General features: G+C 71.5%; 53 protein-coding genes, 1 tRNA gene and 3 pseudogenes (1 of these 57 cut by a window edge). 34 read left to right on the forward strand and 23 right to left on the reverse strand.

What is annotated here, in order from left to right; all coding sequences use genetic code 11:
* Positions 1-224: ATP-binding cassette domain-containing protein (locus V2S66_RS27810; RefSeq protein WP_330799468.1), on the reverse strand; the 224-nt coding region annotated here is incomplete at its 3' end.
* Positions 225-333: 109 nt separating this feature from the next.
* On the reverse strand, positions 334-996 hold the full coding sequence (locus V2S66_RS27815; protein ID WP_330799469.1) for a DUF4097 family beta strand repeat-containing protein: 663 nt from the start codon (positions 994-996) through the stop codon (positions 334-336).
* 225 nt (positions 997-1221) lie between these two features.
* On the opposite strand from V2S66_RS27815, the gene V2S66_RS27820 reads away from it, so the two are divergent.
* The 7 genes and pseudogenes from V2S66_RS27820 to V2S66_RS27840 all read left to right on the forward strand — a co-directional run bounded on the left by V2S66_RS27820 (position 1222) and on the right by V2S66_RS27840 (position 9009).
* Positions 1222-1974 (forward strand): helix-turn-helix domain-containing protein, encoded by a 753-nt coding sequence (locus V2S66_RS27820; RefSeq protein ID WP_330799470.1) that lies wholly within the window; start codon positions 1222-1224, stop codon positions 1972-1974.
* A gap of 245 nt (positions 1975-2219) precedes the next feature.
* Positions 2220-3038, forward strand: a complete 819-nt coding sequence (locus V2S66_RS27825) for a TnsA-like heteromeric transposase endonuclease subunit (protein ID WP_330799471.1) — start codon at positions 2220-2222, stop codon at positions 3036-3038.
* Positions 3035-5353, forward strand: a complete 2319-nt coding sequence (locus V2S66_RS27830) for a transposase (protein WP_330799472.1) — start codon at positions 3035-3037, stop codon at positions 5351-5353. Before V2S66_RS27825 ends, V2S66_RS27830 begins: the two co-directional genes overlap by 4 nt.
* Position 5354: 1 nt before the next feature.
* Positions 5355-6626, forward strand: a complete 1272-nt coding sequence (locus V2S66_RS27835) for an ATP-binding protein (RefSeq protein ID WP_330799473.1) — start codon at positions 5355-5357, stop codon at positions 6624-6626.
* Entirely contained in the window at positions 6623-7840 is a 1218-nt protein-coding gene (locus V2S66_RS34645) for a TniQ family protein (RefSeq protein WP_413966501.1), read from the forward strand. The genes V2S66_RS27835 and V2S66_RS34645 overlap by 4 nt, the downstream gene beginning before the upstream one ends.
* A 2-nt stretch (positions 7841-7842) precedes the next feature.
* Positions 7843-8286: pseudogene (locus V2S66_RS34650) on the forward strand (TniQ family protein); the annotation flags it as partial.
* 195 nt (positions 8287-8481) lie between these two features.
* Positions 8482-9009 (forward strand): hypothetical protein, encoded by a 528-nt coding sequence (locus V2S66_RS27840; protein ID WP_330799474.1) that lies wholly within the window; start codon positions 8482-8484, stop codon positions 9007-9009.
* 161 nt (positions 9010-9170) lie between these two features.
* Here V2S66_RS27840 and V2S66_RS27845 read toward each other — a convergent pair whose 3' ends face one another.
* From V2S66_RS27845 to V2S66_RS27855, 3 genes are read right to left on the reverse strand one after another with little or no spacing between them, the layout of a single operon-like run.
* Positions 9171-11240: a hypothetical protein gene (locus tag V2S66_RS27845; RefSeq protein ID WP_330799475.1), complete on the reverse strand. Its 2070-nt coding sequence runs from the start codon at positions 11238-11240 to the stop codon at positions 9171-9173.
* 30 nt (positions 11241-11270) lie between these two features.
* A complete protein-coding gene (locus tag V2S66_RS27850) occupies positions 11271-13478 on the reverse strand; it encodes a hypothetical protein (RefSeq protein ID WP_330799476.1) in 2208 nt (735 codons plus the stop codon).
* Complete coding sequence (locus tag V2S66_RS27855) at positions 13475-14041, reverse strand: hypothetical protein (protein ID WP_330799477.1); 567 nt, start codon at positions 14039-14041, stop codon at positions 13475-13477. Before V2S66_RS27855 ends, V2S66_RS27850 begins: the two co-directional genes overlap by 4 nt.
* A 566-nt stretch (positions 14042-14607) precedes the next feature.
* Between V2S66_RS27855 and V2S66_RS27860 the strand changes: the two genes are divergently transcribed.
* The 3 genes from V2S66_RS27860 to V2S66_RS27870 all read left to right on the forward strand — a co-directional run bounded on the left by V2S66_RS27860 (position 14608) and on the right by V2S66_RS27870 (position 16197).
* On the forward strand, positions 14608-15129 hold the full coding sequence (locus tag V2S66_RS27860) for a helix-turn-helix domain-containing protein (protein ID WP_330799478.1): 522 nt from the start codon (positions 14608-14610) through the stop codon (positions 15127-15129).
* Positions 15113-15697, forward strand: a complete 585-nt coding sequence (locus V2S66_RS27865) for a hypothetical protein (RefSeq protein WP_330799479.1) — start codon at positions 15113-15115, stop codon at positions 15695-15697. The genes V2S66_RS27860 and V2S66_RS27865 overlap by 17 nt, the downstream gene beginning before the upstream one ends.
* Before the next feature lie 86 nt (positions 15698-15783).
* Positions 15784-16197 (forward strand): DUF2516 family protein, encoded by a 414-nt coding sequence (locus tag V2S66_RS27870; protein ID WP_413966502.1) that lies wholly within the window; start codon positions 15784-15786, stop codon positions 16195-16197.
* 118 nt (positions 16198-16315) lie between these two features.
* Here the strand turns inward: V2S66_RS27870 and V2S66_RS27875 are convergent, their stop codons facing one another.
* Positions 16316-17638, reverse strand: a complete 1323-nt coding sequence (locus V2S66_RS27875) for a PP2C family protein-serine/threonine phosphatase (protein ID WP_330799480.1) — start codon at positions 17636-17638, stop codon at positions 16316-16318.
* 258 nt (positions 17639-17896) lie between these two features.
* Positions 17897-18688, reverse strand: a complete 792-nt coding sequence (locus V2S66_RS27880; protein ID WP_330799481.1) for a class I SAM-dependent methyltransferase — start codon at positions 18686-18688, stop codon at positions 17897-17899.
* A 397-nt stretch (positions 18689-19085) separates the two neighbouring features.
* Here V2S66_RS27880 and mshA point away from each other — a divergent pair, with 397 nt between their 5' ends.
* Both mshA and V2S66_RS27890 read left to right on the forward strand, forming a co-directional pair.
* On the forward strand, positions 19086-20432 hold the full coding sequence (mshA, locus tag V2S66_RS27885; RefSeq protein WP_330799482.1) for a D-inositol-3-phosphate glycosyltransferase: 1347 nt from the start codon (positions 19086-19088) through the stop codon (positions 20430-20432).
* Positions 20416-21003, forward strand: coding sequence for a type III secretion system chaperone family protein (locus V2S66_RS27890; protein ID WP_330799483.1), 588 nt, complete (start codon positions 20416-20418; stop codon positions 21001-21003). Before mshA ends, V2S66_RS27890 begins: the two co-directional genes overlap by 17 nt.
* 89 nt (positions 21004-21092) lie before the next feature.
* Here the strand turns inward: V2S66_RS27890 and V2S66_RS27895 are convergent, their stop codons facing one another.
* Positions 21093-22421: an MDR family MFS transporter gene (locus V2S66_RS27895; protein ID WP_330799484.1), complete on the reverse strand. Its 1329-nt coding sequence runs from the start codon at positions 22419-22421 to the stop codon at positions 21093-21095.
* A gap of 86 nt (positions 22422-22507) precedes the next feature.
* On the opposite strand from V2S66_RS27895, the gene V2S66_RS27900 reads away from it, so the two are divergent.
* Entirely contained in the window at positions 22508-23269 is a 762-nt protein-coding gene (locus V2S66_RS27900) for a phosphoglyceromutase (protein WP_330799485.1), read from the forward strand.
* An 81-nt stretch (positions 23270-23350) separates the two neighbouring features.
* On the opposite strand, the gene V2S66_RS27905 is transcribed toward V2S66_RS27900, so the two are convergent.
* Positions 23351-23995, reverse strand: coding sequence for a GNAT family N-acetyltransferase (locus tag V2S66_RS27905; protein WP_330799486.1), 645 nt, complete (start codon positions 23993-23995; stop codon positions 23351-23353).
* 243 nt (positions 23996-24238) lie between these two features.
* On the opposite strand from V2S66_RS27905, the gene V2S66_RS27910 reads away from it, so the two are divergent.
* A complete protein-coding gene (locus V2S66_RS27910) occupies positions 24239-24889 on the forward strand; it encodes a DUF4231 domain-containing protein (RefSeq protein WP_330799487.1) in 651 nt (216 codons plus the stop codon).
* A 72-nt stretch (positions 24890-24961) separates the two neighbouring features.
* Here the strand turns inward: V2S66_RS27910 and V2S66_RS27915 are convergent, their stop codons facing one another.
* Positions 24962-25498 (reverse strand): hypothetical protein, encoded by a 537-nt coding sequence (locus V2S66_RS27915; protein WP_330799488.1) that lies wholly within the window; start codon positions 25496-25498, stop codon positions 24962-24964.
* Positions 25499-26078: 580 nt separating this feature from the next.
* On the reverse strand, positions 26079-26759 hold the full coding sequence (gene phoU / locus V2S66_RS27920) for a phosphate signaling complex protein PhoU (RefSeq protein ID WP_330799489.1): 681 nt from the start codon (positions 26757-26759) through the stop codon (positions 26079-26081).
* Positions 26760-26941: 182 nt separating this feature from the next.
* Here phoU and V2S66_RS27925 point away from each other — a divergent pair, with 182 nt between their 5' ends.
* On the forward strand, positions 26942-28240 hold the full coding sequence (locus V2S66_RS27925) for a sensor histidine kinase (RefSeq protein WP_330799490.1): 1299 nt from the start codon (positions 26942-26944) through the stop codon (positions 28238-28240).
* Positions 28237-28917, forward strand: coding sequence for a response regulator transcription factor (locus V2S66_RS27930; protein ID WP_330799491.1), 681 nt, complete (start codon positions 28237-28239; stop codon positions 28915-28917). The genes V2S66_RS27925 and V2S66_RS27930 overlap by 4 nt, the downstream gene beginning before the upstream one ends.
* A gap of 106 nt (positions 28918-29023) precedes the next feature.
* On the opposite strand, the gene V2S66_RS27935 is transcribed toward V2S66_RS27930, so the two are convergent.
* Positions 29024-29620, reverse strand: a complete 597-nt coding sequence (locus V2S66_RS27935) for a DUF461 domain-containing protein (RefSeq protein WP_330799492.1) — start codon at positions 29618-29620, stop codon at positions 29024-29026.
* A gap of 450 nt (positions 29621-30070) precedes the next feature.
* Here V2S66_RS27935 and V2S66_RS27940 point away from each other — a divergent pair, with 450 nt between their 5' ends.
* From V2S66_RS27940 to V2S66_RS27965, 6 genes are all read left to right on the forward strand, one after another.
* Positions 30071-30553 carry a CarD family transcriptional regulator gene (locus V2S66_RS27940; RefSeq protein WP_033174074.1) on the forward strand — a complete coding sequence of 161 codons (483 nt, stop codon included), beginning with the start codon at positions 30071-30073 and terminating at the stop codon, positions 30551-30553.
* Positions 30554-30874: 321 nt separating this feature from the next.
* Positions 30875-31606: a 2-C-methyl-D-erythritol 4-phosphate cytidylyltransferase gene (gene ispD, locus V2S66_RS27945; protein WP_330799528.1), complete on the forward strand. Its 732-nt coding sequence runs from the start codon at positions 30875-30877 to the stop codon at positions 31604-31606.
* The gene (ispF, locus tag V2S66_RS27950; RefSeq protein WP_330799493.1) at positions 31596-32108 is read left to right on the forward strand and encodes a 2-C-methyl-D-erythritol 2,4-cyclodiphosphate synthase; all 513 of its coding nucleotides are present in this window, start codon (positions 31596-31598) and stop codon (positions 32106-32108) included. Before ispD ends, ispF begins: the two co-directional genes overlap by 11 nt.
* Positions 32109-32223: 115 nt before the next feature.
* Entirely contained in the window at positions 32224-33618 is a 1395-nt protein-coding gene (gene cysS / locus V2S66_RS27955) for a cysteine--tRNA ligase (protein ID WP_330799494.1), read from the forward strand.
* Positions 33619-33761: 143 nt separating this feature from the next.
* Entirely contained in the window at positions 33762-34721 is a 960-nt protein-coding gene (rlmB, locus tag V2S66_RS27960; protein WP_330799495.1) for a 23S rRNA (guanosine(2251)-2'-O)-methyltransferase RlmB, read from the forward strand.
* 121 nt (positions 34722-34842) lie between these two features.
* Positions 34843-36507: a DoxX family protein gene (locus V2S66_RS27965; protein WP_330799496.1), complete on the forward strand. Its 1665-nt coding sequence runs from the start codon at positions 34843-34845 to the stop codon at positions 36505-36507.
* Between the two features lie 338 nt (positions 36508-36845).
* On the opposite strand, the gene V2S66_RS27970 is transcribed toward V2S66_RS27965, so the two are convergent.
* The 3 genes from V2S66_RS27970 to V2S66_RS27980 all read right to left on the reverse strand — a co-directional run bounded on the left by V2S66_RS27970 (position 36846) and on the right by V2S66_RS27980 (position 39412).
* Positions 36846-37592 (reverse strand): nucleotidyltransferase family protein, encoded by a 747-nt coding sequence (locus V2S66_RS27970; protein ID WP_330799497.1) that lies wholly within the window; start codon positions 37590-37592, stop codon positions 36846-36848.
* A gap of 103 nt (positions 37593-37695) precedes the next feature.
* Positions 37696-38124: a hypothetical protein gene (locus V2S66_RS27975; protein ID WP_330799498.1), complete on the reverse strand. Its 429-nt coding sequence runs from the start codon at positions 38122-38124 to the stop codon at positions 37696-37698.
* 163 nt (positions 38125-38287) lie between these two features.
* The gene (locus V2S66_RS27980; protein WP_330799499.1) at positions 38288-39412 is read right to left on the reverse strand and encodes an ABC transporter ATP-binding protein; all 1125 of its coding nucleotides are present in this window, start codon (positions 39410-39412) and stop codon (positions 38288-38290) included.
* Between the two features lie 182 nt (positions 39413-39594).
* Between V2S66_RS27980 and V2S66_RS27985 the strand changes: the two genes are divergently transcribed.
* Positions 39595-39668, forward strand: a tRNA-Thr gene (locus tag V2S66_RS27985).
* 15 nt (positions 39669-39683) lie between these two features.
* On the opposite strand, the pseudogene V2S66_RS27990 reads toward V2S66_RS27985, so the two are convergent.
* Positions 39684-39875, reverse strand: a pseudogene (locus tag V2S66_RS27990) (DUF6907 domain-containing protein); the annotation flags it as partial.
* Between the two features lie 328 nt (positions 39876-40203).
* Between V2S66_RS27990 and V2S66_RS27995 the strand changes: the two are divergent.
* Positions 40204-40290 (forward strand): annotated as a pseudogene (locus tag V2S66_RS27995) (SAM-dependent methyltransferase); the annotation flags it as partial.
* A 139-nt stretch (positions 40291-40429) separates the two neighbouring features.
* On the opposite strand, the gene V2S66_RS28000 reads toward V2S66_RS27995, so the two are convergent.
* Entirely contained in the window at positions 40430-40576 is a 147-nt protein-coding gene (locus V2S66_RS28000; protein ID WP_330799501.1) for a hypothetical protein, read from the reverse strand.
* Positions 40577-41175: 599 nt separating this feature from the next.
* On the opposite strand from V2S66_RS28000, the gene V2S66_RS28005 reads away from it, so the two are divergent.
* The 8 genes from V2S66_RS28005 (at position 41176) to V2S66_RS28040 (ending at position 49803) form a co-directional block, all read left to right on the forward strand.
* Positions 41176-42870: a molybdopterin-dependent oxidoreductase gene (locus V2S66_RS28005; protein WP_413966504.1), complete on the forward strand. Its 1695-nt coding sequence runs from the start codon at positions 41176-41178 to the stop codon at positions 42868-42870.
* A 156-nt stretch (positions 42871-43026) separates the two neighbouring features.
* Positions 43027-43695: a fasciclin domain-containing protein gene (locus V2S66_RS28010; RefSeq protein WP_330799503.1), complete on the forward strand. Its 669-nt coding sequence runs from the start codon at positions 43027-43029 to the stop codon at positions 43693-43695.
* 156 nt (positions 43696-43851) lie between these two features.
* Positions 43852-44439 (forward strand): ECF RNA polymerase sigma factor SigK, encoded by a 588-nt coding sequence (gene sigK / locus V2S66_RS28015; RefSeq protein ID WP_330799504.1) that lies wholly within the window; start codon positions 43852-43854, stop codon positions 44437-44439.
* Entirely contained in the window at positions 44436-45344 is a 909-nt protein-coding gene (locus V2S66_RS28020; protein WP_330799505.1) for an anti-sigma factor, read from the forward strand. The genes sigK and V2S66_RS28020 overlap by 4 nt, the downstream gene beginning before the upstream one ends.
* Positions 45345-45549: 205 nt before the next feature.
* Positions 45550-46812 (forward strand): NAD(P)/FAD-dependent oxidoreductase, encoded by a 1263-nt coding sequence (locus V2S66_RS28025; RefSeq protein ID WP_330799506.1) that lies wholly within the window; start codon positions 45550-45552, stop codon positions 46810-46812.
* Positions 46813-46838: 26 nt separating this feature from the next.
* The gene (locus V2S66_RS28030) at positions 46839-47591 is read left to right on the forward strand and encodes a DUF1365 domain-containing protein (RefSeq protein WP_330799529.1); all 753 of its coding nucleotides are present in this window, start codon (positions 46839-46841) and stop codon (positions 47589-47591) included.
* A complete protein-coding gene (locus V2S66_RS28035; RefSeq protein ID WP_413966503.1) occupies positions 47588-48934 on the forward strand; it encodes a class I SAM-dependent methyltransferase in 1347 nt (448 codons plus the stop codon). Before V2S66_RS28030 ends, V2S66_RS28035 begins: the two co-directional genes overlap by 4 nt.
* Positions 48931-49803, forward strand: a complete 873-nt coding sequence (locus tag V2S66_RS28040; protein ID WP_330799507.1) for a DUF1295 domain-containing protein — start codon at positions 48931-48933, stop codon at positions 49801-49803. Before V2S66_RS28035 ends, V2S66_RS28040 begins: the two co-directional genes overlap by 4 nt.
* A 427-nt stretch (positions 49804-50230) precedes the next feature.
* Here the strand turns inward: V2S66_RS28040 and V2S66_RS28045 are convergent, their stop codons facing one another.
* The 5 genes from V2S66_RS28045 to V2S66_RS28065 all read right to left on the reverse strand — a co-directional run bounded on the left by V2S66_RS28045 (position 50231) and on the right by V2S66_RS28065 (position 54251).
* Positions 50231-51268: a helix-turn-helix transcriptional regulator gene (locus tag V2S66_RS28045; protein WP_330799508.1), complete on the reverse strand. Its 1038-nt coding sequence runs from the start codon at positions 51266-51268 to the stop codon at positions 50231-50233.
* The gene (locus V2S66_RS28050) at positions 51265-52425 is read right to left on the reverse strand and encodes a helix-turn-helix transcriptional regulator (RefSeq protein ID WP_330799509.1); all 1161 of its coding nucleotides are present in this window, start codon (positions 52423-52425) and stop codon (positions 51265-51267) included. Before V2S66_RS28050 ends, V2S66_RS28045 begins: the two co-directional genes overlap by 4 nt.
* 41 nt (positions 52426-52466) lie before the next feature.
* A complete protein-coding gene (locus tag V2S66_RS28055) occupies positions 52467-52922 on the reverse strand; it encodes a tellurite resistance TerB family protein (protein WP_330799510.1) in 456 nt (151 codons plus the stop codon).
* Positions 52923-53100: 178 nt separating this feature from the next.
* Positions 53101-53589, reverse strand: coding sequence for a hypothetical protein (locus tag V2S66_RS28060; RefSeq protein ID WP_330799511.1), 489 nt, complete (start codon positions 53587-53589; stop codon positions 53101-53103).
* Between the two features lie 86 nt (positions 53590-53675).
* Positions 53676-54251, reverse strand: a complete 576-nt coding sequence (locus tag V2S66_RS28065) for a TerD family protein (protein WP_330799512.1) — start codon at positions 54249-54251, stop codon at positions 53676-53678.
* 137 nt (positions 54252-54388) lie between these two features.
* Here V2S66_RS28065 and arfB point away from each other — a divergent pair, with 137 nt between their 5' ends.
* Positions 54389-54814 carry an alternative ribosome rescue aminoacyl-tRNA hydrolase ArfB gene (arfB, locus tag V2S66_RS28070; protein WP_330799513.1) on the forward strand — a complete coding sequence of 142 codons (426 nt, stop codon included), beginning with the start codon at positions 54389-54391 and terminating at the stop codon, positions 54812-54814.
* 39 nt (positions 54815-54853) lie between these two features.
* Here arfB and V2S66_RS28075 read toward each other — a convergent pair whose 3' ends face one another.
* A complete protein-coding gene (locus tag V2S66_RS28075; RefSeq protein ID WP_330799531.1) occupies positions 54854-55366 on the reverse strand; it encodes a flavin reductase family protein in 513 nt (170 codons plus the stop codon).
* Between the two features lie 307 nt (positions 55367-55673).
* Here V2S66_RS28075 and cdgB point away from each other — a divergent pair, with 307 nt between their 5' ends.
* On the forward strand, positions 55674-56359 hold the beginning of the coding sequence (cdgB, locus tag V2S66_RS28080; protein WP_330799514.1) for a diguanylate cyclase CdgB. It continues 961 nt past the right edge of the window; the window shows 686 of its 1647 coding nt (coding positions 1-686); the start codon lies at positions 55674-55676; its stop codon lies off the right edge, out of view.

A 56359-nucleotide genomic window follows, 5' to 3' on the forward strand; every position in this document is an offset into this window, starting at 1 on the left:
GGGGGGGGGGGGCCCCCCGGGGGGGCCCCCCCCCCCCGGGCCTGGCCGCCGTCGGCGGAGACGAGGGTGGAAAGGATCTTCACGGCGGTGGTCTTGCCGGCGCCGTTCGGCCCGAGCAGGGCGAAGATCGTTCCTTCGGGCACGCTCAGGTCGACGCCGTCGAGGACGACCTTGTCGCCGTACGACTTGCGCAGCCCGTTCGCCGCGATCGCCAAGCTGGTCATGGATGGAGGCTCCTTCGAAGGGCTGCGGGGCACGGGGCTGAGGGGTTGCGGGGCTGCGGGTCCGCGGGTCTGGCGGCCAGGGGGCAAAGGGGCAGAGGGGCCGGAGGGGTCACAGGCTGCGGGCGGCGATGTCGCCCGAGGTGGTGGTCGCGTGGATGTCGAGTTCGGCGGCGCCGTCGTTCTTGAGGTCGTTGCTGACGCGGCCGCGGGAGGTGCCGGCGTCCAGGGAGGCCGAGACGCCCGAGGCGGCGGCGACCGAGATGTCGCCCATCTGGGTGCGCAGCACGACCTTGCCGCGTACCGCCTCGGCGATCCGGATGTCGCCCCTCGCGGTGCTGATCTCCGCGGGACCGTTGAGCCGGCCGACCTCGACGTCGCCGTCGACCGCGGTGAGGCGGAGGCTCGCGGCCTCGTCGATCTTGATCTGCTGGTACGCGCCGTCGAAGGCGATGTCGCCGAGGCGGCCGACGGCCCGGAACTCGGTGCTGGCCGCCTTCACCTCGACCCGCGAGCCGGCGGGCAGCTGGACGGTCACCTCGATGGACCCGGAGGGGCCGAGGTACTGGTTCTTCGCCGGCGCCTCGATCCGCAGGACCCCGTCGGCGTACGCCACGGTGGTCTGCTCGGCGGCCTTCACGTCGCGGCTCCTGGAGGGCTTCGCGGGGCGGATCTCGACCGCGGTGTCGGTGCGCTCGGCGGCGATGATCTGGACCCGGCCGGAGGGGATGTCGAGGGCGGCGGCGATCGGGGCGGGGGTGTCGAACTTCTGCATGGTGTGCTCCCTGCGGGTTGCTGTTTCCGATGAAGGAAAAGCTACGTTGCGTTCGCAATATTGGCAACGTACTTGTTGCATAGCAATCGCATCTGTCCAGCTCAGTGGCGCTAATTCGTTGCGATGGTCCTGAACGGAATGCAACTGACCGTCGCGCGGATGTTGCAATGGGATGAGGGTGAACGCTATGCTGGCGGCATCGGGGAACGCACGAAGGAGGGCACGATGCCGGGAGGCAGGCTCACCCAGAAGGACCGCCAGCAGATCGCGCTGGGGCTGGCCGACAACCTCCCCTACGCCGAGATCGCCCGCCGGCTGGAGCGTCCGACCTCGACCGTCACGCGCGAGGTGATGCGCAACGGCGGCCCGGTCGGCTACCGCGCGGAGGTGGCGCACCGCGCCACCGAGGGCCGCACCCACCGGCGCAAGGCGGCGCCGTCCCGGGAGGCCGGCCCGGCCGCCCTGCCGCACGGACGCGACCCCGAGGCGCTGGCGGCGTACGAGGAGCGGTTCACCACCGTCATGATGCAGTCGGGCCTGTCGAACAAGATGATGGCGCGGGTGATGGTCTGCCTGCTCACCACCGATTCCGGCAGCATGACCGCCGCCGAGCTCGTCCAGCGCCTCCAGGTCAGCCCGGCGTCCGTCTCCAAGTCGATCGCCTTCCTGGAGGGCCAGGCCCTGGTCCGCAGGGAGCGCGACGAGCGCCGCCGCGAGCGCTACGTGATCGACGAGAACCTCTGGTACCAGTCGATGATCGCCAGCGTCGAGGCCCTCACCCAGCAGGCCGAGATCTCACGGCAGGGCGTCGGCGTCCTCGTCTCCGGCACCCCGGCCGCCGTCCGCCTGGAGAACGTCGCCCGCTTCCTCGACTTCGTGGCGGAAAGCCTCGCCCGCGCCGCCCAGCAGGCCCGCGAGGTCCTCCACGCCACGGCCCGGCCGCCGTCCGCCGCCGATCCGCAGGCCCCCACCTCCTGAGGCGTACCCCGCACCACGCCCGGCCTGCCCCGGCCGCCTCCCGCCGCGGGAGCGCGCCGGCTGAGACTGAGCGCGGTAGTTGTCGTCAACCTTCCATCTCGACCTGGCCTTTCTGAAGCACTGAGCACGACATCTGTCGCCGAATTCGCATCAATGTTGACGTGCCCTGTGCTCTTTGCAGGCAAGTTGTCGCCAACTTCGAAGACCACTCCCTACGACGGGAAACGCGCCGCTTACCTGGGGTCATGAGCGATAGCCGGGGCTCGATGTGGTCCCACCGCTGTACGTGGACGGAACTGCTGGTCCCGGTCTCGCTGGACGCGGGGCGGGATGGCCTGGATCTGTCCGGTGGCTGGCCGGATCGGTGGACGGCGACGTGGAAGTACGCCGGCGATGAGGTGACAGGGGCAGTACGCCACCTGGAGCAGGTACCGGTGGCGAGCCGTGGGCCGATGCGAGGGTTCACCTGGCGACGGGAGCAGCGGCACAGGCCAGGCCTGGAGTCCCTGGTTTCGACGGGGCGGCTGCACGGGTTCGAGAGCCTCGAAGAGGACCAACTGCTGGTGGCCCTTGATTTCGCCGGTGACCTGGTGGAAGTGCTGTCGCAGCCGCTGCGCATCCGATTCAACACGGCAAAGAAGTGGCGCAACCACACCCCGGACTTCTTTGCGATCACAAGGGCGGGGACTTGGCTGATCGACGTACGGCCCCGAGACCTGATCGAGGACGAGGATCTGGAGTCCTTCGCGGCCGCTGAAGAGGTGGCGTTGGTCTGCGGATGGCACTACGCGGTCGCGGCCGAGTGGCGTCCACATGTGCGGTCCACGCTCGGTGCGATGTACGGAAAACGCCGTCCGACGCGCGACGTGCTCGGGATGCAGCCCCGTCTGCTCGCTCAGGCCGAAGGAAGCTTGACCTTCGGGGAGTTGGCAGCCGCGCAAACGTATTGGCCGGTAGCCAGGGCGCAGTTGCTGCACCTGCTGTGGCACCGCAGGCTCGGCATCGACCTTGCACAGCCGCTGTCGGATAGGTCGCGGGTGGTGCGGGCGGGAGGCGTTTCATGATGGGGGCGGCAGCTCTGGATCTCTCGCCCGGTGCGGGTGTGGTGCTCGACGAGGTGGAGTGGCTAGTCGAGCGGCAAGAGCCACATCTGGGGAGGGTGCATCTGGTGCGGTCGGACGGCGATCGGCAGCGGGTGAGCTTCCGCTTCCTGGTCAACCATCCGAAGTGCCGGTCGTCGTCGCGGACAGCGGCGGAGGGGGCGAACCGGGGGCGGCAGGCGGCTTCATGGAGCGATGTGAAGCCGGAGAAGCGGCCCTTGATGGAACAGCGCTTCGCGCATCTGATGGAGGTCAACTGCGGTTTTCGCAGCGGCGATCCGTTCCGTCCTGAGCCGGGGGAGCCGCGTCCTGAGTTCGACCCGGACAGAACGACGCTGACCGAGCGGCGGGTAGCGAAGGCCCTGGAATTGTCGGTGCTGCGGCCTGAGGAAGCCAAGTTGCTCCTGGGCATCGCGCATGTCGGGGTGCGCACCTTGGAGCGGTGGGAGCGCCGGCGCAGGAAGTACGGGATCGTGGGCTGCGCCGATCACCGGTGGCTGCGGGCGAGCGGGGGACATCCGAGCGTCAGCGAGGAGGTCCGCGAGGCGATCTTCGCGGTGAGGGCGGAGACGCAGCATCACCGGTCCCGGGTGAGCGCACGCACCCGCGAGATCATGATCCGTCGCTATGTGCGGGAGACCTTCGAGAACGAAGACGAGGATGGGGACGAGAGCGAGAAGATCGAGGTCCCCAGCTACCACACGCTGCTGCGGGTGTGGAAGGACTGGTTCGGGCCGGGCGGCGCCCGACAGAAGTACGAGCGCTCGGCCGAACTGCCCACCAAGAATGGGCATGTGCTCGTGACCCGCCCCGGCCAGGTCGTCGCGCTGGACACGACGATCCTGCCGGTGATGGTCCGCGAGAACGTTTTCGGTGACCCGATCACCGTCCACCTCACTTTGGCGCTGGACGTCTACACCCACTCCATCTGCGCGTTCCGGCTCACGCTGGTGTCGGACTCCTCGGTGGACGTTGCGATGGTGCTGCGCGACGTCATGCTGCCGTTGCCCATGCGGGAGGAGTGGGACGAGGACATGGAATGGCCCTACCCGGGGCTGCCGGCCGCCATGGTCTCCGAGTTCGCCGGCTACGAAGTGGCCGGGCTGCCGTTCTTCACCCCCGAGACCGTCACCTCCGACCACGGTTCCGTCTACCGCAATCACCATCTGGTGGATGTCCAAGAGGCGATGGGCTGCCGGATCCTTCCGGCGCGCGTGCTGCGCCCGCAGGACAAGAGCGCGGTGGAGCGCGTCTTCGGCAGTATCCGCTCACTGGTGTTCGAGAAGCTAGCTGGCTACACAGGGGTTGACGTCTCTGACCGCGGCGCGGACCCGGAGGGCGACGGGGTGCTGACCCTGGCCGAGATGGAACACTTCATCGCGACCTGGGTCGTGAAGGTCTGGCAGAACCGGAGGCTCGGCGAGTTCGCGCCCAGCTGGGATCCCGGCGGCGACCACAGCCCCAACACCCTGTTCGCCGCCTCCTTCGCCCAGGAGGGCTTTGACCTGAATATCCCGTCCCCGGAGACGTACTACCGCTTCCTGCCCGAGCATCATGTGAAGCGGATCTACCGGCGAGGCGTGAAGGTCAAGGGCCTCTACTACGATGCTGAGTTGCTGCACCAGCCCAACCTGCGCTCCGCCCGAGGCGGACGCTACAAACAGCAGTGGGTCATCCACCGCGAGCCTCGCGACCGGCGGGTGGTGTACTTCCAGGATCCCGGCACCCATGAATGGCACGAACTGCGCTGGACGGGTCTGCCGCCGGAGGGAGAGATGCCGGCCTTCGGGGACGCCAGGGTCGAGGAACTCCTCACCCGGGTACGGGAAGCAGGTCTCAAGCCGCGCTCCGACAGCGACCTTGTCCCCATCCTCCTGAAGATGCTTGGGGCCGTCGATCCGGTCGAGAAGTGGCCGTCCCAGCTGACCAAGTCCCAGCGGACGCAGCATGCGCGGGAGATCACCCAGGCCCGGGCAGCTGCTGCGGACCGGCCGCAACAGACCCAGGAAGAGGATGAGTCGCCGCTGCTGGTCACCGCTGGTGCGCTCCAAACGGAGCCGCCATCGCGCGAACGAGCTCGGCAGGCCGCACGGAGCCTTGACGCCCATCGGCGTCGACGGCGCGAGGCGGTTGGGCCCCCGCAGCCATCGGAGCCCGCTCCACTCGGATCGAGCCGTCGAGGCCGAAATCTTTTCGTCATCGTAGAAGACGATAACGAACCCGACGAACCATTCACGGAACCGCATGGATCCTCTCTGCGGAGGACGGAAGAGGAGTGAGATGGGCGACCGCTTCCCCGACGCACCGGACGAGCCCGTCCCGTTCCTTCGCTTTGGTCCCCGGCCGGACAGGACTACTTACGAGGGATGGCAGGAGTTCCGAACGACGCGCGATTTGTTCGTGCCGGTCAAGAAGATTTCCTTGGCCGAGTACCGCCTGATGAGCCCGCGCAAGAAGTCACTGCATGATCTACATCGAGCGGCCACGCATGTCAACATGCGCATGGGGGAGACGCCGATGAGCGCAGCTGTTACTGCACTGATGCATTCTCGAATCCGTAACAACTCCATGCGCGTAAATCCGAGCACCCTCGACGGCCTGATGATCAATGGTGGCGGCTACCAAGGAAAGACGGAGACCGCGTGTCGGAGTGCCGCCGACTTCGAGGACACCTGGCGCTATCTGTTCGAGAATTACCGTGCCTACTTCCTTCAGCCGATGCCCGGAACCCGGGATCTGATCGCGCCGGTCACCTATTGCCAGGCCCCAGTCAAAGCAACCCCGATGGGGCTGTGCGAGGCGATCCTCGACTTCTATGGCGCCCCTTATGGCAAGAATTTGCGAGGGATGATCCGTAACGTTCGCGAATCCATCAAGGCGCACGCTACCACTGTCCTGATCATCGACGACATCACCCGTCTGAAGATGCACAGGGAAGACGATCAAGACACCCTGGACCTGATCCGCGGCCTCATGGATCTGGACGTCACGCTCGTCCTCATCGGCGTGAACATTCCTCGTTCCGGACTACTCAGGGAGGGCTGGCACGACCCCCGCACCAAACAGTGGGTCTATGCCCCACTGAAGAAAGGCAAGAGTTACAACCCCGATGCCTCGACCCAGACGGAACGCCGCTTCGATCTGATCAACCTTGACCCGTTCGACTACAGCAGTGACGTGGGCATCGCAGCGTTCGTCGACCAGAACCAGATCCGCCTCTTCAACGCTGGGCCGGGCACATTGTCCGAAGGCGAGATGTCCGAGTACCTCTACCGCCGGACCCATGGAATCGTCGGTCTCCTGCGACGGCTGGCCGAGGACGGACTGGTCAAAGCCATGGAGAGTGGCCTGGAGGACCTGACTATCGACCTCCTTGACGAGATCACGATCAACTTGGGCAACGTTTCCGGCCGAGACGACGGACGGGACGCTGAAGCCGGAGAAATCCCCGACATCGACACCTCTCCGAAGCGGGAACCAGGCCCGAGGCCGCGTAAAGGCCGCAACACCGTCTACGACGACCGAGGCACTCCTCCGGCGACTGAAGCATGATCGACCGCCCCCTGCCACGCAGCCTTGACCCGCTGTACGACGAGACCCTCGTCGGTTTCGTCCTCCGCCTTGCATGTCACAACGGCACAGTCCCAGCCGAAATCGCAGCTCGTATGGGATTGACGGACGAGACGAGCGCCACGCCTGGCTTCGTCCCCTCCTGGCAACTCGCGGACATGGACAAGCCAAGTCTCGTTCGCGCGGCACGCGTAGCGCAGCTGACCGTGGCAGAGGCCGACCAACTGCTGCTCGCACCCTTGGGACATCGATACGGACTCGTGAGTCGACGGTATCGGCCATGGACGGATCCGCAACAGCTAAGCCGACCCGACCGCTGGATCTTCATACGGGCCTCCCAGTACTGCCCGCCATGCCTCAAGGGAGACAGTGACCTCCTGGGGCAGTTGTACGGCGGGGCGTGGAAAAGAGCCTGGCGTCTACCTGTGATGTTCGCATGTTCGCGGCACCAGCAACTGCTGGGCCGATACTGCCCCAAGTGCCGTACCCCCGGCCAGTTCTCGTCCAACGGCCTGATCACACGCGCTGGTGCGGGAGAGCTTCACCCGACACAGTGCCGCGGCACTGCTTCTGATGCATCCTCAGGCGGTCGACGCGCGGTCTGTGGGGCGAACCTCGCCCGCGCTCACTCTCCTCGTATGCCGGCAGACTCGGACACACAAGGCTTCTTACTGGCCCTCCAGCAACGTCTCGATGCGCTCCTATCCGACGACGGGCCGCAGGTGGCCAACAGTTGCGGCACATCCATCCCGGTCGCACAGTACTTCGTCGACCTGCGTGTCGTGGCTACCCTGGTCATGGCTTCTTGGCCTGAGGCTATCGGCTTCGCGGCGACGCCTGCCCTGGCTAAGGCTATCGAGCGAGAAGTAGAGCAGCGACGGCGAAGCCGACGCCGTGCACCTGGCGGAACGAAGAGATACTACGGAGCTAACTCTTCACTGTCGCCTACGGAATCTTCACTGGCCATGGGCGCGGTATTGGGGATCGCCGAACGCATCCTTGACGGTCGCGAGAAGCAATGGACCGAGATGGCTGTAGGACCGCTCTACAGAGGCCCGTTGCGTGCAGGCACCTTCCCGGAGCTCGTCCGCCAATCCGGCACGTCCTCCGCATTGCAGGAAATTCTCGGAGTAGTGCCACGCGCAGAGGATGTTCAGAGCTCCGATACGTACGATCGCAGCCCGCGAAACGGCTAGCCATGCGCCCCTTGCCACGCAGCTTGGATCCGCTGTACGACGAGACCCTTCCGAGCTTCGTCCTGCGGCTCGCTCACAGGGCCGGCACGACACCCGGAGAGATTGCAGTACGCGGCGGCCTGCCCCTCCGTATGCCCTTGGGATTCATGCACCACCTGAACGACGAGCATCTGGCGGGCTTCGCTCGTGCCACACAGCTGTCGCCCGACGAAGTCAGGGACTTGCTCCTGGCCCCGCTCGGAGCGAGATACGGGCCACTGAACTCCACGCTCACGCCACGCCGTACACCCGGGCGGATGGTCTACGACAACCCGTGGGTCCTGAGCCGCTCGACGCGATACTGCCCGCAGTGTCTCGCTGGAGACGGCACCGCCATTCAGGTTCTCCATGGCGGCGCATGGAGGCGGCTCTGGCGTCTCCCGGTGAACTTCCTCTGCCTCCGGCACCAATGCCTCCTCCGGCACCAGTGCCCCAGCTGTGCAATGCCCGCCCAGTTCGCCGCCACAGGGTACGCCGTTGCTCGACCCACCGACGACACCTTGCGCCCGTGGCAGTGCCGAATCACCTTGCAACCCACGCGGTCGCAGATGACAGGTACTGCTTGCGCAGCCGACCTGCTCCGGCTTGATCCGGCCCCTGCAATGCCCGACGCGGCCACCCTGATCGTGCTCATCCAACTCCAGCGAAGATTTGCGAATTTGCTTACTGAAAGCGGTCCGGAGGACGCCAGAAGCGCCGGCCTGCTGGTACCTGTTGCCCATTACTTCGCCGACCTGCGTGCCATGGTCGCCATGATCTTCCGGTCATGGCCTGCCGCCCGTGAGTACGCCAGCACGGCCTGTCTGGCCGCCACCCTCGATGCCGAGCACTCAGCGCGCATCGCTCGTGCCCAGCCCCTGCTCAACACTCCCGGCAAGAAGAAGACCTCCAAGCCCTATACGGCACCGCCCGCAGATTGCCTCACTGCCGGCGCGGCGCTCAATATCGCAGCGAGTCTGCTTGATGCTGACGATCAAATCGACGCCCGGGACCGATTGGCGCCGCTGGTTCATCAACTGAGGCGACAAGACCTCGCGTTGAGCACGTGGCTTCGCCGCCCGTCTTGGATCTCAGGCTCGCTCAGGCAAGCAGTCATGGATCTTCCCCCACGTGGGGGGATGATGGCGTGATCGCTCGGGCGGCGATGCACTACGAAGAAGCGTTCTACGAATCATCCAGCCCTTCCTCGTCGTTCTTTACAGGGCTGAGGGCGATCACGACGACCTCGCGTGGGCCTGACCAACCGACTCGTGCAACGCATCGCCATGGCTAGCTCAAAGGTGGGCCGTTGTCATTCAGGGAGAGCGGAGGAGGGATGTGTGGCGGTTGTCCGGCTGCGGGTTCGGTAGGCAGCGGGAGTAGACGAGTACGAAGGGGAGCGGGTGTTTCCCTGGATACGCACAGTGATGACTGCGTGAGGGCGCCCTCCAGGCTCGGCTGGGGGGACTTCTGTGACGCTGAGGCACTGGTGAAGCTGCGCCTTGCGGGTCTTGGCGGTGAGTTCGAGGACGACCAGGAAACCAACCGCGACATCGGTGGCGCCGTACTCTGCGGGCTGAACGCTGTAGCGGCTGGCGAGATAGTCCATCGATGGGTTGTCCAGTTCCCGTTTGCACTCGATCACCAGATGGAACGCACCGTAGAACAGCACGATGTCGGTACGGCCAGCGCCAATGTTCTTTACCTCCCAGCGGGGACTGGCGCCGAGGGCCGTGTACGCACGCTTGGCGAGATCTTTGGCCATGTCGACTTCCTCGGGTGCCTTTTCTTCCTTCGTGAAAGGCCTGAGGAACGGCTCGCCGAGGGCTCCTCCGGTCTCCGCGTCGATTGCCCATCGGGTGTACCGCATGAGGAAGAGCAGAACCTCTTCGACCCGTAGCGCGGCCTCCCCGCTGATGCCGGTGATGCGCTCGACCTCTTTGCGGAGACATTGGAAGGTGTTGTTGAAGTACTCGCTCAGGTCAGGATGCCTGGAGCTTAGGACGACCTGACCTGCATCGTTGATGTCCTGGGCCAGGTCGGGATAGTCGTGGAGAAGCTGAGTGAGCCGCATGCCGACTGCATGAGGCAGGACAAGGGCTGAGGTGGCGGCCCTAATGTCTACGGCCTCGCCTTTTGGGGCGTCGGATTCACCTCCGGTGCGCAGCAGTTCCCGGAGGTCGAGAATGGCACTGCGGGCGGTGTCACTGGTGTCAGGATTGTCGGCGTTGACGGCCAGCCAGCGGTCAAGGAAGAGTGCGCTGTCGCTTCTGGCGGTCAGGACACTGGCCAGGCGAGGCTGGAGAAGCTGCGGCAACGCTGCCGTGTTCTGGGGCGTCGGGACGCCATCGCTGTAGGCCAGGTCCGGCGGTGCCAGCAGGTGGAGCGTGCGGTGAGCGCTGTAGACCTGGGCCATGGCGGAGATCAGTGCGGGTGGGTCCCACCAGGCATCGTCAAGATCCTGCAAGGCGTGGAGCCGGTCCGCCAGCTGGACCCAGGCGACGGTGGCGTCCGCTCTCGGGTGCCGCCAGGTCGGTTCTTCCTGAAGGCTCGTCAGCCGATATTCCCCGACAAGAGTGTGGAGTTCGGAGACAGAGACATCAGCGACGCTCTGCCCTGATGCGAAGCCGATGAGCGCGTCCAGGGAGGTCTGGAAGATGCGAGCGTCCAAGCGGTCTTCGTATCTACTGCAGCGGCTCAGCCACTCGCGGGCGTTCTGCAACTCCGGCAGGGCCATCTCCACCGTGGAGCGCGTGAGGCCGGCGTGCAGATGGACCATGGCCAGTTCAAAGCAGACATCGTCTTCATGGTCCTCGAAGAGGAGCAGGCTCTTGAGCGCGTCGGGAATTTCTTCGTGCTCCCAGCGCTCTGCTGCTGCCCCGAGGCAGCGCACGAGGCGTTGGACTAGGACGGGATCGGGTGCATCGGTCGCTGTCGTCTCCGTGAGTTCGCCGGCTAGGTCGACGAGTTGGCTGAGGACGCGTAGCGGCTTGGTCCAGCCGCCCAGGGCCAGCCGGGCGAGCCCTTCGAGCGTGATTCCAGCTTCGGCGTCCCTGCCCTGGGCGCGGCGCGCTAGTACCCGGCTGAGTGGGTCGACCAAGACGGGAAGAGCTTCGGCGCATGAGAGGACGTCTTCGACGATGTCGTCGAGCGCGAAGGCATCCTGCACCTCGACTGCCGCAGAGATCAGCTCGGCTGCCTGATCGTGGGAGGGCAGACCGGACCATTCATCGAGGGTGAGGGTGATCAGCACAGGCATGTCGGGGGAGACGACGAGCGCTTCTCTGGCAGACCAGATGGCTTCGAACCCGCCCAAGGCATCCAGAGTGAACTCTTCGCCAGCTTGGCGCAGCTGCTCCAGACGTTCGGATACGTCGCTCACTTCATCTCATCCTCGCGTGGGCTCGTCTGCTTACCAGAGAGTGTTCCCCGGCTCGACCACATAGGTGTGTGCGGCGTCGAGGGTTTCATGGAGATATCTGCCGTGTGCGCTAGTGAGGATGACCTGCAGCCCGGGGATGTCCTCGGTGAGTTGGATGAGTTCCTTGATCATGCTGGCGACATCGGCTGGTTTGGCCTCTTCTCTGCCGATGGAGTCCAGAATGAGCAGCCCTGGATGCCGCGTCACACCGGCTTCAAGGCCGACACGGAGCAGCGCCGCTACTACGGCGATCTTCAGGCGCAGCCGCTCCCCGTCGTTTACCCTGCTGAACGGAGTTGTGGTGCCTCCCTTGGTGATCTTCATGTGCGCTCCGCCGTCCAACTCGGCGCGGGTGAGTTGCCGCACACCGAGGTGCTGCCCAATAAAGGTGAGCCGGTCGTTGACCTGCGCCAGTAGCTCGTCCTGATCTTCCTTTCGCCGTGTCACCGACGCCGTCTCCGCGGCTTGAACGATCTTCAGCCGACGCGTAAGAGCGGTCACCTGGTCAGCAAAGTCCGAGATGCGTGCACCACTGCGTTCGCTGAGCTGTCCGGCCAACTGTGCCCGGCTTAGTTCCAGGAGGCGGCGCTGCTCAGCCGCCAAGGTATCGACCTCGGCCAGGGCGGAGCGGGCTGCGCTCAGGGCAGCGTAGGCGACGTCGCGTTCGGCCTTCGCGCTGTCCATGTCGCTCGCCTGCGACTTCACTGCGTCAGTGAGCTGCAAGACTGCGAGCCTGGCTTGAGAGAGATCGTCCAGGGAATCGAGGTCGAGCTCGGAGTTATCGGTCAGGAGGCGGCGCAGCTCTTCCTGCGACAACGGCTTTGTCTCTGGCTCGTGATCGGGCTCTAGCTGAAGGTCGCTGTCGCACAGAGAGCAGCGGCCAGTCTTTTCGGCTGCCCACCGCTCGGGCAGTACGTCGGTTTCGCATCGTGGGCAGCACGTCGGCTTCAGCGCGTGCCAGAAACGCCGGGTATGGGCGGCCTCCAGCAACGCGGCCACGTCCGCCTCAGTCGACTCCAGCAGGCGAGACGTTTCACCGTAGGCCTGACTGCTCTGCAGCCACGCGTCGTTGGCATGGGCGTACACAGTTGCGGTGCGCTGGAGAGCATCGACAAGCAGCCGGATCTGTTCCGGGTCTGCAAGGACAGGCAAGCCGGCGAGAATTCTATCGATGTCCGCAATCTCGCGCTGGAGCTGTTCAAGGCTCGCAGTGTGGGCGGTTCTCGCCTGCTTGACCTGCCGGTTTAGCACCGAGATACGGTTCTCCAGGTGTCTCCCGAAGGCTTGTGCGGTGGCTGCTACCGGAGCCCAGGGGCTGCCCAGATAGACCTGCAGCAGCCGCACCGCGGCATACAGCTCCTCGCCAAGTACGACCTTGACACTTGGGTCGCTGATCAGCAGAGCACCGCTCCAGGTAGGCCAGCCTTGTACCCCGAGGGCACCGTCGGCGTCGTCGATCCGGTCCCCGTCCCGCCGAGCCCCCCAGCTGGGTATGGCCTCGAAGCCAAGGCGCGGCGACATGATCCCGTCCATGACCCGTTCCAGATCCTTGCCCGATGAGAACGAGGCCAGCTCGTGCCGGACGTGCGGGCGCAGTGCTTCGCACAACTGCTCCAGCAGGTCCGGTACGGCGGTCGGCGCGTCGCCGCTCGCCTCGAATGCCTCCTTCACGAGCCGGTGACTAAGGTGGCTCAGGTCCTCCCAGGGAAGATCGGCGTCGGGCGCCAAGAGCAGAACCTTGCCCCGCGGGCGCCGGTTGTGGACACCGAACACGACGGCCATCGGTTCGCCGTTAACGGTTACCTCGACGAGAACGCCACGGAGCCACTGCCTGACGTCGTCTTGCAGATCGGTCCGCCCCCGCACTGCCCACAAGATGATGTGGAGCAGGCTCGACTTGCCCGCGTCATTCTCGTCCTGCGTACCGAAACCGGTCACACCGGGTTGGATGGCCTTGGCGAACGAGAATGGTGCGGCAGTCCCGTCGCGGAACTGCTTGATACCGGCGAAATGAACCCCTCGCACCGCGAGCGAATGCCGTGCAGTGCTCCAGCCCGTAGGAGGCGTGATCGACTCGACAGCCAGGGCACCACGGACTTCAGCTTCCTGATAACCGCTGCGCCGGACGATGTCGTCGATCCAGTCGTCAGCGCCGACGATCGGCTCCGAGCTGGACCTGCCCGCATCCTGCTGAGTCATCCGTGACCCCCTCCTGCCGCGTCCTGTTGTGTATCTGGCGGCCAAGTAAGCCCGAGCCGCGCCGAGAGCTCTTGAGCGCGCAGGGTTACTTCTTCGGTGATGTCGGGGATCAGCTTTCCGGCCGCCACAGCCTTGTATGCCTCGTGCTCATATTGCCGCTGGCGCATCCGGCCGCCGGTCACTGCCTCGGGTATCAGCCCGATGGCTTGTGCCTGGCGCACGTACCAGATCATCTCGGGGATGTCGGCTTGAAGAGCGGTAGCTGCTTCCTGTCCTCGCGGCAGCAGGTAGTAATCCCTACGAGCATTGGAGCTGCTCTCGTTGACGCGCCGCACGGCGATGTGCTTGCGGGATGCCAGTAGTGCGAGCGCGTTGTCTGGACGTTCGTAGGCGCCATAGAGATACTTCGTCATGGGATAGCGGTGAAGCGAGGGTGCCACTCCGCCGATCATGCCGGCCACCAGACGCAGCGTTGGCCCGGCCGGCTGGCGCTCCTGCTCTACCTCGGTCAAGAGTTCGTGAGCGAGAAAATCTGGGCATCGCAACCAGAAGTCGAGCTTCACTAGCCGCGTCAAGGAGCGCACCACCTTGACGGCGTCCGGCGCCACACCGTCCCCCGCGAGTGGAGAGCCCAAAACATCCATGATCACCAAGAGGCGGGACGCGCTCTGCGTTGTGGCGCCCCCTCGCATGCGGTGATGGCTCACCAGACTGTTTCGCACCAGCCCCCCAGTAGCCCTGGCACTCCCGGCCCAATCCCGGAACGAAGTGCACGGAGCGTAGCTCACCAATGGGCGGATTCGCACCCACTTGGCGCACGGAAAGCAAAAGCGCTGCGTATGGGCGCACCACCTCGTGTTTGGGCTCGCGTGAGGCTGAGTCCTGTGCTGGGGTTTGTGGCGTCGGTCACCCGATCGGCAAGCGGTTGCCGCGCTCCTCTATGCCACGTCGGGAGCACTCAGCCTGGGGTCGGGGACAGCCCGTCGCGTCTGGCAAGGCAGGTCGCACGACAGTTGTCGTGCAAATACGACACCTATCGTGCTCAGTCACACCGGCGTCGTATGTGTGCTCGCGCACAGTTGCAAGCATTGTGCTTGCAATAGTTAGCACCGCGAGGCACGCTGTCGTCATGGGAGCGCTGAAAGTGGGTGGGCTCGGGGAGTACCTGCGGGAGCAGCGGCGCAGTGCGCAGCTGAGCCTGCGGCAGCTCGCGGATGCGGCAGGCGTGTCGAATCCGTACCTGAGCCAGATCGAGCGGGGGCTGCGCAAGCCGTCCGCCGACATCCTGCAGCAGCTCGCCAAGGCCCTGCGGATATCGGCCGAGACCCTCTACGTGCAGGCGGGAATCCTCGACGCACGGGAGCGGGACGAGCTGGAAGTGCCCGCGGCGATCCTGACGGACCCGTCGATCAGCGAGCGCCAGAAGCAGGTGCTCATCCAGATCTACGAGTCCTTCCGCAAGGAGAACGCCGCAGCGGAAGCGGACGCGTCCGCGGACACGCCCACGGCCGCGTCCGCGGACACGCCCACGGACACGGGTGACGACGGCGACGACGACGTCGCGGTCCCCCACGCGCAAGCGCGACAAGCAGACGAAACGGCGGGGCCCGGCCCCGTACGGGAGGAAACCGACCATGACGATCACCGATGACATCGTGAAGGGCCTGCGCAACTCGACCCCGCTGTACGCGGTCGCGGGCACCGCCGACCTGGCGGCGGAGAAGCTGCGCGAGGTTCCCGTCCTCATCGACAGGCTGCGGGCGACCGGCCCCAAGACCGTGCAGGCCCGGGTCAGCACGCAGGCCAAGGACGCGCAGACCAAGCTGACCGCCCAGGCCAAGGACGCGCAGAGCAGGCTGAACGAGACCTTCGCCGGCCTCGACCAGAACCTGAAGGAGCTGAGGGAGCGCCCGCGCCCGGACCTGCGCAAGCTCGGCGAGTCGGTGCAGGGCATCGCGCTGCAGGGCGTCGGCCGCGCCGCCGAGTACGCGGTGAAGGCCCGCGAGACCTACGACGAGCTGGCCGAGCGCGGCAAGGGCGCGGTCGCGCAGTGGCGCGGCGAGGCCGCCGACGAGGTGGTGGAGATCGCCGCCAAGGTGGAGCCCGCGCCGGGCCCGGCCGCCGCGCCCGTGCAGGACCAGAAGGACCAGGTCAAGCCCGCCGCGGCGAAGAAGCCCGCGCCGCGCCGGGCCTCGACGACCAAGAAGACCGCGCAGTAGCCCCCGCGGGGGACCGCACGGTCAACTCGCCGACGGACCGGGCACCGTAGGGGAGCCCGGTCCGTTGAGTGGGTAGACCGGTACCGTTGGCAGCCGACGGACGGCACAGAAAGGCGGTGGACGGCGTGCTGATCACGGGGTTCTTCACGGTATTCGGGCTGATTTCGCTGGCCCTTTTCCTCTTCGCGCTCTTCGCGTTCGTGGACGCGGCGATCCACCGTGAGGACGCGTACCGGGCCGCGGACAAGAACACCAAGGCGTTCTGGCTGATCATCCTGGGTATCGCGGCCGTGGTGATGAAGCTCTTCTCGATCATGTCGTTCCTGCCGATCATCGGCCTGGTCGCCGTGATCGTGTACATGGTCGACGTACGGCCCGCGGTGCGCGGCGTCAGCGGCCGGGGACGGGGCGGCGGCCGCGGCGGCTTCAAGCGGCGCCAGGGCCAAGGCGGTGGCAGCAGCAGCGACGGCCCCTACGGCCCGTACAACGGCCGCAGGTGACCGGAGGGGCGGCGCCCGGCGCGGCCGGGCGGCACCCCTGGCCGCGGAAGCAGTGCGTGGTACGGCCCGGCGCCAGGGCTCAGGGCTGAGGCTCAGCGCCACGGCTCAGGGCCGCAGCTCAGCCGTGCCGCTCCAGCAGGACGACCGCGAGGTCGTCCGTCAGCTCGCCGCCGTTCAGCTCCCGCACCTCGGTGACCGCCGCGTCCAGCAGCTCCTCGCCGCCGAGCCCGGCGGCCAGCAGCCGTGCGGCGAGCCGCACCATGCCGTCCTGCCCGAGCCGCTGGGTGCCCTGCCCGATCCGGCCCTCGATCAGGCCGTCGGTGTAGAGGAGCAGGCTCCACGCGCCGGTCAGCGGCACGACGATCCGTTCCCAGGAGGCATCGTCCAGCAGCCCGAGCGCGGGCCCGCCGTCCTCGTACGGCAGCAGCTCCGGCGGCCCGCCCGGCGCGGCCAGCAGCGGCGCCGGATGTCCTGCCAGGTGCAGTCCGGCCGAGCGGCCGTCGGGCGCGATGTCGAGCACGCACAGCGTCGCGAAGATCTCCTCGTTGGCCCGCTCGTGCACCAAGACGTCCTGCATGGTGCGCAGCAGGGTCTCGCCGCCGATTCCGGCGAAGGTCAACGCCCGCCACGCGATGCGCAGTTCGACGCCGAGTGCGGCCGCGTCCGGGCCGTGCCCGCAGACGTCGCCGATCATCGCGTGCACGGTGCCGTCCGGGGTGCGGACGGTGTCGTAGAAGTCGCCGCCGAGCAGCGCGCGGCTGCGCCCCGGCCGGTAGCGGGCGGCGAACCGCAGCCCGGTGGCGCCCTCCAGCAGCGGCGTCGGCAGCAGGCCGCGCTCCAGCCGTGAGTTCTCCTGGGCGAGCAGCTTGGTCTCGGTGAGCTGCCGGTGCGCCAGGTCGGCCCGCTTGCGTTCGATCGCGTAGCGCATCGCGCGGGTGACCGCGGAGGCGTCGACCTCGCCGCGCGCCAGGTGGTCCTGCGCCCCGGCCGCCACCGCGCCGGCCGCGCGGAAGTCGTCCGGGCCGTCGGTGAGGACGAGGACGGCGGTGCGCGGCGCGATCTGGCCGACCTGCGGCAGGCTCTCCAGCGCGTCGGGCAGGTCGAGCAGCACGCAGTGCACGTCGTCGGTGAGGAGCCGGCCGGCCGCGGTGAGGTTGCGGGCGCGCAGCACGCGGATGCGCGGCCCCGCGCCGTCCTGGAAGTACGGCGCGGTGAACGCGCCGGTCGGGTCGTCGCCGACCACCAGCAGGGTGAGCGCGGCCGGGTCGCCCGACTCGGTGCGCTGCCGGGGCAGTACGGGTGCGGCGGGCGCCGCGGGCGCGGTGCCGGCCGCCGGGCCGTCAGACTGCCCGGCGGGCGTGCTCCTCGGCAGCACTTCGAGGCCCTCGGCCCCGGTATCGAGGGCAGAGGGCCGTTCGGTGCCGCGTCCTGGTGCGGACATCAAGCGACTCCTTCCGTCCCCCTCGGCCATCCCGTGACCCTAGTGGCAGGAACGGGCGCGACGGGAGGGCGCGATGTGCGCGACGCCTGTCATATGCCGTGGCCAGAGCGGTATTTCGACCGCAATGTGGGCAAGCGCACATGACCAACGTCACGCTTGAACGGTGCAACCGTGCTCCCGGTAGGACCCTTTTGCGGTCCTGCCGACCGTGGGAACGGTCCCGCGACGCCTCTTCTTCCGTCCCTTCCGCCCGAGTTGCTATGTTTCGCGCCGCGGGGCGAGCGCGGCCCACGCGACCGTCACCTCGCCCTGCCGCCACCGCGCCGGCCCGTCGGCGACCGGCCAGCCGGCCGCCCGCAGGTCGCGCACCGCGCGGATCCAGCGCTGCCGGGCGCCCAGCGCGGACAGCGGGGCGGCGCTCGCCCAGGCCCGGTCGAACGCGGTGAGGAAGGCGTGCACGGGCTCACCGGGCACGTTGCGGTGGATGAGCGCCTTCGGCAGCCGCTCGGCCAGGTCGGACGGGCGGTCGAGCGAGCCGAGGCGGGTCGCGAAGGTGACCGTACGCGGGCCCTCCGGGCCGAGCGCGACCCATACGTGGCGGCGGCCGATCTCGTCGCAGGTGCCCTCGACGAGCAGCCCGTCCGGCGCCAGCCGGGCCCGCAGCAGGTCCCACACCGCGGCGACCTCGGCCTCGCCGTACTGCCGCAGCACGTTCGCGGCGCGGATCAGCACCGGGCGTCCCGGCACCGGCACCTCGAAGCCGCCGCGCACGAAGGTCAGGCCCTCGTTCTCGTACGGCCGCGCCGCGGCGACCCGCTCCGGGTCGATCTCGACGCCCACCACCCGGACGTCCGCGCGCACCCTGCGCAGCCGCGCGAGCAGCTCCACCGCGGTCCACGGGGCCGCCCCGTACCCCAGGTCGACCACCACCGGGTCGCCACTGCGCCGCAGCGCACCGCCGTGAGCTGCGGCGATCCACCGGTCCATCCGCCGCAGCCGGTTCGGCCCGGTCGTCCCCCGCGTCACCACCCCGACCGCCCGCGTTCCCATCCCCCGAGCCTATGCGTCCGCCTCGCGGCGCTCGGCCGGCCCCGCGCCCGGGGGTCGTGCCCCGCGGGGGCATCCAAGGGGCGCGGGGAACGGCGCGAGCAACCCCGCACCGGCAGAAGGTCCGTCCACAACAGCGGCGCACCCCTCCGGGCGGAGCCCGTACGCAGCCGGGCGCAGCCACCGGCAGAAGCTCCGGCCGCAGCGGCGGCGCCCCCCGGTCCACCCCCGGGCGGAGCCCACCGGCAGCCGGGCGCAGCCGGGGGGACGGACATCCGCGCCCCTCGGGGCGCCACGTTTCGGTTCGGCAACGTCGGACACCCGAAGGAAATGGAACGGGAGATTCCGGCGTTGACCATGGTTGACCGCGGGGGTTCGGCTGCCGGAAGGAATCGCAAAGGTGACCCAGTACACGGCCCGGCTCGGCGCGCGGCGCGGCGCCCCCCACAAGCGGTGGAGCGTGGGGCGGCGCGTGCGGCGGGTGGCCATGCTGAGCGTGCACACCTCACCTCTGCACCAGCCCGGCACCGGTGACGCCGGCGGCATGAACGTGTACATCGTGGAACTGGCCAAGCGGCTGGCCGAGCGCGACGTCGAGGTCGAGATCTTCACCCGCGCGACCAGGGGCGGCCTGCCGCCCACCGTCGAGATCACCCCCGGCGTGCTCGTACGCCATGTGGACGCGGGCCCGTACGAGGGGCTGGCCAAGGAGGAGCTGCCCGCACAGCTGTGCGCCTTCACGCACGGCGTCATGCAGGCGTGGGCGCACCACCGGCCCGGCCACTACGACCTGGTGCACTCCCACTACTGGCTGTCCGGCCACGTCGGCTGGCTCGCCGCCGAGCGCTGGGGCGTGCCGCTGGTGCACGCCATGCACACCATGGCCAAGGTCAAGAACGCCTCGCTGGCCACCGACGACTGCCCCGAGCCGGCCGCCCGGGTGATCGGCGAGACGCAGATCGTCGCGGCCGCCGACCGGCTGATCGCCAACACCGAGGAAGAGGCCGGCGAGCTGGTCAGGCACTACGACGCGGCCCCCGGCAAGGTCGCCGTCGTGCACCCCGGCGTCAACCTCGACCGTTTCCGTCCCGAGCCCGGCCGCGCCGCCGCCCGCGCCCGGCTGGGCCTGCCGCAGGACGCGGTGATCCCGCTCTTCGCCGGCCGCATCCAGCCGCTCAAGGCGCCCGACGTGCTGATCAGGGCGGTCGCCGTGCTGCTCGACGAGGACCCCTCGCTGCGCGACCGGCTGATCGTGCCGGTGGTCGGCGGCCCGAGCGGCAGCGGCCTGGCCAAGCCCGAGGCGCTGCACAAGCTGGCCGCCCGGCTCGGCGTGTGCGACGTCATACGCTTCCACCCGCCGGTGGACCAGGACCGGCTCGCCGACTGGTACCGGGCGGCGACCGTCCTGGTGATGCCGTCGTACAGCGAGTCCTTCGGTCTCGTCGCCATAGAGGCGCAGGCGTGCGGCACCCCGGTGGTGGCCGCTGCCGTCGGCGGTCTGCCGGTCGCGGTGCGCGACGGGCACACCGGCTTCCTCGTCCCCGGCCACGACCCGCACGACTACGCGGCCGCGCTGCGCCGCTTCCTCGACCATCCCCACCTGTCCGACAGCCTCGGCGAGGCGGCCGCCCGGCACGCCCGCGGCTTCGGCTGGGACACCGCGGCCGCCGACACCGCCGAGGTGTACGCCGCGGCGATGTCCGAACACCGCCGTCACCTACGATCGCCCCATGGCACCCATGCGTGAGCAGCAGGCGGCCGCGGCACAGACCACCGGGGCGCAGGGCACCGACGGGCAGACGTCCGGCGCCCCGGTGCCGGACGCGACGCACGACGCGGCGCGCGCCGTCGAGCAGGCGCTCAGCGAGGCCGAACTGCCCTGGGAATGCCCGCGTCCAGGCACGTACGTGGTCCAACTCCCCGGCACCCGCAAGCTGTCCACCACCTGCCAGCTGATCGTCGGCCGCCACACGCTGTCCCTCAACGCCTTCGTGGTGCGCCGCCCCGACGAGAACCACGAGGCCGTCTACCGCTGGCTGCTGGAGCGCAACCTCAAGCTCTACGGCGTCGGTTACGCGGTCGACCGGCTCGGCGACGTCTACCTCACCGGCCGGCTGCCGCTCGCCGCGGTGACGCCCGCCGAGGTCGACCGGCTGCTCGGCTCCGTCGTGGAGAACGCCGACGGCTCCTTCAACATACTGCTGGAGCTGGGCTTCGCCTCGGCGATCCGCAAGGAGTACGCCTGGCGGGTGTCGCGCGGGGAGTCCACCCGCAATCTGGACGCGTTCGCCCATCTGACCGGCGACGGCGTCGATTAGCCGCCGGACCCTCCCCACCGGCGGGTCGAATCCCACCGCGCCCCTTCGCCGGGGGCGGCGGCCTCAGGGGCGGGGCGTCGGTGGGGCGTTCAGGGGCGGGGCGTCGGTGCGGGCGCCGCAGTGCCGACCCCGGTGCCGGCCCCGGTGTCGGCGGCGAGACCGATCCCCGCGACGGCGAGCGGCGCCGGGCGGACCCGCAGCAGCAGGTAGTAGCCCGCGGCGGCGACCGTGCCGACCACCGCGCAGCCCGCCCAGACCGCGCCGCGGCCCAGGAGGTCCAGCGTCAGGCCGCCGACCAGCGGTCCCGCGAACGCGGCCGCCGACCAGGACAGCGTGTACATCCCCTGGTAGCGGCCGCGCGCGGTGGCCGGCGCGAGGTCGGCGACCACCGACATCGAGGCCGGCGCGTGCACGATCTCGCCGAGCGTCCAGACCACCACGGTCAGCGCGTACAGGCCCACCGAGCCGGCGAAGACGGTCAGCCCGAAGCCCCAGGACAGCAGCAGCGACCCGACCGCGAGCAGGCCCGCGGTGTTCCGGGCGCGCAGCGCCCGGGTGACCGGGATCTGCAGGACGACGATCACCACGCCGTTGATCGCGGCGACCAGGCCGTACTGCCGGGCGGACAGCCCGTGCGCGCCCATGTCGACGGCGAGCGTGGACGACCCCTGCTGCATCACGCTGCCGAGCAGGAAGGTCAGGCCGACCACGGCCATGAAGCGCTGGTCGCGCAGGACGTCGACCAGGCGGAGGGCGGGGGTGCGTCGCGGTGCGGCGGCCGGTTGTCCCGCCGCCGTGGTGGTGGCGGGGAGAGGACCGGGGGCGGGGGCGAGGGTCTCCTTCGCCTTGGCGAAGAGCACGAGCGCGCACAGCGCGGTGGTGAAGGCGTCGCCGAGGAAGAGCCAGAGGTAGCCCTCGGCGGCGATGAAGCCGGCCGCGGCGGCGGAGACGCCGAACCCGATGTTGATCGCCCAGTAGTTGAGGGCGAAGGCGCGTACCCGGTCCTGCGGCGGGACCAGGTCGGCGATCATCGCCTGGAGCGCCGGGCGGGAGGCGTTGCTGGTCAGGCCGACCAGCATGGCGACCCCGGCGATGGCCAGCGGGTCGGTGACCAGGCCGAGCACCGCGGTCGTCAGCGCCGCGCCGAGCTGCGCGGCCAGCAGGGTGCCGCGGCGGCCCAACCGGTCGGCGAGCACCCCGCCGAGCACCGCACCGCCCGCCCCGCCCAGCCCGTAGAGCGCGGCGACCAGTCCGGCGTACGAGGCGGAGTAGCCGCGCTGCACGGTCAGGTACAGGGCGAGGAAGGTGACGACGAAGCCGCCGAGCCGGTTGATGAGGGTGCTGGTCCACAGCCACCAGAACTGGCGGGGAAGACCGCCGACCGTCTCCCGCAGCGCCCGTGTCGCAGTCCCCACCATGCCCCCTGTAATAGCCGTATCCGCCGAGTGAAGATTACACAGGGCGGGTCGCGAGACGCCACGGCATTTCCATTAGGCTCAGCGGCATGGCTGCTGCTGCTGCGTACAAGCTGATCCTGCTCCGCCACGGCGAGAGCGAGTGGAACGCGAAGAACCTGTTCACCGGCTGGGTGGACGTGAACCTCAACGACAAGGGAGAGAAGGAGGCGGTCCGGGGCGGTGAGCTGCTCAAGGACGCCGGCCTGCTGCCCGACGTCGTGCACACCTCGCTGCAGAAGCGGGCGATCCGCACCGCCCAGCTCGCGCTGGAGGCGGCCGACCGGCACTGGATCCCGGTGCACCGCTCCTGGCGGCTGAACGAGCGGCACTACGGCGCGCTCCAGGGCAAGGACAAGGCGCAGACCCTCGCGGAGTTCGGCGAGGAGCAGTTCATGCTGTGGCGCCGCTCCTACGACACCCCGCCGCCGCCGCTCGAGGACGGCACCGAGTTCTCCCAGTCCGACGACGCGCGCTACGCGACGATCCCCCCGGAGCTGCGCCCGCGCACCGAGTGCCTCAAGGACGTCGTGCACCGGATGCTGCCGTACTGGTACGACGGCATCGTCCCCGACCTCCTCGCCGGCCGCACCGTCCTCGTCGCCGCCCACGGCAACTCCCTGCGCGCCCTCGTCAAGCACCTCGACGGCATCTCCGACGCGGACATCGCCGCCCTCAACATCCCCACCGGCATCCCCCTCGCCTACGACCTGGACGCCGACTTCCGCCCCCTCACCCCCGGCGGCCGCTACCTCGACCCGGACGCCGCCGCGGCGGCGATCGAGGCGGTCAAGAACCAGGGCAAGAAGTAGTCCGTCTTCGCTGAAGCGCCCCCGGCCTGCGGGATTGTCCGCGGGGCGGGGGCGTTCGTGGGTCCGGGGGAGGGGGGTGGGCTAGGCCAGGCCCAGGGTGGGGAGGCACTGGGCGGTGCCGGTGAGTTCGATGTCGTCGCGGCGGTGCTTCTGCCACGCTTCGCGGGTGAGGCGCCACTGCTGGATCCGTGCGGGCTCGCCGCGCCGGGTGTCCCAGTCCGTGCCGTTCGGCTCGTAGCCGAGGGCGCGGGAGATGCGGTTGGACGCCTCGTTGTCGACGAAGGCGTCGCTGCCGGCTTCGCGAGCGCCCAGCCCGGCGAAGGCCAGGTGCAGGATCGCCGCCCGCATCTCCTTGCCCAGCCCCTGCCCACGGTTGCCGGGGGCCAGCCAGGAGAAGCTGGAGACCGTGCCGAACCGGGTGAAGTTCCTGCCGATCAGGTCCTGCATGCCGACCGGTTCGCCGTCGACGAGCACGGCGAAGTACAGCCGCCACGCGTCCGGGCTCACGCGGGCGCGGCCCGCCCAGACGGCGCGCAGCCAGCGCCACTCGCGCTCGGGACTGTCGGCGTAGAACGAGATCGGGTCGTCGAACGGCCACGGCTCGGCGTCGGCGATCCCGGCCCGCACGAGCGGCACGAGGCGCTCGAGCAGTTCGTCGGACGCGCCGGCCAGCGTCACGCGTGGCGTGCGGACTTCGACGTTCAGCGGGGGATAGGTGTGGGCCACGCCCGGACGGTAGCCAGCCCGCCCGGGAGCCGCATCCGGTTTTCCGTCCGCGAGGCGGCTCCGGGGGGGGGAATTGCCGGAACTGTCCCTGGTGAGGGCGTCCCTCTGGTACAACTTCCGGCGGGACGGGATGTGGTGCGGTGGGGGCGGGGGCCCGGGGTGGGGGCGACTGTGGGGCGTTGGTCGGTACGACGGGGGCGGCGGTCGGATGATCCGCTCACCGGATGGCACGACGAGATCGGGGTGCAGTTCCCGGAGTGCGACCGCATCGTGCGCCGCTTCCTCGTCACCCACCATCACCGTTCGCGGCGGCTGGCCCGCGGCTTCGGGTTCTGGTTCCGGCTGTTCGGATGCGTCGAGGTGGTGCTGGGGGTGACCTTCCCGCTCCTCTTCCTCTACCCGCAGACCCAGAACGCCGTCGCCCTCCAGGCGACCTTCAGCGTGGTCATCGCGGTGTGCACGGCCTTGGGCACGTTCTTCGGCTGGCGCGAGAACTGGGGCACGTACCGCGGGCAGAACGTCTTCCTCTCCCGGGTCCTCGGCGAATGGGAGCTGGAGCTGATCACGATCATCCACGGCTCCCAGTCGCCGAGGGAGAAGAAGCGCCACGCGCTGGAGATCACCAAGGCCACGCTGGCCTCGCTCTTCGACGCCCTCAGCCAGGAGCACGAGAGCTACTTCGCCGGTGTCGGGTCCGCGCTGGAGATCCGCACGTCCCTGGGCCGTCGCCGCCACGGCCCGGATGAGGTCGGCGGCCCGGACGGCCCGGACGGCCCGGACGGCCGGAGCGACCCGAGCGCCCCCGACGGCCCGGACAGCCCGGACGCCCCAGACGCCCCGGACGACCCGGAGGCCGTCCGCGCGCCCGACGGCCCCGCCCCGGTCGGCGCCTGAAAACTCCCCCCGTCGCCCGCCTCGGGCGAACCCCGTGGGAATCCGCCCGAGCCCGCCGGAACCCCGCCGGACTCAGTGCTCGCAGGCGTGCGCGCGGAAAGCACTGAGAGCGACGGTGACCTGGCCGTCCGCGTCGGCGTCCGGGAGGCCGGGCGCGTCGTACCGGACCTGGGCCGGGCTGAGCGCGCGCAGGTCCGCGGGGGTGAAGTCGACGGCGGCGGCGGACGAGGAGTTGTCGCTGGTCCATCCGTAGAGCGTGTAGACGGTGTGCTCGGCCAGCGGGGTGAGCGGCCGCCGCGTGGTCCACCCGGGTCCGGCCGCGGCCAGCGGCCAGGTGGTGAGGCCGGAGAGCGGGACGCGGCTCGTCCACTTGCCGTTCTCCGTCTCCTTCGCCGGATCGTCGGCGGAGACGTAGAGCGTCGCGCCGTCGATGGCGTGGCCGCAGGTCCGGATGACACCGACCGGGCTTCCGTCGGGCGTCACCGTGATTCCTGTCACCGCGCCGACCGGTACGGTGCAGCCGGTGGTCAGGCCGAGCAGGCCGCACACCGCGACGCCCGCCGCCACCACGCGCCCACCGGTCCTGCCGGCCCGTACTCCCCTGGTCATCGAACGCCCCCCGCCCCTCGGGCCACCCGCCCGTGCAAGAGCGACGCTACGACCGGATGACGCCGCGCGGCCCCGCCGAAGCCGACTCGAAGCCGACTCGACGCCGACCCGTGGTCCGGACATGAAGCCGTCCGCCACCCCGGCGGCGCCACGCGCGGAGGGCCCCGCCGGCCGGAGCCGGGCGGAGCCCTCGACGAGACGCGCGGGAACGAGACGCGCGGGAAGAGGAACCTACGGCGGAACCTACGGCGCGCAGCCGCCGCACTGGCAGGGGCCGCCGGACTGGCAGCCGCAGCCGCAGCCCGAACCGCAGCCGCACGCGGCGGCGAGCGGGAGCGGGGTCCGGTGTGGGGCGGCGTCGGGCGGGGACTGCTCGCGTACGACGGGCTGTGGCGTGCGGGACTCCGGCATCACTGCACCCTCCTCAGGCTTGCCTGCGCCCAGTGAAGCCCCGCGGGACACGGCGCAGCAAGGGCGCACGAGGGCAATGAGCCGGCGCCGCGGCCTCCCGCGCGCCGGGGCGCTGCCGCCGCACGCCCGGCACGCGGACGCGCGGGGCGGCGCCCCGGCACGCGCGGGGCTACGCCCCCTCCACCGCCGTCGGCGCCGGCGACAGCTCGTCGGCGTGCTCGCCGGTCACCAGGTAGACGACGCGCTTGGCCACCGACACCGCGTGGTCCGCGAAGCGCTCGTAGTAGCGGCCGACCAGGGTGACGTCGACCGCGGTCTCGATGCCGTGCTTCCAGCGGTCGTCGAGCAGGTGCTGGAAGAGGGTGCGGTGCAGCTCGTCCATGCGGTCGTCGTCCGCCTCCAGCTGCAGGGCGTCGTCCACGTCCTTGGTGATGATGACCTCGGAGGCCTTGGCGGCCAGCCGCTGTGCGAGCTGGCCCATCTCCAGGATGGTGGCGTGCAGGTCGCGCGGCACCGCGGACTCGGGGAAGCGCAGCCGAGCGAGCTTGGCCACGTGCCGGGCGAGGTCGCCCGAACGCTCCAGGTCTGCGCTCATGCGCAGGCTGGTCACCACGATCCGCAGGTCGGTGGCGACCGGCTGCTGGCGGGCGAGCAGGGTGATCGCCCGGTTCTCCAGCTGGCGCTGGAGGTCGTCGACCTTCTCGTCGGCCGCGATCACGCTCTCCGCGACGTTGAGGTCGGCGTCGAGCAGAGCGGTGGTGGCTCGGCCGATCGCGGACCCGACCAGCCTGGCCATCTCGACCAGCCCGTCACCGATCGAGTCCAGCTCCTCGTGGTATGCGTCCCGCATCGCTGTCCTTCCGTCTGTACAGAGGCGTCTCCTCCACGCTGTCACGCTGATGGGTGTACGCGTACCGGCCGCGCACCCGGAGTGAATCAGCCCCTACGTGAAGGTGAACTCTTGGCAACGTACATCCGAGAGGTGTCTCCCAGGCTTGTGGAGTGCGTGAACGGGCCACTTAACCTGGAGCCATGGACGTGAACGCGGCAGTCGCCGCAGCCAGTGCGATCGCCGGTCTGCTGACCGGCGTCATCGCCGTGCTCGCGTTCCGCTGGAGTGAACGGGAACAGGCCCGCCCGACCCGTACCGCGATGAGACCTGATCAGAGCACCGCCGTGCTGCCACCGGGTGTGGACACCGTGCTGTCGGTGCTGCGCTCGTCGGCTGTCGTCCTGGACGAGGGCGACACGGTGGTCAAGGCCAGCTCGGCGGCGTACGCCCTCGGGCTGGTCAGGGGCGGCCGGCTGGCCGTCGACCAGATGCTGCAGATGGCTCGCGAGACCCGGCGGGACGGTGAGATACGGCAGGTCGAACTCGATCTTCCGCGCCGCGGCACCGGCCGCGGCGAGGGACTCGCGGTCTCCGCCCGGGTCGCCCCGCTGGGGTCCCGGCTGGTGCTCCTGCTGGTCGAGGACCTCACCGAGGCCCGCAGGATCGAAGCCGTGCGGCGGGACTTCGTGGCGAACGTCAGCCACGAGCTGAAGACCCCGGTGGGCGCGCTCTCGCTGCTGTCGGAGGCCGTGATGGACGCGGCCGACGACCCCGAGGCGGTCAACCGGTTCGCGGGGCGGATGCAGATCGAGGCCACCCGGCTGACCAGCCTGGTGCAGGAGATCATCGACCTGTCCCGGGTGCAGAACGACGACCTGCTCGACGACGCGGAACCCGTCGCGGTCGACGACCTCGTCGCCGAGGCGGTCGACCGCTGCCGCCACCAGGCCAACACCAAGCAGATCACCATGGCCACCGGAACCACCCCCGACCTCTACATCTGGGGAAACCGGGGTCAGCTCGCCGCCGCTCTCGGCAATCTCGTCGAGAACGCCGTCAACTACTCCCCGGCCAGGACCAGGGTCGGGATAGCCGGCCGCCGGATCGGCGCGACCGGGGGCGATCTGATCGAGATCGCCGTGACGGACCAGGGCATAGGAATCTCCGAGAAGGACCGCGACCGGGTCTTCGAGCGCTTCTACCGGGTGGACCCGGCGCGCTCGCGGGCCACCGGCGGCACCGGGCTCGGCCTGTCCATCGTCAAACACGTGGCCGCCTCGCACGGCGGGGAGGTCACGGTGTGGAGCGCCGAGGGTCAGGGCTCCACCTTCACCCTGCGTCTTCCCGAGGCCGGGATCGCCCGCGACCGGGCGCTGCCGCCCGGCCTGGACCCCGACGCCGAGACGGCCGACGGGCCTGACGGGCCCGACGTGCCGTCGGAAGACCAGCTTTTCCAGACCCTCCCCGAACACATCCCTGCCCCGGAGGTCCTTCCGTGACCCGCGTACTTGTCGTGGAGGACGAAGAGTCCTTCAGCGACGCGTTGTCGTACATGCTGCGCAAGGAGGGCTTCGAGGTCGCCATATCCGCGACCGGGCCCGACGCGCTGGACGAGTTCGAGCGCAACGGCGCCGACCTGGTGCTGCTCGATCTGATGCTGCCGGGCCTGCCCGGCACCGAGGTCTGCCGCCAGCTGCGGCTCAAGTCCAATGTCCCGGTGATCATGGTGACCGCCAAGGACTCCGAGATCGACAAGGTCGTCGGCCTGGAGATAGGCGCGGACGACTATGTGACCAAGCCGTTCTCCTCGCGGGAGCTGGTCGCCCGGATCCGCGCGGTGCTGCGCCGCCGCGGCGAGCCCGAGGAGATCTCGCCGGCCGCCCTGGAGGCGGGCCCGGTGCGGATGGACGTGGACCGGCACGTGGTGACGGTCGGCGGCGGCAAGGTCGACCTGCCGCTGAAGGAGTTCGACCTGCTGGAGATGCTGCTCCGCAACGCGGGCCGGGTGCTCACCCGGATGCAGCTCATCGACCGGGTCTGGGGCGCGGACTACGTCGGCGACACCAAGACCCTCGACGTGCACGTCAAGCGGCTGCGCGCGAAGATCGAGCCGGACCCTGGGGCGCCGCGCTTCCTGGTGACGGTCCGCGGTCTCGGCTACAAGTTCGAGCCGTAGGCCGGAGGCCGGAGCGACGAACGGGTGAGGGGCCCGGCACCATCTGGTGCCGGGCCCCTCACCCGTTCGTGTCAGCCGCAGCCGTCAGCCGCTAGCCGTCAGCGCGTCACGAGGTGGGCGTGCCGGTCGGCGTCGCCGTGTCGTTCGGGGTGCTGGTCGGCTTGAGCGGCGTGGCCGTCGAGGTGGGCGCGCCGGTGGTCGGCGTGGAGCTGGGGCCGTACGGCTCCAGGAAGCCGACCGCCGGGGTGACGTTGGCCGGCACCGAGAGCGGTCCTGCGCCGCTGAAGGTGAAGACGGCGGTCTGCACGTCGCCGTCGCGCAGCGCCTCCTGGCCGGTGGCGACGGTCGCCGCGGCGTTGCCCTTGCCGCCGAGGAGCACGGTGCCGTGCGCCGGGACGGTCACGGTCTGGCCGCCGTCCTTGCCGGACAGGGTGGCGGAGACGCCGCCGCCGAGCTGGACGGACTGGAGCGTCTGGTCGGACGAGCCGTTGTTGAACAGCCGGGCGGAGACCGTGGCCGGTCCGTCCGTCTGGGTGAGCACGTAGGCGTTCTGGACCGTGACGGGGCCGGCGGACGCCGACGCGCTGTCCGGCTGGACCTCCAGAGTCGCCGCGCCGTTCCCGGCCGCGCAGGCGGCGGCGAGCGGGGCAAGCGAGAGCGCGAGTACGGCGGCGACAGCGCCGCGACGGAAGCTGCGGACCACGGCGGCGCATCTCCTCGGTCAGGAACGGAAGATCTTCTGGCGGCCTTAGATTACCGAGGCCGCCGCCGGGCCGCGCACCGGGCCCGCCCCTTTAACGTGATCACTTCGCCGGGTGATCGGCGAGTGTCGCGCGGGCGGATTTCCATGACTGTGCAAAATTGGATCTTCGGCGTCCGAGAACCCGAACGGAGTAGCGACGACTCACTCACTCGGGAGTGACAAATGCGGACGTATCGCCCCTTGTTCGGGGTTCTGACCCCCTGTGAAGGCCGTGTTTCCGGGTCCCCGAATATGTGCTCCGACCTGCGGATACCTCGCCGAGGCGGCACCCTCCAGCACGTCCCAGGGCCCCTTGTCAAGCCCCGAGATATGCCCTGACCTGCGAAAACGCCATTCAGAAGAAGCCGTTCCCGTGTTACCCTGGATAGCCACGGAAGGGGTACCTGTCACATGACGTTCAAGGTTGGCGACACCGTGGTCTATCCCCATCACGGGGCCGCGCTGATCGAGGCCATCGAAATTCGCCAGATCAAAGGCGTGGACAAGACCTACTTGGTGCTCAAGGTCGCCCAGGGCGACTTGACGGTACGTGTGCCCGCGGACAATGCGGAGTTCGTCGGCGTACGCGACGTGGTCGGTCAGGAGGGTCTGGACCGGGTCTTCGAGGTGCTGCGCGCGCCGTACACCGAGGAGCCCACCAACTGGTCTCGGCGCTACAAGGCAAATCTGGAGAAGCTCGCCTCCGGTGACGTCATCAAGGTCGCGGAAGTCGTCCGCGACCTGTGGCGCCGCGAGCGCGAGCGCGGCCTGTCCGCCGGCGAGAAGCGCATGCTCGCCAAGGCGCGGCAGATCCTGGTCAGCGAGCTGGCCCTCGCGGAGAACACCAACGAGGACAAGGCCGAAGCGCTGCTCGACGAGGTCCTCGCGTCGTAAGACCGTCCCTTTCGGACGTTCTCGTACCGCGTCGCCGAGGTGTGCCGAACCCACACCCCCTGTGACGCCGGACAAACGTTGACGCAACCCCCGGACGGCGGTCCGGGGACCTGCCGCGGCACCCGGTCGAACGCAACGGCCGGGTGCTGCGGCATGCTTGCACTCGCACGCGTACCCCGGAGCCGACCCGTGCACGTCACACGCACGGGGTCCGGCTCGTCGCACGGAACCGGTACGGCCGCGCTCCCCCGACTTCACGGAAGGGGTCGGGAAGCGCACCGCGCCGTGTCCCCGGTCTCCCGCCGGGGGTACCTCCAAGCGATACCCACCTCACACAAGGACACAAACCTGCGTACCGCCGCTGTCATTCCCGCCGCCGGACGAGGAGTCCGGCTCGGCCCCGGCGCCCCCAAGGCGCTGCGCACCCTGGGCGGGGTGCCGATCCTCGTCCACGCCGTGCGCGCGATGGCGCGCGTCCGCGCCGTCCAGGTGCTCGTGGTGGTCGCGCCCCCGGAGGGCGCCGCCGAGGTCAGGGCGCTGCTCGACGCCCACGGGCTGCCCGAGTCCACCGACATAAGGGTGGTGCCGGGCGGCGACTCCCGGCAGGAGTCGGTGCGGCTGGGCCTGGCCGCCCTGCCGGACGACGTCGACGTGGTGCTGGTGCACGACGCGGCCCGCCCGCTGGTGCCGGTCGAGACCGTCGAGGGCGTCGTCGAGGCGGTACGGGCGGGCGCGCCCGCCGTCGTCCCCGGGCTGCCGCTCGCCGACACCGTCAAGAGCGTCGACCCGGCGTCCCACACGGTCACCGGCACTCCGCAGCGCGCGCTGCTGCGGGCGGTGCAGACCCCGCAGGGCTTCGACCGGGCCACCCTGGCCAAGGCGCACGCCACGGTCACCGAGGACGTCACGGACGACGCGAGCATGGTCGAGCAGCTCGGTGTGCCGGTGCTCGTGGTGCCCGGCCACGAGGAGGCGTTCAAGGTGACGCGCCCGCTCGACCTGGTGCTGGCCGAGGCCGTGCTCGCCCGCAGGAGGGCCACCGATGGCTACTGAACCGCCCGCCGGCCGGCCCGCCGCCCCGGCGCTGCCGCAGGTCGGCGTCGGCACCGACATCCACGCCTTCGAGGAGGGCCGCGAGCTGTGGTGCGCGGGCCTGCTCTGGGAGGGCGAGGGACCCGGCCTGGCCGGCCACTCGGACGCCGACGTGGTCGCGCACGCCGCCTGCAACGCGCTGTTCTCCGCCGCCGGACTCGGCGATCTCGGCGCGCACTTCGGCACCGGCCGGCCGCAGTGGTCCGGCGCGTCCGGCGTCACCCTGCTCACCGAGGCGGCCCGCATCGTGCGCGCCGAGGGCTTCGTGATCGGCAACGTGGCGGTGCAGGTCGTCGGGCAGCGCCCCAAGATCGGCAAGCGCAGGGACGAGGCGCAGAAGGTGCTGTCCGCAGCGGTGGGCGCCCCGGTCGCGGTCAGCGCCGCCACCACCGACGGCCTGGGCTTCACCGGCCGCGGCGAGGGCCTCGCGGCGATCGCCACCGCGCTGGTCGTACGGGTGTAGCGGCCGCGGTCCACCGGGGTGGACCGCACCCCCGCCGGGTAGCGATTGTCACTGTTGTGTGAGGCGTGTGGCAGACGGCACAAGGCACGCACCCCGGGCCGATACTCTTGATGGCGTGACTATTCGCCTGTACGACACCAACGCGCGCCAGGTCCGTGACTTCATCCCGCTCACGCAGGGCTGTGTCTCGATCTACCTGTGCGGCGCGACCGTGCAGGCGGCTCCGCACATCGGCCACATCAGGTCGGGCCTCAACTTCGACATCCTCCAGCGGTGGTTCCGTTACCGCGGCTACGACGTCACCTTCGTCCGCAACGTGACGGACATCGACGACAAGATCATCAGGAAGGCCGCCGAGTTCGACCGCCCCTGGTGGTCGATCGGGTACGAGAACGAGCGGGCCTTCACCGCGGGCTACGACGTCCTGGGCTGCCAGCCGCCCACGTACGAGCCGCGGGCGACCGGCCACGTGCCGGAGATGATCGAGATGATGCAGGGCCTCATCGAGCGCGGCCACGCGTACGAGGCGGACGGCAACGTCTACTTCGACGTGCGGTCCTACGGCGACTACCTGCAGCTGTCCAACCAGGAGCTGGACAACCTCCGCCAGCCCGAGGGCGACGGCGAGACCGGCAAGCGCGACCAGCGGGACTTCGCCCTGTGGAAGGCCGTCAAGCCCGGCGAGCCGTCCTGGGACACCCCGTGGGGCCGCGGCCGGCCCGGCTGGCACCTGGAGTGCTCGGTGATGGCCCACAAGTACCTGGGCCCGGTCTTCGACATCCACGGCGGCGGCATCGACCTGATCTTCCCGCACCACGAGAACGAGATCGCCCAGGCCAAGGCGTACGGCGACGAGTTCGCGCGGTACTGGGTGCACAACGCCTGGGTCACCATGAGCGGCGAGAAGATGAGCAAGTCGCTCGGCAACTCGGTGCTGGTCTCCGAGATGGTCAGGCGCTGGCGGCCGATCGTGCTCCGCTACTACCTGGGCACCCCGCACTACCGGTCGATGATCGAGTACAGCGAGGAGGCGTTGCGGGAGGCCGAGGCCGCGTTCGCGCGGATCGAGGGCTTCGTACAGCGGGTCACGGAGAAGGCGGGCAAGACCGTCGCTCCCGCAGCCGAGGTACCGCCGGCCTTCGCCGAAGCGATGGACGACGACCTCGGAGTCCCGCAGGCGCTCGCCGTTGTGCACACCACCGTCCGGCAGGGCAACAGCGCGCTGACCGCCGACGACAAGGAGTCGGCGGTCGCGCGGCTGGCCGAGGTCCGTGCGATGCTCGGAGTGCTGGGTCTCGATCCGCTCGACCCGCAGTGGGCCGGCGCCGCACGCGGCGACGACCTGCACGGCGTGGTGGACTCGCTGGTCCGGCTGGTGCTCGACCAGCGGCAGTCGGCGCGGTCCCGCAAGGACTACGCCACCGCCGACGCGATCCGCGACGAACTGGTCCAGGCGGGGCTGGAGATCGAGGACACGCCCACCGGATCGCGCTGGACCCTCAGGAGCTGATCCGCCCCCGGGGCCCTGATCCGGCTCCCCGATCCGGGGCCGGCTCCCGGGTCCCGATCCCGGGTCCCCCGCGGCGGCCCGGCGTGCCGAACACCGCCGCGCCCGACGTCAGTTCAGCTCGACCGAAGAAGTGAGAGAGTCCCATGGCCGGCAACAGCCAGCGCAGGAACCGCCGTACGAGCAACAAGAAGGGCGCCACGGTCGGCAGCGGCGGGCAGCGGCGCAAGGGCCTCGAAGGCAAGGGCCCGACGCCGCCCGCCGAGGCGCGCAAGGGCCACAAGAAGAACCGCATCGCCGGCGCGCAGGCCCGCCGCGCCGCGGTCTCTGGGCAGTCGCGGCGGCCGTCGGGCCGCGGCGCGAAGGCCACCTCCGAGATGGTGGTCGGCCGCAACCCCGTGGTCGAGGCGCTGCGCGCGGAGATCCCGGCCACCGCCGTCTACGTCCAGCAGTTCATCGACAGCGACGACCGGGTCCGCGAGGCGCTGCGGCTCGCGACCGACCGCGGCGTGCCGCTGCTGGAGGCGCCGCGGCCCGAACTCGACCGGATCACCGCGGGCCTGAACCACCAGGGCCTGGTGCTGCAGATCCCGCCGTACGAGTACGCCCACCCCGAGGACCTGGCCGCGGCCGCCGCGGACCGCCGCGAGGACCCGCTGATCGTGGCGCTCGACGGGGTGACCGACCCGCGCAACCTCGGCGCGGTGGTCCGCTCGGTCGCGGCGTTCGGCGGCCACGGCGTGGTCGTGCCGGAGCGGCGCGCGGCCGGCATGACGGCCGGTGCGTGGAAGACCTCGGCGGGCACCGCGGCGCGGGTGCCGGTGGCGCGGGCCACCAACCTGACCCGCACCCTGGAGGCGTACCAGAAGGCCGGGCTGACCGTGGTCGGCCTCGCCGCGGACGGCGACGTCGAACTCCATGAGCTGGAGGCGCTCTCCGGCCCGGTCGTCATCGTCGCGGGCAGCGAGGGCAAGGGCCTGTCCCGGCTGGTCGGCGAGACCTGCGACCTGCTGGTGCGGATTCCGATGCCGGGTGGCGCCGAGTCGCTGAACGCGGGCGTGGCCGCCGGTGTCGTGCTCTACGAGGCGTCCCGCCGCAGGGCCTGACGCCGGGCGCCCGCCGGATCGCGCCCGGGGCGCGGTGGGGGCGCGCGGGCGCGCGCCTTGTCGGGGCTCCGACAGCAAGCACGCTCCGAAGCCGTTTCTAAACGGTGTGTCACTCGGTTAGATGAGTGTGGACACCAGAACACCCCGCACTCCCTCGGGGGGAGGGGCGCCCGGCTTCGACGAGCGTGTGCTGACGATGCCTCGGGTCCCGAGCGATCCCGCCCAGGTCATCGTCAATCACGCGAGCTTCCGGGTGCAGCTGGGGGCGACCTCGTCCCGGGCCCTCGGCTCCGACGGAATCGACGCCACCACGAAGATCCCCGTCGTGCCGCAGAGCGCCGGCCGGCGCCGCGCGGCGCCCGTGGTGTGGTCCGGCCAGAGCGCCCCCGGCGACCCCCTGGCAGGCGAACTGCTCCAGGCGGTCCGCCGCGCCGCGCCCGGCACGGCCACGCAGGTGCTGCCGCGCGTCGACGACACGTCGGTGCTGCCGCCCGCCGTTCCCACCGTCGTCGGACAGCGCAGCGCGCCCTCGCCGACCGGCCTGCTGCCGCGGCGCGGCGGCGGCGAGGACGAGCCGGTGGTCGGCTGGACCGGCGGCGACGGCCAGGACCGCAGCCGCTACCGGGGCTACGAACCCGACGGCTACGCGGGCTACGACGGCCACCAGGGGCCCGGCGCCGCCGAGGCCGAGCAACGGCCCCGCAACCGCCGTGGCGAGCCGGTCAAGCACGCCTGGTACCCGGGCCGCCGGATGAACCTCGGCATCGTGCTGCTGCCGCTGCGCGTCTTCCTCGGCTTCGTCTGCATCTACGCCGGCATGGGCAAGCTCTGCGACCCCGTCTACTTCGACGGCGGCAGGCGCGGCTCGATGGTCACCTGGCTGACCTCGCTGCACCCGTGGGCGCTCGCGGAGCCGCTGCGCGACGCGGCGCTCAGCCACCCGGTGGGCGCCGGACTGAGCATCGCCTTCCTCCAGGTCGTGGTCGGCGTGCTCACCGTCTGCGGCCTGTGGCAGCGGGTCGCCGCGGTGTTCGGCGCGGGCCTTTCCGTGGCGCTGCTGGTGACGGTGAGCTGGCGGACCGTCCCGGTCTACGACGCACCGGACTTCATCTACCTGGCCGCGTGGAGCCCGCTGGTCATCGCCGGCGCGCCGGTCTACTCGATCGACGGCCGGCTGGCCGGCGACGCGTGGCGGCGGCTCGGCCCGCGGGTCGCGCTGTGGGACCTGCGGCGGCGGGTGCTGCGCCGCGGCGCGGTGCTGGCCACCGTCATCATCGGCGCGACGCTGCTCGTGGGTTCGGTGCTGGGGACCGCGGTGCGGGCCACCAGCACCCACGAGGACCGGCCGGGCCCGGCGGTCGTCCCGACCAACAACCTGCCCGGCTCGCCGCTGCCGGAGGTCTCCGGCGGCGCCGGCGACGGCGGCACCCCCTCGCCGTCCGCGTCCGCGCGGGCGAAGAAGAAGGAAGAGCACGAGGAGCAGGCCACGCAGGCGCCGACGACCGCGCCGCGCACCCACCGGGCGACCGGCGGCGCCCCGGTCCCCGGCCGCTCGTCGACCGGCGGGTCCGGCGGCACGCCGACCGGCTCGGGCTCCGGTTCCGGCTCCACCGGCGCCGGCTCCCAGCCGCCCGTCACCCAGGCGCCCACCCAGGCGCCCCCGCCGCCCCCGCCCACCGCGAAGCCCAGCCAGGGCGCCATCGGCGGGCTGCTCGGCTCCCACTCCCCGACCGGCCTCCTCCTCGGCCTCCCCGCCGCACCCTCCACCCCCGCCGGCGCGGCCTGAACCCACCCACCCCCCTCCCGACGCCCGCCGGCCCGGCCCCCTGCCCCCGGCGGGCACCATCCCCTTGGCGCTGCGCGCACCCGCGCGAACGGCGGGGCGCGGCCCGCTGCGGGCGGTTTTTCGGGGGCGCGGGGAACTGCGCGTCGAGCCACGGCGGTGCTGAGCCGCGTGGACAGCGGGGCGCGGCCCGCTGCGGGCGGTTTTTCGGGGGCGCGGGGAACTGCGCGTCGAGCCACGGCGGTGCTGAGCCGCGTGGACGGCGGGACGCAGTCCGCCACCGGCGGCGTACTCCCGCGAACAGCGCGGCGTAGCGCGCAAAGGGGGCGGAGCGCGCCGGATCAGCCCGCGCCGAGTTCCCTTGCCGCCTCGCGAAGATCCTTGGCGGTGTCGATGGCCCGCCAGTACGCCCCCTGCGGGATCGGGAAGCCGGCGAGCCGGCGCTCCCGGGCCAGGCGGGGGAAGGTCGTCCGCTCGTGATCGCCGTGATCCGGCAGCAGCCCGGTGAAGTCGGGCGAGAAGACGTACACGCCGGCGTTGATGAGGAACGGCGACGGGGGCGACTCGATGAAGTCGAGCACCTGGCCGAACTCGTTGGTCTCCACCGCGCCCCACGGAATCCTGGGGCGTGCCAGCGCCAGCGTGGCGACCGCGTCGCGCTCCTCGTGGAACTCGGCCATCTCGCGGAGCGAGAACCGGGTCCAGATGTCGCCGTTGGTCGCGTACCACGGCTCGTGCGGCCGGGGCAGCGACGCGGCCGCGTACTTCAGTCCGCCGCCGCGGCCGAGCGGCTCGCTCTCGACGACCGTCGTGACGTTCAGCGGCAGGGGCGTGGCGTCCAGCCACTCCTGGAGGACCTCGGCGAGGTGCCCGCAGGAGACCACCGCGTCGGTGACGCCCTCCTGGGCGAGCCAGGCGAGCTGGTGGCCGATGATCGGCGTGCCCGTACCGGGGATCTCGACCATCGGCTTGGGCCGGTCGTCGGTGTAGGGCCGCAGCCGGGAGCCCTGGCCGCCGGCCAGCAGGACGGCCTGCGTGACCGGTGTGACGTCGTGCTGCGGCGGTGCGGGGTGGTCGGCGCTCGTCATGGAGCGCACCTTATGCGACGGGGGCGTGCGGCCCGCGCAGGGCGGACCGCACGCCTGGGCGGTGGACGCCGGGCCGCCCGCGCGGGCGGCCGGCGGGGACGGGTCAGCCGACCGAGGCGACGCCGGTGGCGAACGCCGTGTCGCACACCGGCCGCGACCACGACTGGGCGCGGCGGGTGGCGCCGTCGTACTTGGCGACGGCCGCGCGGCCCAGCGAGCGCGCGATGGACGTGCAGTACCCCGCGAGGGACGGGTGACGGGCCATGGCGACCTGGAGGTCGGTCAGGGCCACCCCTGGGTCCTTCTCCTGGAGTTCGGCCAGCAGCCGCTGGCGCAGAGCCTCCTGGGGGGCCTTGGCGGCCACTTCGGCCGCCGTCTGATGCTGGCTCTTCGCGGACGCGGTCAGTACCTGTGCGTCCGACGTCGAGGCGGCCCATGGGACGCGGGTGACGGCGAGCGTTCCCGACAGGACGAGAACGACCGGGAGTACGAGCGCGAATGTCTTGCCGAGACGGCGTGCTACCTGGTTCACGCATCGGATGGTAGCGGCCGGTGATGATTTGGCGACATTTAGTCACTCTGACGAGGGAGGGGAAATGCCGCCGGGTGCGTTCGTCTGTTGACGAACGCACCCGGAAGGCCCGATTTGCGCACCTATGCGATCAGTTGGCGCCGCCCGCTGCGGGGCGCCGCGCTCAGTCGCTCAGACGCTCGCCGGAGGAGGTCGCGAAGACGTGGGTCTCGCCGCCACGGGGCACGACGTGGAGCACGGAGCCCTTCTCCGGGATCTGCCGGCCGCCGACCCGGATGACCAGGTCCTTGTGCTCGTCGCCGACCTGGGCGGAGCCGTACACGTAACCGTCGGCGCCGAGCTCCTCGACCACGTTGACGGTGACGGCCAGGCCCGCGGGGGCGTCCTTGGACAGCGCGGAGGTGCTGCTCTCACCGTTGACGATGTCGAAGTGCTCGGGGCGGACGCCGACGGTGACCGTCTTGTCGCCCTTGTCGGCGGCGGCCTGCACGGCGTCGCGCGCCACGCTCACCACGGAGTTGCCGAACTTCACGCCGCCGTCGGTGATCGGGACCTCGACCAGGTTCATCGCGGGGGAGCCGATGAAGCCGGCGACGAAGAGGTTCGCGGGGCGGTCGTACATGTTGCGCGGGCTGTCGACCTGCTGCAGGAGGCCGTCCTTGAGGACCGCGACCCGGTCGCCCATCGTCATGGCCTCGACCTGGTCGTGGGTGACGTAGACGGTGGTGACGCCGAGCCGGCGCTGCAGGCTGGCGATCTGGGTACGGGTCTGGACGCGGAGCTTGGCGTCGAGGTTCGACAGCGGCTCGTCCATCAGGAAGACCTGGGGCTCGCGGACGATCGCGCGGCCCATCGCGACACGCTGGCGCTGACCGCCGGAGAGCGCCTTCGGCTTGCGGGCCAGGTACTCGGAGAGGTCGAGGATCTTGGCGGCCTCTTCGACGCGCCTGCGGATCTCCGCCTTGTTGATGCCGGCGATCTTCAGGGCGAAGCCCATGTTGTCCGCGACGGTCATGTGCGGGTACAGCGCGTAGTTCTGGAACACCATCGCGATGTCCCGGTCCTTCGGCGGCAGGTGCGTGACGTCGCGGTCACCGATGCGGATGGCGCCGGCGTTGACGTCCTCCAGCCCCGCGAGCATGCGGAGCGAGGTCGACTTGCCGCAGCCGGACGGGCCGACGAGGACGAGGAACTCGCCGTCGCCCACCTCGATCTCCAGGCCGTCGACCGCGGGCTTGTCGCCACCCGGGTAGATCCGGGTCGCCTTGTCGAACGTGACAGTTGCCATGACTGGGTGCAGTCCCTTCACCGGCAGGAACGTGCCGGACGATCCGAGTAAAGGAAAGTAGTGGTCTAGTCCGATAACACCGGACCGCTCGTGACGCTACCTGCCGGATCGCCCCTTGTCACCAGCCCTTCGGCATCGATTTCGCCACCCCCGCGAACCGCGCCCGGTACACTGCCCCCTGCGCCTCCTTAGCTCAGTTGGCCAGAGCGACGCTCTTGTAAAGCGTAGGTCGTCGGTTCGAACCCGACAGGGGGCTCTTTTTTCTGCCTGGTCAGGGCGTCTCCGCGTGGTGGGCGGCCCAGTCGTCGCGGGCGGCGACGAGGGTGGGGCGGACCGTGTGGTCGAGCAGGTCGGCGTGTGCGCGGAGCTTGGTGGCGATGTCGGCGAGGCCGTCCGGGTCGAGGCCGAGGATCCAGCGTCCGACGCTGACCTGGAGGTTGACCACGGGGACTCGGAGGCGGGGGTCGGGTCGTGATCGCCCGTGCCCCCGGCGTGCTCCCGGGAGGCGGCTGCTCCTGTCGCGCGGGCCGGATGCTGGAGGCGACCTCGAACCAGACCACTTTCCCGGCCGGTTCGGCGAAGCTGCCCCGGTCCGCGGCGAGCGCTTCCACCAGCATCAGACCTCGCCAGTCCTCGGCATCCGGCGAACCGCTGCCGGCTTCGGATGGACGGGGCTGGAGTCGGTGACCTCGACCCGTACCCGGGACCCGGTCCATCGCACCGTCACCGCGCAGGGCGTCTAAGTGTGGTGGATGGCGTTGGCGATGACCTCGGTGGAGAGGAGTTGCAGGCTGACCGCCGCCCGCCTCGCCGAGCCCTACCCCGAACTCCTCGCGGCCAGCTCCCACCTCCTGGCGATCGGCTACGCGGGCGAGTGACCGGTCGGCGCCCCGGCGCGCGCGGGCCCGACCGTCGGCCACGTGCCGGGTCGGGACTCCACCCACGGTGTGCACCGTTCGGCACGGCGACCGCCCTTGCGCTGATCCGGAACTCCGTCGCCTACGCGCCAGCGCTGTTTCAGCCGCTGGCCGGCATGCGAACCGTGTGGTCGCCGAAGCCGGGAACGAGGCCGAGTCGCCCACCGAGCGCTTCGACGTGGCGTGCGGTGACGTCGAGCGAGGCGGCCTCGCCGTGTTCGATCTGGGAGACGCGGGAGACGCCCACGCCCGTCCTGGCGGCACGTCCTTCCGCGCCATGGAGCACTGGCTGCGAGGCAGTTCGACGCGCACAGCCCGGGTGACCTGGTGCCGAGCGAGAACACGGACCTCGTGTCGCCCGGCGTGGGCAAGAGCCGCAACCCCGGCCTGGCCTATCTGCCGGCCGGGGTTCTGGAGACGACGGACAACCAGGTCCCCGCGGAGACCGCGGCCCTGGCCGTCGAGTTGGTCGCGCCGTCGAACCCCGAGAACGACTGGGTGGGCAAGGTCAGGGACCACCCCGTGAGGGGAATCCCGCTCTCGCTGGTGGTCGAGGCCGGGTTGAAGACCTCTGCATCCCCCGGCCGTTCGACCTCGACCTCGACCTGGACACCGCGACGCCGCTGCCCTACGCGTGACGCGTTCGCCGGTCCTCCCGGTCGGCGGCGACCCGGGGCCGGGCGGCAGGGAACATCAACGGCCCCCTACCGGTGTGGAGAAACGGCGGCAACCCGCCCGGCGGGATCTCACTCGTCAGGGTGATGGACCAATCCGCCGGGGCGTCGGTGGCGAAGAGCGGACATGACCGACGACCGGCGCGAGGCGCCCGCCCGTCCCGCGGGGGCCATGACCGAGGTGCGGGGGCCGCTGCCAGGGGCCCCGCACGATCGGGCGCGCGCTGGGGCCGGACAGCGTGCGGTGCGGCTTGTCCTGGGCGCGCTGTCCGGGCTGCTGGCGGGGGCCGCCGCGCTGGGTGTCGCCGAGCTGGTGGCGTCCGCGGTGCGGCCCCAGGCCAGTCCGGTCGTGACGGTCGGCGGCGCGATGATCGACCGCACGCCGCCGGCTCTGAAGGACTACGCGGTACGGCACTTCGGCACCAACGACAAACTGGTGCTGGAGTCCGGCATCGTCGTGGTGCTCGCGCTGTTCGCCCTCGTCCTGGGCGTGGCCGCGCTGCGGTACCGGCGGTCCGCGTCGGCGGCGGTGCTGGTGTTCGGCGTGGTCGGCGTGCTCGCGGCCGCGAGCCGGCCCGACCGGCACGGTCTGGACGTGCTGCCCCCGCCGGCCGGCGCCCTGGTCGGCGCGGCCACGCTCTGGCTGCTGTCCGGCTTCCTGGCGCTCCGGAAAGCGCCGCCGGCCCCCGCAGCCGACCCGGCCGCCGCACCCGACCCGGCCCCCGCACCTGACCCGGCCCCCGCACCGGCCCCCGCCCCCGACCCGGGACCCGCCTCCTTCGACCGCCGCCGCTTCGTCCTCGCGGCGACCTCCACCGCGGCCGCCTCCGCCGGCGCGGGGCTGCTGGGCCGCACCCTCAACAGCCGCCACGGCGCGGCCGCCACCGCCTCCCGCGGTGCGGTCGTCCTGCCGCGGCCCGCCTCGCCCGCGCGGCCCGTGCCGGCCGGCGCCGACCTGCGGGTGCCCGGCCTGAGCCCCTTCACCACCCCCAACTCCGCCTTCTACCGCGTCGACACCGCCCTGGTCGTGCCGAAGGTGGACGCGACCACCTGGCGGCTGCGCGTGCACGGACGGGGCGTACGCGAGGAGTTGAGCCTCAGCTACGCCGACCTGCTGGGCCGCGAGCTGATCGAACGGGACATCACGCTGACCTGCGTGTCGAACGAGGTCGGCGGCCCGTACACCGGCAACGCCCGCTGGATCGGCGTGCGGTTGGCCGACGTGCTGCGCGAGGCCGGGGTGCGGCCGCCGTCGGAGGGCGGGCGGAGCGACCAGCTGGTCGCCCGTTCCGTGGACGGCATGACCATCGGCTCGCCGGTGGAGACCGTCATGGACGGGCGGGACGCGATGCTCGCCGTCGGCATGAACGGCGAGCCGCTGCCCTTCGCCCACGGCTTCCCGGTGCGCGTCGTCGTCCCCGGCCTGTACGGGTACGTGTCCGCGTGCAAGTGGCTCCAGGACCTGGAGCTGACCACCTTCGACGCGTACGACGCGTACTGGGTGCGCAGGAGCTGGTCGCGGCAGGCGCCGATCAAGACCGAGTCGCGGATCGACACGCCCAAGCCGTTCGCCGCCCCGGCGGCCGGCTCCGTGGCGGTCGCCGGGGTGGCCTGGGCGCAGCACCGCGGCATCGACCGCGTCGAGGTACGGGTCGACGGCGGCCCCTGGCGCGCCGCGCGGCTGGGCGCGCAGGACTCCGCCGACACCTGGCGGCAGTGGGTGTGGCCGTGGGAGGCCACCCCCGGCGAGCACACCCTGGAGGTCCGCGCGACGGACCGCGAGGGCCGCACGCAACCGGAGCACCGGGTCGGGACGATCCCCGACGGCGCGACCGGCTGGCACTCGGTGGTGGTCAACGTGACCTGACCCACCCCTGGCCCGGGCCCGGCGCCACCCGCCCCGGCACCCCCTGTCCCGGCGGCCGCCGCCCGTGACCGCGGACCACCCGGTCCACGCCTCTTCACCCCGTGTCCGGCAGAAGCCTTTCCTTCTCCACCCACCCCCTCTTATCGGAGTTCTCTGATGCGTACCTTCTCCGCCCGCCGTCTCCTCGTCGCCGCGACCGCGGTGTCCGTGCTGCCGCTGGCCCTCTCCGCCTGTTCGAGCAGCGACAAGGGCGACAAGGGCACCTCGTCGAACGCCGCCGGCAGCGCCTCCTCGCCGGCCACCACGTCCGCGCCCGCCCCCGCCACCTCCGCCGCCGCGATGAACCAGCCCTTCGGGCCCGGCTGCGCGGCGGTGCCGAAGACCGGCGCGGGCAGCTTCGACGGGATGTCCACCGCGCCGGTGGCCACCGCGGCCTCGGCGAACCCGGCGCTGTCCACACTGGTCGCCGCGGTGAAGAAGGCGGGCCTGGTCGACACGCTGAACAGCGCGCAGAACATCACCGTCTTCGCGCCCACCAACGACGCCTTCGCCAAGCTGCCGAAGGCCACCCTGGACAAGGTGCTGGCCGACAAGGCGATGCTGACCAAGATCCTCACCTACCACGTGGTCGGCCAGCCGGTGAAGGCGCCCGAGGGCCTGGCCCATGGCACGTACACCACGCTGGAGAAGGGCAAGCTGACCACCGCGGGCTCCGGCGAGTCGTACAAGGTCAACGACAGCGCCAACGTGGTGTGCGGCAATGTGACGACGGCGAACGCGACCGTGCAGATCATCGACACCGTTCTGATGCCGCCGAGCGAGTGACCCGCGGCCGCGCAAGGGGCGCGGCGGCGAGCGCGGGGGAGGAGCGCGGCGCGGGAGCGGAGGATGGCGCCGTGCCGCGGCTGTGACCTGACGCGACCAATCCGGGCCGGCGACGGCTGCGAATGCCTGCTGACCGACTCACCGACGGAGGTGTCCATGCGCGTGGCGGCACGCGACGACCAGGACCCGGAGCCCCGCTCCGGAGCACTGGAGACGTTGCTCGACCGCGTCTCCCGGGGCGACCAGCAGGCGTTCGAGACGCTCTACACCGCGGTCGCCGGAGGCGTCCTCGGCCTGGTGCGGCGGATCGTGCGCGACCCGGCGCAGTCCGAGGAGGTCGCCCAGGAGGTGCTGATCGAGGTCTGGCGGTGCGCGGCCCGCTTCGACCCGCGGCAGGGCAGCGCCATGGCGTGGATCATGACGCTCGCCCACCGCCGCGCGGTCGACCGGGTCCGCTCCGCGCAGGCCTCGGCCGACCGCGACCAGAAGGCCGCGCTGCGCGACCGCGGCACCCCCTTCGACGAGGTCGCCGAGCAGGTGGAGCGGCGGCTCGAACGGGAGCAGGTGCGGCGCTGCCTCCAGCAGCTCACCGAGTTGCAGCACGAGTCGGTGACCCTGGCGTACTACCGCGGCTACACCTACCGGGAGACCGCCGACCTGCTCGGCGTGGCCCTCGGCACCGTCAAGACGAGGCTGCGGGACGGCCTGATCCGGCTCCGCGACTGCCTGGGGGTGGCCGCGTGACCGTCGACGACCTGCACACGCTGACCGGGGCGTACGCCCTCGACGCGCTCTCGGGCCCGGAGTCGGGCGAGTTCGTCCGGCACATGGCCCGCTGCCGGGCCTGCGCCCAGGAGGTGCGCGAGCTGCGCGAGACCGCGGCCCGGCTGGCGCTGGCCGTGGCGGAGGCGCCGCCCGCGCGGATGCGGGTACGGGTGCTGGCGGCCCTCCCCGAGGTGCGCCAGCTGCCGCCGCTGACCTCCGAGGGCGCGGACGGCACCCTGCCCTTCGGCACCGCCGGGCCCGCCGAGGGCGCGGACGGTCCCGCGCAGCCGGCATCCGGCACTGCGCCGCGCCGGTCGCCGGGCGCCGGCCCGTCCGCTGCGGGCGGCCGGCCGGCCGGGCCGCCGGTGCCCGGCGTGATCCCGCTCCCGGCGCCCCGGCGCCACCGCTACCGGCTGCCCGCCCTGGTGGCCGCGGCCTGCCTCGCGGCGGCCGTCGCCGCCGGCGTCGCGGTCGACGCGCGGCACCAGGCGGACCTGGCGCAGGGCCGGGCCGCGCGCGCCGAGCAGCAGGCGACGGCGGTCGCCGCCGTGGCGTCCGCGCCGGACGCCACCTTCCACACCCGCGCGCTGACCGGCGGCGGCACCGCGACCGTGGTGGCGTCCGCCCGGCTGGGGAAGGCGGCCGTGCTCTACCACGACCTGCCCCGGCTGCCGGACGCCCGCGTCTACCAGCTGTGGTTCAGCCACGACGGCACCATGGTCCCGGCCGGCCTGGTCGCCCCCGGCTCGACCGCCGGCTCCGGCAGCGGCTCGGTGCTGCTCGCGGGCACCACCGCCGGCGCCGACGCCGTCGGGGTGACCGCGGAGCCCCACGGCGGCTCGCCCGCGCCGACCGGTGCGCCGCTGGCGCTGCTGCCGCTGTGACGGCCCCGCTGTGACGGGCCGGCCGTGACGGGCCGGCTGTGACGGGCGGCCACGGCGGCGCCGCCCCGCTCACGCCGCCGTGCGGCCGCCGCGCGGCGCGGTCCGCCGCATCGGGACCAATCCGCGAGGGCCGCGGCGGCGAACCACCAGTGACAGGGCCTCGCGCCGCGCGCCGCGAGGCCACCACCGGAGGGCCAGGAGCAGAGTGAACCGGCGACGTACAGCCGTGGTGGGGGGCGGGGTGGCGGGACTGACCGCTGCCTACCTGCTTCGGCGGACCAGCGACGTGACCCTGTTCGAGGCGGACGACCGCCTCGGCGGCCACGCGCACACCCATCGGATCGCCGACCCCGGGGGACGGGTGCTGGGGGTCGACAGCGGCTTCATCGTCCACAACGACCGCACGTATCCCACGCTGCTGCGGCTGTTCGGCGAACTCGGCGTGGCCACCCAGGAGTCCGAGATGAGCATGTCCGTGCGCTGCGAGGGCTGCGGCCTGCAGTACGCGGGCGCGCGCGGCCCGGCGGGGCTGTTCGCGCGGCCGGGCAGCGTGCTGCGGATACGCTACCTGCGGATGCTCGCGCAGGTCCCGGCCTTCCACCGGGCGGCCCGCGAGGCCCTGGACTCCGGCCGCGCGGAGACCGAGACCCTCGGCTCGTTCCTGCGGGGCGGCGGGTTCTCGCCGTACTTCGTCGGGCACTTCGTGGTCCCGCTGGTGTCCGCCGTGTGGTCCTGCGCCCCGGACGCCGCGATGCGCCACCCGGCCGGCCACCTCTTCCGCTTCCTGCACCACCACGGGCTGCTGTCGGTCACCGGGTCGCCGCGCTGGCGGACCGTCACCGGCGGGTCCGCGCGGTACGTCGAGCGCGTCGCGGAGCACCTGGCCGCGCCGCGCACGGCGGCGCCGGTCCGCGCGGTCGGCCGGAGCGCGGACGGCGCCCGGGTCACCACCGAGGACGGCGTGACGGACGACTTCGACGCGGTGGTCCTGGCCGTCCACCCCGACCAGGCGCTGCGGATGCTGGCCGACCCCACCGAGGACGAGCGGCGGGTCCTGGGGGCGTTCACGTACTCGCGCAACGAGACGCTGCTGCACACCGACGGCTCGCTGCTGCCGTCCGCGCGCCGCGCCCGCGCCTCCTGGAACTACCTGATGCCCTCGTGCACGGCGTCCCCCGAAGGCGTCCTGGTCAGCTACGACCTGAACCGCCTCCAGCGGCTGCCGGCGACGCAGGAGCACGTGGTGAGCCTGAACGCCGCCGGACGCGTCGACGAGAGCCGCGTGCTGGCCCGTATGACGTACGAGCATCCCCTCTACACCCCGCGGTCGGTCGCCGCGCAGCAGGAGCTGCCGCGGCTGACCACCGGCGTGACCGCGTACGCGGGCGCCTACCACGGCTGGGGGTTCCACGAGGACGGCTGCCGGTCGGGGGCCGCGGCCGCCGCGGCGCTGGGGGTGCGGTGGTGAGGGCCCGCGCGGGCAGCGGGCGCGGGGTGCGGCCGGCCCGGCCGCGCGGCACGGCGACGCCCGCGCTGTACGAGTGCGTCGTCGCGCACGCCCGCACCCGGCCGGTGCGGCACGCCTTCCGGTTCCGCACGTACATGTGGCTCGTCGACGTCGACCGGCTGCCGGTGCTGCCCCGCCCGCTGCGCGCCCTGGCCCGGTTCGATCCGCGCGACCACTTCGCCGGCACCGGGGAGCCGCTGCGGCCCGCGCTGGAGCGCTACCTGGCCGCGCGGGGCGTGCGGCTCGACGGCGGCCGCGTGCTGATGCTCGCGCACGCCCGGGTGCTCGGGTACGTCTTCAACCCGCTGACGCTGTACTGGTGCCACGACCGGGCGGGCGCGCCGGTGTGCGTGGTGGCCGAGGTGCACAACACGTACGGCGAGCGGCACTGCTATCTGCTGCGGCCGGACCCGGCCGGGTGGGCGCGGGTGCCGAAGGAGCTCTACGTCTCGCCGTTCTTCCCGGTCGACGGCGCCTACCGGATGCGCGTGCCGGCCCCCGGCAGGAGGCTGGCGGTGACGGTGCGGCTGGAGCGCGAGGGCGCCGCGCCGTTCACCGCGACGCTGCGCGGCGAGCGGCGGCCGGCCACCGTACCGTCGCTGGTGGCGGCGGCGGTTCGGCACCCGCTGTCCACTCTCGCGGTGTCCGCCGCGATCCGGCTGCACGGGTTGCGCCTGTACCTGCGCCGCCTGCCCGTCCAGCCCCGGCCCGCCCACACACGCCAGGAAGGGATGTCGTGAACCCGCACACCACCGGCCCCGCCGCCGCCCCGGCCCCGGCCCCGCCCCCGGTCCGGTCCGCCCCGGCCCCGGCCGTCCCCCGGCCGACCGATCCGGAGCGCTGGCCCGACGTGGCGCGGCTGCCGCGCGCCTCCGCGGTGCGCACCGCGACCGCCCGGCTGCTGCTGCGGCGGGCGCTGGACGGCCTGCCGCTGCGGGTGGCCTACCCCGACGGCTCCATGACCGGGGACGGCGGTCCTGTGCTGCGGCTGCGCGACCCCGAGGCGTTCCACCGGCGGATCGGTGCCGCCGGGCTGATCGGCTTCGGCGAGTCCTACATGGCGGGCGAGTGGGACGCCGGCCCCGGCGACGGCCCGGAGGCCGCCGGAGACCTGGTCGGCGTGCTGACTGTCCTCGCCGCGCACGCGACGGAGCTGGTCCCGGCGGGCCTGCAGCGGCTGCGCGGCCTGTGGGCGCGGCGCAGGCCGCTCGCGCAGGCCAACACCCCGGCCGGCGCGAAGGAGAACATCCGCCGCCACTACGACCTGTCCAACGACCTGTTCGCGCTCTTCCTCGACGAGACCATGACGTACTCCAGCGCGCTGTTCGCCGGGCTGCCCGCCCGGTGGGACGAGCTGGCGGACGCCCAGCGGCACAAGATCGACCGGCTGCTGGACCTCGCCGCGGTCGGGCCGGGCACCCGCCTGCTGGAGATCGGCACCGGCTGGGGCGAGCTGGCGCTGCGGGCCGCGCACCGCGGCGCCCGGGTGCGGACCGTCACGCTCTCCGAGGAGCAGCGCGACCTCGCCGCGCGCCGGGTCGCGGCGGCCGGCCTCGCCGACCGCGTCACCGTCGAGCTGCGCGACTACCGGCAGCTGGGGGGCCGGTACGACGCGGTGGTCAGCGTCGAGATGGTCGAGGCGGTCGGCGCCGCGTACTGGCCGGTGTACTTCCGGGCGCTGGCCGGGCTGACCGCCCCCGGCGGGCGGATCGCCCTGCAGACGATCACGATGGCGCACGACCGGATGCTCGCCACCGCCCGCACCCACACCTGGATCGACAAGTACGTCTTCCCCGGCGGCCTGATCCCCTCGATGACCGCGCTGGAGGGGGCCGCCGCGGGCCACGGCCTGCGCGTCACGCAGGACAGCGCCTTCGGCCCGCACTACGCCGAGACGCTGCGCATATGGCGCGAGCGGTTCGCCGGACGCGCCGAGGAGGTCCGCGCGCTGGGCTTCGACGACGTCTTCCGGCGGATGTGGGAGTTCTACCTCGCCTACGCGGAGGCCGGTTTCCGGGCCGGCTACCTGGACGTGCGGCAGCTCCTGCTGACCGCCGCGCCGGGGCCGGGAGAGGCGCGGTGAGCACGGCCGCGGAAGGGCTGGACAGCGCCGGCGGCTACCCGTGGGCGGCCTTCGCCGCCAACCTGGGGTGGAGCGCCGCCGCGGCCCTCGCGGTCATGCTGGCCACCTTCGCGGTCGCCTCGGCCAGGGACCGGTACCGGTACGTGGACGCCGCCTGGGGCCTGGCGTTCGCGGCGGTCGCCGCCGCCAGCTGCGCGGCGTCCGCGGGGCACGGCGACCCCGTGCGCCGCGCCCTGCTCACCGCGGCGACCGCGGTGTGGGGGCTGCGGCTCGCGGTGCACATCGCCCGCCGCGGCTGGGGCCGGGGCGAGGACGCCCGCTACGAGAAGATGCTCGCCAGGGCCCGCGGCGGCCGGAAGTGGTACGCGCTGCGGAAGGTCTTCCTGCTGCAGGCCGCGCTGGTGTGGCTGATCTCGCTGCCGGTGCAGGCGGGCCAGTACGCGGGCGGGTCCGCAGGGGCGCTCGCCGCCGCGGGCGCGGCGGTGTGGGCGGCCGGCACGGCCTGCGAGGCGGTGGGGGACCGCCAGCTGGCCCGGTTCACCGCCGATCCCGCGCACCGGGGCCGGCTGATGGACCGCGGCCTGTGGTCCTGGACCCGGCACCCCAACTACTTCGGCGACTTCCTCGTCTGGTGGGGCCTGTACCTGATGGCCTGCGGCGCCTGGCAGTCCGCGGCCGTCGCGGCGCCCGCGCCGCTCCTCATGTCGTATCTGCTGATCTTCGGCAGCGGCAAGCGCCTGCTGGAGCGGCACATGGCCGAGCGCCCCGGCTACCGCGCCTACGCCGAGCGCACCAGTGGCTTCGTCCCGCTGCCGCCGTCCTGGTACGCGCGGCTGCGCGGCCGCCGCGCGGGGCACGCAGGCGGCTGAAGAGCGCTCCCGGCTGTCCACATTGGTACGTGTCCCTTTTTGGACACAGCGCTTTTCGATCAACGAAATCCGCAGGTCGGATAGGTATTCGACGCGTCGAGAGCGTATTCGGCGCGCGGTGACCGACTAGGCACGCAGCGCCTGTGTCGGGTACCAATCAGATGCGGCCCGCTCACGGCGTAACTCCCCGCCTACCGAGAGTGCCGCGGCACCGCGAGGTGCTCCTGGTCGCGGCTCCCCCGAGTCGTCGCGGCCAGGTTGTCGAACGGCGATACAACCGGCATGCTCGCCCGGTTTCCCGGGGGGGACGCTGTTCGACTGGGTGGGGGCCGGCAAGGCCCGTCGGCTCCCACCCCCGGTGCCGTTCGTTCCCGACCTGGGGGGGCGGGAACGGGCGGCGCGTCCCGGCTCGGGGGGGTGTCCGGGCTCACGGGGGGCCCGGCGCCTCGACGGGGACCTGGGCAGGCGCCCGCAACGCGCGGGCGAACGCCGGGTCCTGGGCGAGCTTGACGCCCGCCTCGAAGCGGCTCGACGCGTGGAGGCGTTCCATGAGTTTGGCGACGGTGCGCTGGACGGTACGCCGGTGAACGCCCATCCTGCGGGCGATCTGGTCGTCGCTCAGCCCGCCCGCCAGCAGCCGGACCACCGTGCGCTCCTGCGCCGTCAGCCCGGTCGCGCCGGTCGGCCCGTCCGCGGCCGCCGCCCCGTACGGGACGGCGCGCAGCCAGAAGTCCTCGTAGAAGGCCACGTACGAGGTGGCCAGCGCGCTGCCGCGGACCAGCAGCATCGGGCCGTTGCGGTCGTCGGGGTCGGCCGGCAGCGAGGCGTAGGACCGGTCGAAGATCAGCAGGTCGCAGGGGGCGTGGCCGATCAGCCGGACCTCCGCGCCGAGCGCGGTCAGATCGTGCAGGTAGCGGGCGTACTTGGGGCTCTGCAGCAGGGACTGCGGATAGATCGCGCGGACCCGGACCCCGCGGTCGACGAGCTTGGCGTCCTCGCGCAGCGACTCGGCCAGCAGCGCCATCGGCGGCATCGGGCCGGGGTGCATGGAGTCGGAGAAGCGCCGGGTCATCGCGTTCAGACTGACCAGCGCGCGGTTCTTGCGCCGCCGGTCGGTCAGGTACTCGACCTCGACCTGGGACGCCTCGCGGTGCGCCACCGGCCGGTACACGCTCATCAGCGAGCGCCACACCTCGTGCGCCTCGGCGTCCCTGCGGGCCTGCTCCAGCGCGCCGGCGCGGTGCGCCTCCATGGTGCGCACCAGGGCGGCGTCCGGCTCGACGGGGACGAGCTGGTCCTCCTTGACCTCGACCAGGCCCAGGTGCTCCAGACGCCGGCGGCCGCTCCTGACCTGGCCGGCCGTCAGCCCGGCCGCCAGGCTCAGCTCCTCCTCGGAGCTGAAGCCGCCGCGGTCGCGCAGCGTCTGGTAGACGGCGAGGGCCGTCTCCTCCTCGTCCTGCGTCATCCGGACCTCCCGGCGGCGTGCGCCTCAGCGTCGGAGCCGGCGGAGGGCCGGTCGGGCGAGGGCTGCTCGGCGGGGTGCCGGTCCGCGGGGTGCTGGTCGTCGGGGTGCTGACCGGCCGGCGTGGGGCCGGCGGCCGGGCCCGGCGCGGCGGACCCGACGCGCAGGGTGCGCGCGAACTCGGGGCTCTGCGCCAGCTTCAGCCCCGCCTCGAAGCGGCTCGACGCGTGCAGGCGCTCCATCAGCTTGGCGACGGTCCGCTGGACGGTACGGCGGTGGACGCCCGTCTTGCGGGCGATCTGGTCGTCGCTCAGCCCGCCGGCCATCAGCCGGATGACGGTCCGCTCCTGCGGCGTCAGCTCGGCCACCGAGTCGCCGCCGTCCGCGGCCGCCCGTGCCTGCTCCAGGGAGGTGGCGCGCAGCCAGAAGTCCTCGTAGAAGCCGCTCATCACCCGGACCAGGGCGGTGCCGCGGACCAGCAGCATCGGCCCGCCGAGGGTGCCGGGGGCGGCGGGCAGGCAGGCGGTGGACTGGTCGTGGATCAGGATGTCGCAGGGCGCGTGGTCCAGCAGCCGCACCTCGGCGCCGACGTCGGAGAGCCGTTGCAGGTAGCGGACGTAGCGGGGGTTCTGCAGCAGCGCCAGCGGATAGATCGAGCGCAGCCGGATGCCGCGGGCCTTCGTGACCTCGTCCCGCTCCAGTGACGCCTCCAGCACCGAGGCGTGCGGCATCGGGCCGGGGTGCATGGAGTCCACGCCGTGGCGGCAGGTGGCGTCCAGCTCGCTCAGCGTGCGGCCCTTGCGCCGGCTGCCGGTGATGAACTCCACCTCGACCTGCGAGGTGTCGCCCGCGACGGCCGGCCGGTACACGGACATCAGGGCGTCGGTCAGCTGCTGGAGGGACGCGGCGGCGCTCGCCTGCTGGGCCGCGCTGGCCTGGTAGGCGGTCATGGTGCGCAGCAGCGCGGTCTCCGGCTCGACCGGCTCCAGCAGGCCGTCGCCGTGCTGGAGCAGGCCCAGCTCCTCCAGCCGGCGGCGGCCGCGGCGGACCTGCTCCCCGTCGACCCCCGCGGCCCTGCCGAGTTCCGCTTCCGAGGCGAAGCCGCCGTGCGCGCGCAGCGCCTGGTAGATCGCCAGCGCCAACTCGTCGTCGCCCGGCATCAGACGGCCCTCCGAAACCTCACCGACTCACGGACTTTCGCCTACAGGTCGAACTCCGCGGGGTTGAGCCCCACCGCGAAGCACGCCTCACGCACCACGGCCTGCTCGGACTTGTCGAAGACGCCGTCCGCGCCGCCGATGACGATACCGATCTGGATGACCGCACGGGCCTCGGTGGGCTTCTTCTGGACCTTGGCGATCTCCTGGAGGATCGCCACCTTGCCGAAGTCGAAGTCCGAGGTGAGCTTGGTCAGGTAGTCGTCGAAACGGCGCTGGAGGTCCAGTGCCGGGAAGTTCTGCAGGACGTCGTTGGTGCCGATCAGGCTCGCGACGCGCTGCCGCTCCGCGGGGTCCACCGAGCCGTCGGCGGCGGCGACCAGGGTGCACATCGCCATGCTCGCGTCCCGGAAGGCCCCGCTCTTCAGGTCGTTCTTCTTCGCGGTGAGCTGGGTCTGCATGCTCTGGGCGGATTCCTTGAAGCGGTCCCACAGGGCCATGGCGTCTCTCCTCGGAGCAGTTCGGTACGGGACGGGTCGTCCGGTCCGGTAACTCTCGGCGAGGGTAGAGCAGTTCCCAAGCACCGGCGCGCCAGAACGTTCGCTCTCGGCGAACACAGGTGCGTACCGCGGCCTCGGGCGCGGCCCCGGTCGGCGGTCCCACCGCGGCGTCCGCATCTCAGATCCGCGGGTGGCGGGCCAGCAGGTCCCAGACCGCCGGGTTGTCCGCCAGGCCCTCGTGCATGTCGGTGAGGTCGGCCAGCAGGTCGTGCAGGAAGTCGCGGGACTCGCGGCGCAGCTCGGTGTGGAGCAGCACCAGCGGGCGCTCGTCCGGCAGCCAGTCCGCGGTCACCTCGACGTGGCCGAAGCGCCGCACGAAGCGCAGCCGGTCGGTGGACTCGGTGAAGTCGAACTCGGCGTACTGCGGCCTGGCCGCCCGGCCGCCCCTGGGGTCGCGGTCCAGCTCCTCGACGATCGCGCACAGCGCCCACGCGAAGTCCAGCACCGGAACCCACCCCCAGGCGGTGGACAGCTCCCGCTCGCCCTCGGCGAGGTAGACGTCGCCGCAGAACAGGTCGTGCCGCAGCGCCTTCACGTCGGCGGTCCTGTAGTCGGTCTGCGGCGGGTCGGGGAAGCGGCGGGAGAGGGCGTATCCGAGGTCGATCACCCGGCCGATGGTGCCAGACGCGGGGACAGCCGCCGCGCCCGCGGGCGCGGCGGCCCCTCCGCCTCCCGCTAATGCGGCGGGCATGCTCAGAGGTTCACGCCGAAGTCGCCGGCGATGCCGACCAGGCCGGAGGCGTAGCCCTGGCCGACGGCCCGGAACTTCCACTCCGCGCCGTTGCGGTACAGCTCGCCGAAGACCATGGCGGTCTCGGTGGCCGCGTCCTCGCTCAGGTCGTAGCGGGCGATCTCGGCGCCGCCGGCCTGGTTGATGATGCGGATGTAGGCGTTGCGCACCTGGCCGAAGTTCTGGCTGCGGCTCTCGGCGTCGTAGATGGACACCGGGAAGACGATCTTGTCGACGTCGGCGGGCAGCGCGGCGAGGTTGACGTTGATCTGCTCGTCGTCGCCCTCGCCCTCGCCGGTGCGGTTGTCGCCGGTGTGCACGATGGTCTGGTCGGGGCTCTGCTTGTTGTTGAAGAAGACGAAGTGGCCGTCCGAGTAGACCTTGCCCGTCGCGTTGACCGCGATGGCGCTGGCGTCGAGGTCGAAGTCGGTGCCGGTGGTGGTCCGGACGTCCCAGCCGAGGCCGACGGTCACGGCCGTCAGGCCCGGCGCCTCCTTGGTCAGCGAGACGTTGCCGCCCTTGGTCAGGCTTACCGCCATGGGAAGTCCCCTTTTGTGTCGTAGGTGTCGCCGACGAAACTACCGTCATCCGTCCATACGCGGAGGGCCCCCGCCATGGTTCCCTCCGTGGCTGAAATCCCCGTGACGAACGGGCGTGCGGGCGGGATCATGGAGGCATGTCCGGGCCACTCGTCATCCGCGGCTCGGTCTCCGTCCCGGAGGCCGAGCTGATGTGGCGTTTCTCGCGTTCCTCCGGCCCCGGCGGCCAGCACGTCAACACCAGCGACAGCCAGGTCGAGCTGCGGTTCGACCTGGGCGCCACGGCGGCCCTGCCGCCGGTGTGGAAGGAGCGCGCGCTGGAGCGGCTGGCCGGCCGGCTGACCGGCGGCGTGCTGACCGTGCGCGCCTCGGAGCACCGCTCCCAGTGGCGGAACCGGGAGGTGGCCGCGGCCCGGCTGGCCGCACTGCTCGCGCAGGCCACCGCGCCGCCACCGAAGGCCCGCAGGGCCACCAGGATTCCGCGCGGCGTCAATGAGCGCCGGCTGCAGGTGAAGAAGCAGCGCGCGCAGACCAAGCGGGGCCGCAGCGGCGGCTGGGACTAGGGCCTGTCGGGCGGATCTCCGCGGTGTCGCGGTGCGGCGTCAGGCCAGGAAGCGGTAGCGGCCGCGGAAGTAGCTGAGCGGGCCGCCCTCGGCGCTGGGGGTGCGGGCGGTCAGCACGTGGCCGAGGATCAGCGTGTGGTCGCCGGCGGGGACCCGCTGCTCGGTCTCGCACTCGAGTATCGCCAGCGCGCCGCCGAGGACCGGGGAGCCGGACTGCTCGCCGCGGTAGTAGGAGATGTCCTCGAACAGCAGCCGGTCGCTGATCCGGCCGCGCATCGCGAACCGCCCGGCGATGTGCCGCTGGCTCTCGCTGAGCACGGAGACCGCCCAGCGCGGCTGGCGCTCCAGCAGCTCGTCCATCCGCGAGCCCACCCGGACGCTCGCCAGCACCAGCGGCGGCTCCAGGGACACGGACATGAAGGCCGTGGCGGTCATGCCCACGTCCTCGCCGCGCGGGCCGTCGTCGGGGTCGTGCGCGGTGACGAGGACCACGCCGGCGGAGAGGCGGGTCATGGCGGCGCGGAAGTCATCGGTGTTGACGGTCTGGCGCATGATGGTCCCAGGATGCCGTCCCGGCGGAGTCTGAAGCACGCTTCCACGGTACGGGGCGGTGGGAACCCGGGCATCGGGCCCGGGTCGCAACCACGCAGCGCAGGGTCCTAGGCCGAAAGGACCACGGGCTGTGCTCAACTGCTCACCTGATGGTGTGACTTGAGTCACAAGGACCGGGAATTGTTGACCCTGTGTACCGATCGCGCAGCACCCTGTGATTCAGTGGCGTGTAATTGGAAGAGTGTGAATTACGAAAGCATCTGATCCAACGCACGGGGAGCCAGCAGTCGAGGGCGTGGAGAGGGCCATGGACACCGAGTCGGAGCCGTATGTCCGTCTCGCGACCTTGCGTCAGCTGCACCAGGTCGTGGCGGACCTCAACACCGCGCGCAGCCTCGCCGACACGCTGCAGGCCGTCGCGGACGGGGTGGTGCGCGGCCTGAACTACGAGCTGGCCGCGGTGAACCTGGTGCGCCCCGACGGCGACCTCGTGGTCGCCGCCTTCGCGGGCAGCGCGGCCGGCGAGGCGCTGCTGGCCGGCCGGGTCGGCTCCCGCGCGTCCTGGGAACGCCGGCTGACCATGGGCGAGCGCTGGGGCAGCCTGCGGTTCATCCCGCACACCGAGGGCTGGGTGCTGATCGACGACGACGTGCCGCAGTGGCACACCGAGGGCCCGCTGCCCCGGTTCCCCGACGAATGGCACCCCGGCGACCGGCTCTACGCGCCGATGCACGCCTCGCAGTCCGTCGGCAGCGAGCTGATCGGCGTGATCTCCGTCGACCGGCCCACCAGCGGCCGCCACCCGGGCCCGTGGGGCTGCGAGGCCCTCCAGATGTACGCCTTCCAGGCGGGCATCGCGATCAGCAACGCCCGGCTGCGCGCCAACATGCAGCGCGCGCTGGTCCGCCTGGAGCGCGACCAGCAGGCGCTGCGGGCCAGCGAGGAGAGCTTCCGGCAGGCGTTCGAGTACGCGCCCAGCGGCATGGCCATCGC

Source organism: Actinacidiphila polyblastidii (genome assembly GCF_036353415.1).
In the GTDB taxonomy this organism is placed as follows: Bacteria; Actinomycetota; Actinomycetes; order Streptomycetales; family Streptomycetaceae; genus Actinacidiphila; species Actinacidiphila polyblastidii.

Bases quoted from the DNA above. Each gene is read 5' to 3' on its own strand.
- V2S66_RS27815 (WP_330799469.1), bottom strand. From the start codon at position 996: ATGCAGAAGTTCGACACCCCCGCCCCGATCGCCGCCGCCCTCGACATC.
- V2S66_RS27820 (WP_330799470.1), top strand. From the start codon at position 1,222: ATGCCGGGAGGCAGGCTCACCCAGAAGGACCGCCAGCAGATCGCGCTG.
- V2S66_RS27825 (WP_330799471.1), top strand. From the start codon at position 2,220: ATGAGCGATAGCCGGGGCTCGATGTGGTCCCACCGCTGTACGTGGACG.
- V2S66_RS27830 (WP_330799472.1), top strand. From the start codon at position 3,035: ATGATGGGGGCGGCAGCTCTGGATCTCTCGCCCGGTGCGGGTGTGGTG.
- V2S66_RS27835 (WP_330799473.1), top strand. From the start codon at position 5,355: ATGGGCGACCGCTTCCCCGACGCACCGGACGAGCCCGTCCCGTTCCTT.
- V2S66_RS34645 (WP_413966501.1), top strand. From the start codon at position 6,623: ATGATCGACCGCCCCCTGCCACGCAGCCTTGACCCGCTGTACGACGAG.
- V2S66_RS27840 (WP_330799474.1), top strand. From the start codon at position 8,482: ATGCCCGACGCGGCCACCCTGATCGTGCTCATCCAACTCCAGCGAAGA.
- V2S66_RS27850 (WP_330799476.1), bottom strand. From the start codon at position 13,478: ATGACTCAGCAGGATGCGGGCAGGTCCAGCTCGGAGCCGATCGTCGGC.
- V2S66_RS27860 (WP_330799478.1), top strand. From the start codon at position 14,608: ATGGGAGCGCTGAAAGTGGGTGGGCTCGGGGAGTACCTGCGGGAGCAG.
- V2S66_RS27865 (WP_330799479.1), top strand. From the start codon at position 15,113: ATGACGATCACCGATGACATCGTGAAGGGCCTGCGCAACTCGACCCCG.
- V2S66_RS27875 (WP_330799480.1), bottom strand. From the start codon at position 17,638: ATGTCCGCACCAGGACGCGGCACCGAACGGCCCTCTGCCCTCGATACC.
- V2S66_RS27880 (WP_330799481.1), bottom strand. From the start codon at position 18,688: ATGGGAACGCGGGCGGTCGGGGTGGTGACGCGGGGGACGACCGGGCCG.
- V2S66_RS27890 (WP_330799483.1), top strand. From the start codon at position 20,416: ATGGCACCCATGCGTGAGCAGCAGGCGGCCGCGGCACAGACCACCGGG.
- V2S66_RS27895 (WP_330799484.1), bottom strand. From the start codon at position 22,421: ATGGTGGGGACTGCGACACGGGCGCTGCGGGAGACGGTCGGCGGTCTT.
- V2S66_RS27900 (WP_330799485.1), top strand. From the start codon at position 22,508: ATGGCTGCTGCTGCTGCGTACAAGCTGATCCTGCTCCGCCACGGCGAG.
- V2S66_RS27915 (WP_330799488.1), bottom strand. From the start codon at position 25,498: ATGACCAGGGGAGTACGGGCCGGCAGGACCGGTGGGCGCGTGGTGGCG.
- phoU (WP_330799489.1), bottom strand. From the start codon at position 26,759: ATGCGGGACGCATACCACGAGGAGCTGGACTCGATCGGTGACGGGCTG.
- V2S66_RS27925 (WP_330799490.1), top strand. From the start codon at position 26,942: ATGGACGTGAACGCGGCAGTCGCCGCAGCCAGTGCGATCGCCGGTCTG.
- V2S66_RS27940 (WP_033174074.1), top strand. From the start codon at position 30,071: ATGACGTTCAAGGTTGGCGACACCGTGGTCTATCCCCATCACGGGGCC.
- ispF (WP_330799493.1), top strand. From the start codon at position 31,596: ATGGCTACTGAACCGCCCGCCGGCCGGCCCGCCGCCCCGGCGCTGCCG.
- rlmB (WP_330799495.1), top strand. From the start codon at position 33,762: ATGGCCGGCAACAGCCAGCGCAGGAACCGCCGTACGAGCAACAAGAAG.
- V2S66_RS27965 (WP_330799496.1), top strand. From the start codon at position 34,843: ATGAGTGTGGACACCAGAACACCCCGCACTCCCTCGGGGGGAGGGGCG.
- V2S66_RS27970 (WP_330799497.1), bottom strand. From the start codon at position 37,592: ATGACGAGCGCCGACCACCCCGCACCGCCGCAGCACGACGTCACACCG.
- V2S66_RS27980 (WP_330799499.1), bottom strand. From the start codon at position 39,412: ATGGCAACTGTCACGTTCGACAAGGCGACCCGGATCTACCCGGGTGGC.
- V2S66_RS28005 (WP_413966504.1), top strand. From the start codon at position 41,176: ATGACCGAGGTGCGGGGGCCGCTGCCAGGGGCCCCGCACGATCGGGCG.
- V2S66_RS28010 (WP_330799503.1), top strand. From the start codon at position 43,027: ATGCGTACCTTCTCCGCCCGCCGTCTCCTCGTCGCCGCGACCGCGGTG.
- sigK (WP_330799504.1), top strand. From the start codon at position 43,852: ATGCGCGTGGCGGCACGCGACGACCAGGACCCGGAGCCCCGCTCCGGA.
- V2S66_RS28045 (WP_330799508.1), bottom strand. From the start codon at position 51,268: ATGACGCAGGACGAGGAGGAGACGGCCCTCGCCGTCTACCAGACGCTG.
- V2S66_RS28050 (WP_330799509.1), bottom strand. From the start codon at position 52,425: ATGCCGGGCGACGACGAGTTGGCGCTGGCGATCTACCAGGCGCTGCGC.
- V2S66_RS28055 (WP_330799510.1), bottom strand. From the start codon at position 52,922: ATGGCCCTGTGGGACCGCTTCAAGGAATCCGCCCAGAGCATGCAGACC.
- V2S66_RS28065 (WP_330799512.1), bottom strand. From the start codon at position 54,251: ATGGCGGTAAGCCTGACCAAGGGCGGCAACGTCTCGCTGACCAAGGAG.
- arfB (WP_330799513.1), top strand. From the start codon at position 54,389: ATGTCCGGGCCACTCGTCATCCGCGGCTCGGTCTCCGTCCCGGAGGCC.
- V2S66_RS28075 (WP_330799531.1), bottom strand. From the start codon at position 55,366: ATGCGCCAGACCGTCAACACCGATGACTTCCGCGCCGCCATGACCCGC.